Source organism: Zarconia sp., from assembly GCF_057467645.1.
Genome location: NZ_JBRJXU010000018.1, coordinates 1 through 57,671, shown reverse-complemented (window position 1 = coordinate 57,671; position 57,671 = coordinate 1). Strand labels below are relative to the sequence as shown.

At 50.3% G+C, this 57,671-nt stretch carries 49 protein-coding genes; 27 read left to right on the top strand and 22 right to left on the bottom strand.

The annotated features are described in order from the left end of the window. Positions 1-833 precede the first annotated feature (833 nt). The 7 genes from AC2215_RS02945 to AC2215_RS02915 all read left to right on the top strand — a co-directional run bounded on the left by AC2215_RS02945 (position 834) and on the right by AC2215_RS02915 (position 8,392). The gene (locus AC2215_RS02945; RefSeq protein ID WP_486808459.1) at positions 834-1,961 is read left to right on the top strand and encodes an ABC transporter ATP-binding protein; all 1,128 of its coding nucleotides are present in this window, start codon (positions 834-836) and stop codon (positions 1,959-1,961) included. A gap of 272 nt (positions 1,962-2,233) precedes the next feature. Then, entirely contained in the window at positions 2,234-3,349 is a 1,116-nt protein-coding gene (locus AC2215_RS02940; protein WP_486808458.1) for an ABC transporter substrate-binding protein, read from the top strand. A 239-nt stretch (positions 3,350-3,588) separates the two neighbouring features. Next, positions 3,589-4,506 (top strand): ABC transporter permease, encoded by a 918-nt coding sequence (locus AC2215_RS02935; RefSeq protein WP_486808457.1) that lies wholly within the window; start codon positions 3,589-3,591, stop codon positions 4,504-4,506. Between the two features lie 131 nt (positions 4,507-4,637). Continuing rightward, positions 4,638-5,438, top strand: coding sequence for an ABC transporter permease (locus tag AC2215_RS02930; protein WP_486808456.1), 801 nt, complete (start codon positions 4,638-4,640; stop codon positions 5,436-5,438). A 697-nt stretch (positions 5,439-6,135) separates the two neighbouring features. Further along, a complete protein-coding gene (locus AC2215_RS02925) occupies positions 6,136-6,603 on the top strand; it encodes a hypothetical protein (protein WP_486808455.1) in 468 nt (155 codons plus the stop codon). A 199-nt stretch (positions 6,604-6,802) separates the two neighbouring features. Further along, positions 6,803-7,270, top strand: coding sequence for an SsrA-binding protein SmpB (smpB, locus tag AC2215_RS02920; protein ID WP_486808454.1), 468 nt, complete (start codon positions 6,803-6,805; stop codon positions 7,268-7,270). A 288-nt stretch (positions 7,271-7,558) separates the two neighbouring features. Then, on the top strand, positions 7,559-8,392 hold the full coding sequence (locus tag AC2215_RS02915; protein WP_486808453.1) for a M48 family metalloprotease: 834 nt from the start codon (positions 7,559-7,561) through the stop codon (positions 8,390-8,392). 336 nt (positions 8,393-8,728) lie between these two features. On the opposite strand, the gene AC2215_RS02910 is transcribed toward AC2215_RS02915, so the two are convergent. Beyond that, positions 8,729-9,841, bottom strand: coding sequence for an S-(hydroxymethyl)glutathione dehydrogenase/class III alcohol dehydrogenase (locus tag AC2215_RS02910; RefSeq protein ID WP_486808452.1), 1,113 nt, complete (start codon positions 9,839-9,841; stop codon positions 8,729-8,731). Positions 9,842-10,220: 379 nt separating this feature from the next. Between AC2215_RS02910 and AC2215_RS02905 the strand changes: the two genes are divergently transcribed. Continuing rightward, positions 10,221-10,469, top strand: a complete 249-nt coding sequence (locus AC2215_RS02905; RefSeq protein ID WP_486808451.1) for a hypothetical protein — start codon at positions 10,221-10,223, stop codon at positions 10,467-10,469. 207 nt (positions 10,470-10,676) lie between these two features. On the opposite strand, the gene hemC is transcribed toward AC2215_RS02905, so the two are convergent. Both hemC and AC2215_RS02895 read right to left on the bottom strand, forming a co-directional pair. Continuing rightward, positions 10,677-11,648 (bottom strand): hydroxymethylbilane synthase, encoded by a 972-nt coding sequence (hemC, locus tag AC2215_RS02900; RefSeq protein WP_486808450.1) that lies wholly within the window; start codon positions 11,646-11,648, stop codon positions 10,677-10,679. A 267-nt stretch (positions 11,649-11,915) separates the two neighbouring features. Then, complete coding sequence (locus tag AC2215_RS02895; RefSeq protein WP_486808449.1) at positions 11,916-12,446, bottom strand: phycobiliprotein lyase; 531 nt, start codon at positions 12,444-12,446, stop codon at positions 11,916-11,918. A gap of 103 nt (positions 12,447-12,549) precedes the next feature. Here AC2215_RS02895 and AC2215_RS02890 point away from each other — a divergent pair, with 103 nt between their 5' ends. Then, positions 12,550-12,900, top strand: coding sequence for a hypothetical protein (locus AC2215_RS02890; protein ID WP_486808448.1), 351 nt, complete (start codon positions 12,550-12,552; stop codon positions 12,898-12,900). A gap of 44 nt (positions 12,901-12,944) precedes the next feature. On the opposite strand, the gene AC2215_RS02885 is transcribed toward AC2215_RS02890, so the two are convergent. After that, entirely contained in the window at positions 12,945-13,595 is a 651-nt protein-coding gene (locus tag AC2215_RS02885) for a hypothetical protein (RefSeq protein WP_486808447.1), read from the bottom strand. A 294-nt stretch (positions 13,596-13,889) separates the two neighbouring features. Here AC2215_RS02885 and AC2215_RS02880 point away from each other — a divergent pair, with 294 nt between their 5' ends. The 5 genes from AC2215_RS02880 (at position 13,890) to AC2215_RS02860 (ending at position 24,638) form a co-directional block, all read left to right on the top strand. Then, positions 13,890-15,173, top strand: coding sequence for a bifunctional sterol desaturase/short chain dehydrogenase (locus tag AC2215_RS02880; RefSeq protein WP_486808446.1), 1,284 nt, complete (start codon positions 13,890-13,892; stop codon positions 15,171-15,173). 612 nt (positions 15,174-15,785) lie between these two features. Further along, on the top strand, positions 15,786-21,287 hold the full coding sequence (locus AC2215_RS02875) for a trifunctional serine/threonine-protein kinase/ATP-binding protein/sensor histidine kinase (protein ID WP_486808445.1): 5,502 nt from the start codon (positions 15,786-15,788) through the stop codon (positions 21,285-21,287). 566 nt (positions 21,288-21,853) lie between these two features. Then, on the top strand, positions 21,854-21,982 hold the full coding sequence (locus AC2215_RS02870) for a hypothetical protein (RefSeq protein WP_486808444.1): 129 nt from the start codon (positions 21,854-21,856) through the stop codon (positions 21,980-21,982). A 210-nt stretch (positions 21,983-22,192) separates the two neighbouring features. Continuing rightward, complete coding sequence (locus tag AC2215_RS02865) at positions 22,193-22,711, top strand: response regulator (RefSeq protein ID WP_486808443.1); 519 nt, start codon at positions 22,193-22,195, stop codon at positions 22,709-22,711. A gap of 172 nt (positions 22,712-22,883) precedes the next feature. Beyond that, positions 22,884-24,638, top strand: coding sequence for a glycoside hydrolase family 10-like protein (locus tag AC2215_RS02860; protein ID WP_486808442.1), 1,755 nt, complete (start codon positions 22,884-22,886; stop codon positions 24,636-24,638). Between the two features lie 58 nt (positions 24,639-24,696). Here AC2215_RS02860 and AC2215_RS02855 read toward each other — a convergent pair whose 3' ends face one another. Beyond that, positions 24,697-25,416 carry a glutathione S-transferase family protein gene (locus tag AC2215_RS02855; RefSeq protein WP_486808441.1) on the bottom strand — a complete coding sequence of 240 codons (720 nt, stop codon included), beginning with the start codon at positions 25,414-25,416 and terminating at the stop codon, positions 24,697-24,699. Positions 25,417-25,608: 192 nt separating this feature from the next. On the opposite strand from AC2215_RS02855, the gene AC2215_RS02850 reads away from it, so the two are divergent. Beyond that, positions 25,609-25,938: an ArsR/SmtB family transcription factor gene (locus AC2215_RS02850; protein WP_486808440.1), complete on the top strand. Its 330-nt coding sequence runs from the start codon at positions 25,609-25,611 to the stop codon at positions 25,936-25,938. 24 nt (positions 25,939-25,962) lie between these two features. On the opposite strand, the gene AC2215_RS02845 is transcribed toward AC2215_RS02850, so the two are convergent. Then, positions 25,963-27,051 (bottom strand): hypothetical protein, encoded by a 1,089-nt coding sequence (locus AC2215_RS02845; RefSeq protein ID WP_486808439.1) that lies wholly within the window; start codon positions 27,049-27,051, stop codon positions 25,963-25,965. Between the two features lie 367 nt (positions 27,052-27,418). Here AC2215_RS02845 and AC2215_RS02840 point away from each other — a divergent pair, with 367 nt between their 5' ends. After that, a complete protein-coding gene (locus AC2215_RS02840; protein WP_486808438.1) occupies positions 27,419-28,384 on the top strand; it encodes a glutathione S-transferase family protein in 966 nt (321 codons plus the stop codon). Positions 28,385-28,786: 402 nt separating this feature from the next. Continuing rightward, complete coding sequence (locus AC2215_RS02835; protein ID WP_486808437.1) at positions 28,787-29,104, top strand: DUF1825 family protein; 318 nt, start codon at positions 28,787-28,789, stop codon at positions 29,102-29,104. 81 nt (positions 29,105-29,185) lie between these two features. On the opposite strand, the gene AC2215_RS02830 is transcribed toward AC2215_RS02835, so the two are convergent. After that, entirely contained in the window at positions 29,186-31,108 is a 1,923-nt protein-coding gene (locus AC2215_RS02830; RefSeq protein ID WP_486808436.1) for a transglycosylase domain-containing protein, read from the bottom strand. Between the two features lie 287 nt (positions 31,109-31,395). On the opposite strand from AC2215_RS02830, the gene tyrS reads away from it, so the two are divergent. Then, on the top strand, positions 31,396-32,607 hold the full coding sequence (gene tyrS, locus AC2215_RS02825; protein ID WP_486808435.1) for a tyrosine--tRNA ligase: 1,212 nt from the start codon (positions 31,396-31,398) through the stop codon (positions 32,605-32,607). A 326-nt stretch (positions 32,608-32,933) separates the two neighbouring features. Next, a complete protein-coding gene (locus AC2215_RS02820; RefSeq protein WP_486808434.1) occupies positions 32,934-33,269 on the top strand; it encodes a hypothetical protein in 336 nt (111 codons plus the stop codon). A 7-nt stretch (positions 33,270-33,276) separates the two neighbouring features. Here the strand turns inward: AC2215_RS02820 and AC2215_RS02815 are convergent, their stop codons facing one another. The 5 genes from AC2215_RS02815 to AC2215_RS02795 all read right to left on the bottom strand — a co-directional run bounded on the left by AC2215_RS02815 (position 33,277) and on the right by AC2215_RS02795 (position 37,578). Beyond that, positions 33,277-34,260 carry an SMI1/KNR4 family protein gene (locus AC2215_RS02815; RefSeq protein ID WP_486808433.1) on the bottom strand — a complete coding sequence of 328 codons (984 nt, stop codon included), beginning with the start codon at positions 34,258-34,260 and terminating at the stop codon, positions 33,277-33,279. Positions 34,261-34,418: 158 nt separating this feature from the next. Next, on the bottom strand, positions 34,419-34,727 hold the full coding sequence (locus tag AC2215_RS02810) for a hypothetical protein (protein ID WP_486808432.1): 309 nt from the start codon (positions 34,725-34,727) through the stop codon (positions 34,419-34,421). 53 nt (positions 34,728-34,780) lie between these two features. After that, positions 34,781-35,095: a glutaredoxin 3 gene (gene grxC / locus AC2215_RS02805; protein WP_486808431.1), complete on the bottom strand. Its 315-nt coding sequence runs from the start codon at positions 35,093-35,095 to the stop codon at positions 34,781-34,783. Between the two features lie 23 nt (positions 35,096-35,118). Next, positions 35,119-36,033 carry a glutamate racemase gene (gene murI, locus AC2215_RS02800; protein ID WP_486808430.1) on the bottom strand — a complete coding sequence of 305 codons (915 nt, stop codon included), beginning with the start codon at positions 36,031-36,033 and terminating at the stop codon, positions 35,119-35,121. A 351-nt stretch (positions 36,034-36,384) separates the two neighbouring features. Beyond that, positions 36,385-37,578 carry an N-acetylmuramoyl-L-alanine amidase family protein gene (locus AC2215_RS02795; protein WP_486808429.1) on the bottom strand — a complete coding sequence of 398 codons (1,194 nt, stop codon included), beginning with the start codon at positions 37,576-37,578 and terminating at the stop codon, positions 36,385-36,387. 393 nt (positions 37,579-37,971) lie between these two features. Between AC2215_RS02795 and infC the strand changes: the two genes are divergently transcribed. From infC to AC2215_RS02780, 3 genes are all read left to right on the top strand, one after another. Then, positions 37,972-38,505 carry a translation initiation factor IF-3 gene (gene infC / locus AC2215_RS02790; protein WP_486808428.1) on the top strand — a complete coding sequence of 178 codons (534 nt, stop codon included), beginning with the start codon at positions 37,972-37,974 and terminating at the stop codon, positions 38,503-38,505. Between the two features lie 260 nt (positions 38,506-38,765). Next, complete coding sequence (locus AC2215_RS02785) at positions 38,766-41,804, top strand: HEAT repeat domain-containing protein (RefSeq protein WP_486808427.1); 3,039 nt, start codon at positions 38,766-38,768, stop codon at positions 41,802-41,804. An 88-nt stretch (positions 41,805-41,892) separates the two neighbouring features. Then, a complete protein-coding gene (locus tag AC2215_RS02780) occupies positions 41,893-42,396 on the top strand; it encodes a Crp/Fnr family transcriptional regulator (protein WP_486808426.1) in 504 nt (167 codons plus the stop codon). 145 nt (positions 42,397-42,541) lie between these two features. Here the strand turns inward: AC2215_RS02780 and AC2215_RS02775 are convergent, their stop codons facing one another. Then, complete coding sequence (locus AC2215_RS02775; RefSeq protein ID WP_486808425.1) at positions 42,542-43,738, bottom strand: HhoA/HhoB/HtrA family serine endopeptidase; 1,197 nt, start codon at positions 43,736-43,738, stop codon at positions 42,542-42,544. Between the two features lie 295 nt (positions 43,739-44,033). After that, positions 44,034-45,737: a glycosyl hydrolase family 28-related protein gene (locus AC2215_RS02770; protein WP_486808424.1), complete on the bottom strand. Its 1,704-nt coding sequence runs from the start codon at positions 45,735-45,737 to the stop codon at positions 44,034-44,036. 908 nt (positions 45,738-46,645) lie between these two features. Here AC2215_RS02770 and AC2215_RS02765 point away from each other — a divergent pair. Both AC2215_RS02765 and AC2215_RS02760 read left to right on the top strand, forming a co-directional pair. After that, positions 46,646-48,622: a pentapeptide repeat-containing protein gene (locus AC2215_RS02765; RefSeq protein WP_486808423.1), complete on the top strand. Its 1,977-nt coding sequence runs from the start codon at positions 46,646-46,648 to the stop codon at positions 48,620-48,622. A 148-nt stretch (positions 48,623-48,770) separates the two neighbouring features. Continuing rightward, a complete protein-coding gene (locus tag AC2215_RS02760; protein WP_486808422.1) occupies positions 48,771-49,727 on the top strand; it encodes a putative 2-dehydropantoate 2-reductase in 957 nt (318 codons plus the stop codon). Between the two features lie 342 nt (positions 49,728-50,069). On the opposite strand, the gene rppA is transcribed toward AC2215_RS02760, so the two are convergent. The 3 genes from rppA to gshA all read right to left on the bottom strand — a co-directional run bounded on the left by rppA (position 50,070) and on the right by gshA (position 53,426). Beyond that, positions 50,070-50,774: a two-component system response regulator RppA gene (gene rppA / locus AC2215_RS02755; RefSeq protein WP_486808421.1), complete on the bottom strand. Its 705-nt coding sequence runs from the start codon at positions 50,772-50,774 to the stop codon at positions 50,070-50,072. A gap of 137 nt (positions 50,775-50,911) precedes the next feature. Then, positions 50,912-51,958 (bottom strand): adenylate/guanylate cyclase domain-containing protein, encoded by a 1,047-nt coding sequence (locus tag AC2215_RS02750; RefSeq protein WP_486808420.1) that lies wholly within the window; start codon positions 51,956-51,958, stop codon positions 50,912-50,914. Positions 51,959-52,274: 316 nt separating this feature from the next. Then, the gene (gene gshA / locus AC2215_RS02745) at positions 52,275-53,426 is read right to left on the bottom strand and encodes a glutamate--cysteine ligase (RefSeq protein WP_486808419.1); all 1,152 of its coding nucleotides are present in this window, start codon (positions 53,424-53,426) and stop codon (positions 52,275-52,277) included. 135 nt (positions 53,427-53,561) lie between these two features. Between gshA and AC2215_RS02740 the strand changes: the two genes are divergently transcribed. The 3 genes from AC2215_RS02740 to AC2215_RS02730 all read left to right on the top strand — a co-directional run bounded on the left by AC2215_RS02740 (position 53,562) and on the right by AC2215_RS02730 (position 55,415). Next, a complete protein-coding gene (locus AC2215_RS02740; RefSeq protein WP_486808418.1) occupies positions 53,562-54,023 on the top strand; it encodes an AAA family ATPase in 462 nt (153 codons plus the stop codon). Positions 54,024-54,045: 22 nt separating this feature from the next. Continuing rightward, the gene (locus tag AC2215_RS02735; RefSeq protein WP_486808417.1) at positions 54,046-54,564 is read left to right on the top strand and encodes a hypothetical protein; all 519 of its coding nucleotides are present in this window, start codon (positions 54,046-54,048) and stop codon (positions 54,562-54,564) included. 179 nt (positions 54,565-54,743) lie between these two features. After that, positions 54,744-55,415: a class II aldolase/adducin family protein gene (locus tag AC2215_RS02730; protein WP_486808461.1), complete on the top strand. Its 672-nt coding sequence runs from the start codon at positions 54,744-54,746 to the stop codon at positions 55,413-55,415. Between the two features lie 32 nt (positions 55,416-55,447). Here AC2215_RS02730 and AC2215_RS02725 read toward each other — a convergent pair whose 3' ends face one another. From AC2215_RS02725 to AC2215_RS02705, 5 genes are all read right to left on the bottom strand, one after another. Beyond that, positions 55,448-55,756 carry a DUF7734 family protein gene (locus AC2215_RS02725; RefSeq protein ID WP_486808416.1) on the bottom strand — a complete coding sequence of 103 codons (309 nt, stop codon included), beginning with the start codon at positions 55,754-55,756 and terminating at the stop codon, positions 55,448-55,450. A 234-nt stretch (positions 55,757-55,990) separates the two neighbouring features. Then, complete coding sequence (locus tag AC2215_RS02720) at positions 55,991-56,581, bottom strand: DUF3177 family protein (protein ID WP_486808415.1); 591 nt, start codon at positions 56,579-56,581, stop codon at positions 55,991-55,993. Continuing rightward, positions 56,565-56,735 (bottom strand): hypothetical protein, encoded by a 171-nt coding sequence (locus tag AC2215_RS02715; RefSeq protein ID WP_486808414.1) that lies wholly within the window; start codon positions 56,733-56,735, stop codon positions 56,565-56,567. Before AC2215_RS02715 ends, AC2215_RS02720 begins: the two co-directional genes overlap by 17 nt. 35 nt (positions 56,736-56,770) lie before the next feature. Further along, complete coding sequence (locus AC2215_RS02710; RefSeq protein WP_486808413.1) at positions 56,771-56,992, bottom strand: CP12 domain-containing protein; 222 nt, start codon at positions 56,990-56,992, stop codon at positions 56,771-56,773. A gap of 137 nt (positions 56,993-57,129) precedes the next feature. Continuing rightward, a partial coding sequence (locus tag AC2215_RS02705) for an HAD-IC family P-type ATPase (RefSeq protein WP_486808412.1) occupies positions 57,130-57,671 on the bottom strand: 542 nt, incomplete at its 5' end.

Here is a 57,671-nt window from a genome sequence, read left to right as displayed (position 1 = left end):
ACAGAATCAAGCTCCGATCGACTAAATGCGAGGGTTAAGAAGTCGATCTGTCCAAAATATAATATTAGCTTATTAATCGAAGAAAATTAATTTTATGTTTAAATAGTATACTCGAGATCGCCTCAATTTTTATTGAGACTATTCTCATTAAAAGAACGAAGCAATCGGAGTTCTAGAATGTGGTAGGGTATTGACAGATTTTCAGAATTGGCTCTTATTGCCTTTTTTCAAAAAAAGTTCGATCGAGCTTCTCAAACCCTTGAAATATCGTCGATCGTTTTTCAAAAATCGTGACGTCGAAGTCAAAAGCGATCGCTCCCAAAACGGAATTTTCTTGTGACACATCGTAAGATTGGCACATTTTAATCCCCACAATCGACAAAGTGTGAATTGTATCGAACGACATTCGTCACAAGTGAATTCGATTTTTACCCCATCATCGTGTCTGTGCGTCTGTCAGACCCAGCCTCTGATACCTCACAGGTGTAGTTTTTTGACAGTCGGGCAATTGTCGGTGATGAGATCCACAAAAATTAAAGGGTTAAGCGATTACCCAACGGTTGGCGTTCCCTTGCGTCCTTCGCTTAACAAGGGGTCTGAACTCTTGCTTCCTCAGGGATTGCCTGCCCAAATCCACCCAAAAGTTACAAAGCGACACTTGTGAGGTCTTTAATGCTCCCCAAGCTTCCCAAAGCGACCTAGATGCTAAAACCCGCGTCGAAATCATAGACTGGACGTATAGAATAAAACAAGTTGTCCGCCTAATTTTTAACAAACAATTAGCCAAACCCTCGCCCATCGCGCAGAGGGATAGCGACTTAGGAATCGCCATTATGCTTCAAACAGCGACCCACAATGCAGACTCGACGAGAGCTGAATCGAATCTGGATGTCGAACTCCGCAAGGTCTTCAAAGTATTTAATGGAGAAACAGCGGTACGCGGCGTAGAATTTGACATCCGTCGGGGAGAATTTTTCAGCATTCTCGGGCCCTCTGGGTGTGGGAAAACCACGACCCTGCGGATGATTGCCGGTTTTGAAACGCCATCTGCGGGAGAAGTGTTGATTCGCGGCGAATCCATGAATCACGTTCCCCCCTACCAGCGTCCGGTGAATACGGTTTTTCAGAGCTACGCCCTCTTCAACCACCTGCGGGTTTGGGATAACGTCGCATTCGGTCTGCGCATCAAGCGTTTGGGTCGAGCGGAAATCCAGCAGCGGGTCGATGAAGCCCTGACGTTGGTGAAAATGGAATCCTTTGCCAATCGCTACCCCTCCCAGATGTCTGGGGGACAGCGTCAAAGAGTTGCCCTCGCCCGCGCCCTGGTCAATCGTCCGGCGGTGGTGCTCCTCGACGAACCCTTAGGAGCGTTGGATTTGAAACTGCGCAAACAGATGCAAGTCGAGCTATCGAATTTGCATCAAGATTTGGGACTGACCTTTGTCATGGTCACCCACGACCAGGAAGAAGCCCTGTCGCTGTCCGATCGCATCGCCGTGATGAAAGATGGCAAAATCGAACAGATCGATTCCCCCGATCGCATCTACGAACAACCCACCACCCCCTTTGTCGCTGATTTTATCGGCGATACGAATTTGTTCGAAGGACAAATCGAAGCTTTCGATGCTTCGAGCGTGTTAGTACGCACCACTTCGGGGCTGAAAATCGCCATCGAATCTGCCCCCAACTTCCACGCCGAAGTCGGCGATAAAGTGGTGGTGAGCGTGCGCCCCGAAAAAATAAACCTCAGCCTGTACCGACCCGAAGATGCCGTCGATTGCTATGAAGGACGACTCGAGCATTCGATGTATCTGGGGACGCACATGCACTACACCATCCAACTGCCCTCCGGCGAACATCTGACGGTTCGCCAACCGAATACTTGGGCAAATTTACCCGATCGCCACACGCCGATCTATGCCTCGTGGATGGCAACCGATGGGGTGGTACTCAAAGCGTAAAAGCTCGAGGTCATTTCCACAAAATACCCAACGGAATCGACGCGCCATCGGCAACAGTCGGTCTTCTTGTCGAGTTCGATTTTCCCTTGACGGGGCACTTCCCCAGAGTCGCCCGCAGATGCTAGTAAAATACTGTTGAGTCAGCGTCGATCTCGATCGAATCTAAGAACTCTAGCGGCAAAATCCGTTGTCTGCTAATAGCTTTAGGTTTGAGTTCGACCGAACGCCCAACACGCCATCGTCAATTTTCATCCCAACTTTTCGTCATCACCGTGCCTCCGACTCTATCCCAGACATTCCGAACCCGTGCGACGCGCCGCCGATTTCTCCAAGGTTCGGCTGCCTTGCTCTGTGGTATGACGCTTTCCAGCTGCGGGTGGACGCTTGCTGATGTCCGCACGACGGTGCAAACCGCTTCAGATGTTTTATACATATACACCTGGGCGGGCTATACCGATCGAGATTTACTCAATCGATTCGAGCAGGAAACCGGCATTCGAGTCATCGCTGACGTTTTTAGCTCCAACGAAGAGATGCTCGCCAAACTGCAAGCCGGTGCGGGGGGAGCGTACAGCATTATCTATCCCTCCGATTATATGGTAATCAAGATGAAAGAGTTGGGGCTACTCGCCGAACTCGATCGCGATCGTCTCGTGGGGTTAGACGGACTCTTCGAGCGGTTTGAAAGTCCCAGCTACGATGCCAATAACCGTTACAGCCTCCCCATTAGTTGGGGCACCACCGGTCTGATTTTCAATCGCAAACGCCTCAAACCCGCCCCACAGGACTGGGACTACCTCTGGGACAACCAAGACAAAATCAATAAGCGCGTCACCCTCCTCAACGACGCGCGGGAAGTCATGGGGGCCACGTTGCGAATGTTGGGTTACTCCTACAATTCCACCGATCCCAAGGAAATCGAACAAGCTTACGAACAGCTCGTCCGTCTCAAACCGGCGATTGCCTCCTTTACCTCCGATGCGTGGCGATCGCAAATTGTCACCGGTGATTTGGAAGTGGCCATGGGATATTCCTTCGATGCCAACGAGGTGATGGAAGAACAACCCGACTTGCAATACGTTCTCCCCAAAAGCGGTTCTTCCGTGTGGACGGATACCCTGGTAATTCCCTCCACGGCCCCCAATTTCGAGGCCGCCTATGCCTGGCTCAACTTCATGCTCGATCCGGAAATCGCGGCTTCCCTGTGCGATCGATTGGGGTTTGCCATTCCCAACCAAGCGGGGTTCGAGCTTTTGCCCCCAGACATTCAAGAGAACCCCACCCTATTCCCAGCAGAATCAGCTCTGGAGAAATCGGAAAATTTAATTCCCATTCCCGAAGCAACAGACCTCTACGATCGCTATTGGACGAGGCTAACCAGCGCCTAGTGCTGCCGTGCAGAATTCAAAATGAAAAATGAAAAATGCTGACTGTATATAGCGTTCACCGGTTGAGAACTCGATCTTATTTCTGCCGCGCAGCACTAGTGCCGCTACGAGTTATTGAAAATGCTTACCGTACAGACCTTTCACCGATAACAGGCCCTAGGTAATTATTTTTGCCGCACGGCACGAGAACATCTATCTTTGTCTCCACCGCGTCCAACCCCACCGTATTTCAACCAACCGTGTCTGTATCTACAAAACCTTCACCCCCCTCCAATCACTTCCCTCCCCAGAGCGATCCGAACAATCCCCGATTTGGCTCTCGATGGCTTGGACCCCTAGCTCTGCTCGGACCGGCTGGTGTTTGGCTGATCTTCCTCTTAGTCCTGCCGACGCTGGTCATTTTTGAAATCAGCTTGGTTCCCAATATTAAACCCGGAGGCATCGTCAATCCCTCAGGTTTGGATAACTACTTCCTCGCCTTCCAAGGAATTTATATTACGGTGGTGCTGCGATCGCTCTTTTTGGCGCTCGGGGCGACTCTGTTGTGTTTGGTTTTGGGATTTCCCGTCGCCTACTGGCTGGCCATCCTCGCTCCTCAACGATGGCGAAACCTGCTGCTGATGAGCTTCATTTTGCCCCTGTGGACGTCATCCCTGCTGCGATCGTACGCTTGGATTACAATTTTGCGACCGACGGGGGTTCTCAACTCAGTACTGGGATTTGTCGGTTTGCCCGGACTCGAACTCCTCAACCGACCGCCAGCGGTTTTGATTGGGATGACCTATAGTTTCTTGCCCTATATGGTTCTGATTCTCTTCTCATCCCTCGAAAAACTCGATCGCCAGCTGCTCGAAGCCTCCGCCGATTTGGGTGCAACTCCCCCCGAAACCTTCTGGAAGGTGACCGTTCCCCAAGCCATGCCCGGTATTGCAGCGGGTTCCTTGCTCGTCTTCATCACCAGTTTGGGAGACTTTGTCGATCCCGAACTTCTCGGCGGCGCATCCAGCGGCACCGCAGCTCGACTGATTTACGATCGATTTCTCGGACAAACCCAGAACTGGGGATTCGGTGCGGCCCTGAGTATGTTACTGATTATGGCAGTGAGTATTGCGATCGCCCTTCTGCTGAAATACGGAGATCGGGATGCGACACCTTAAATGTACCCTGATGATTCCCCATTGCCCATACTCTGTCACTTATTTCCCATCCCTGCATGAGAGACACCCCTAGAGATTCCCAATCCAAAAACTCCATCGTTATCCCCCCAGAGGAGGAAATCCCCGCAGATATGTCAAACTCAAAGGTTCCATTCAATCTTTCTTGGCAGGCTATTTTTACTGGGGCCTTATTTCTATTCATGTATTTGCCGATTTTGGTGTTGATGTTTTACAGCTTCAACCAATCGGCATACAGTGCGGGTTGGGAGGGATTTACCTTAGATTGGTACCGGCAACTGTTGAGTGACGATCGCATTGGCAAAGCTCTGTTCAATAGCTTGAAAGTCGCCATTTTGGCCGTCGGGGTTTCTGCAGTTCTCGGAACGCTGATGGCGGTGGGTTTATCCCGTTATGAATTTCGCGGCAAAAAACTCTATCAGGGGATTTCTTACCTACCGCTGATTATCCCCGATATCGCGATCGCCGTTGCCACGTTGGTGTTTCTGGCTGCCATTGGCATTTCCCTGAGCATCTGGACGATCGTCGCCGCCCACATTGTCTTTTGTTTGGCTTATATTGCCCTAGCGGTTTCCACTCGCCTGGCCGATCTCGACTCCAACCTCGAAGAAGCGGCATTGGATTTGGGGGCAACCCCCGTGGAAGCCTTTCTCAAAGTCCTGCTGCCTCAGTTGATGCCCGGAATTGCGTCGGGTTGTTTGATTGCCTTCGTTTTGAGCATGGATGACTTTTTAATTTCCAGCTTTACCGCCGGTGCTGGAGCAACTACCCTACCCATGGAAATTTTTAGCCGGATTCGCACGGGAGTTAAACCGGATATTAATGCCCTGAGTGTTATTTTGATTGGCGTGTCGGGGATTCTGGCGTTTGTGGCGGAGAACCTGCGCTATCGCAGCGAGCAGCAACAACGGTAGTCGATCGAGAGCAAAAGGTTAAGGGGAAAGGGAAAAGACAGTCATAACTTCGGGATCGAAATCGATCGGATTTTCAGATTGAAACGATCGATTCTTACCCCAGATCCAGAGTTCTCCGTTCCCTCTTTTCCTCCCAGATGTCTGTTAAATATCTCATACAAAGGGAAAATTAGAGCAACTCTTTAACCATTAAATTTCAGACAAATTCCTTTCTTCCTCAAAAGATAGATATCTCCAAAAATAAAATAAACTTCTATGCCGAATTCCTAAAATTATTCCCCATTCCCTAAAACCTGACACTCTGTACCCCATGAGTATGAGAAGCGTTATATTTAATCCCCATTAACGCCATGTGCAACTTGTACGATCCAAAACCTGACAACACGGGGGGTTTGGGGTTGGGGGAAGGGGAAAAGGGGGATAAGTCTGCTCGCTCACTATACGGCGATCGCTTAAAGTTTCACACCGCGTCATTATTATGAACCCCGATCGAAACTAGGTTCATCAGGATTGCAAAGCAAATCTTTTTCAGATTCATAAATTGTGGCAAATTGATTCACAAATTGTAGCGAAAGACTTGCAAAAAAAGAAATTCACTGTATGATAAGCGTATTGTAAAATTAAACCTGCTTCATTACTCAAAAGTACATTCCATCAACAGTTGGTGAGTTTTAGGGTAATGAGTAGAGATAATATCATGGTTAACCTATATTCCCCCCCTCAATTGGTTGACCCCTACCAAAATGCTCTAGTCGAGCTGGTTAGGGGAATTGAGTGGTCGGAAGGAGAATCTTCTCTGATTTTGGCGCGATGCAACTCTCAAAGGTTGCGCCAGGAGATGATGCAGCGGCTGAAAGCTCTGTGTCCGGGAACCGTTCGGGACGTTGTGTTAGAAGGGTCGATCGAGATTTTGTATGCAATCCTCAAAACTCAACTCGATCGCGAATTGCCCCAAGCCGTGACCATTTCCGGGTTTGAATCTGTCACCACCCTAGACTCCCTCCTCGCGAATACCGACGTTTATCGCAACGATATTCTCAAAACCTTTCGCTGTCCGATCGTCTGGTGGGTGAACGACAATACCTTGCGCAAAATTATTCGACTTGCACCCCACACCTACTCGATGTTTACCACCGTTGATTTTACCGTAGCAGCGCTCGCCTGAAGCTCGGTTCGTTCTTGGGGTTCGATCGCCACCACAACCCTGGGAATCTACGTCAATATTGCGTAAATATCTCTAAAGAAACTCGACGTTTGCGCGAGAGACTGAGGTGGAGGATGTCACAATTGAAAAGAACCCGAATCGACGCAGGACGATCGACCTTGTACCCTGCGTCGATTTATTGTCGAAAAGGGAAATAACGATGGCTTTAAATAGTGATGGCTTCAAAATCGTCAGCGATAACCGGCAGGCGCGGTATCGCTACGAAATCCTGGAAACTTATGAAGCTGGCATCGAACTCAAAGGAACGGAAGTCAAATCCATTCGCGAAGGAAAATCCAACCTGCGGGATGGATACGCTTTAATTCGCAACGGCGAAGCGTGGCTGCTCAACGTCCACATTTCCCCGTACCAAATTGCCAGTGAATACTTCAATCACGATCCGCGCCGCACTCGCAAACTTTTGCTGCACCGTCGGGAAATTAGCAAGCTGATCGGGAAAGTCGAAGAAAAAGGGTTAACCCTGGTGCCCCTGAAAATGTACTTAAAGCGCGGATTGGTGAAAGTCACCATCGGGCTGGGGAGAGGGAAGAAACTCTTCGATAAGCGGGAATCGTTGAAGAAGAAACAGGAAAAACGAGATATCGCTCGGGCGATGAAACGCTATTAATCGCGCTTCGTGCAGGAGAAGGGAAAAAGGGAAAAGGAAGGTTCGGGAAAACCGCAACGATCGGTCGGTTTATCGCGCTGATGAAGTCGAGATGGACTCGATACAATAAAGTCAACGGCTAGTGCTGCTACGCAGAATTAAAAATGCAGAATTAAAAATGCAAAACTAAAAATTAAAAATGCTTGCTGTATATAGCTTTCACCGGTTAAGAGCTGGGTAGTTATTTCTGCGGCACTGCACTAGTTTCAAGCAATATTTTCGATTGCTGCTGTTGAAGGAATTGAAAGGATGAATCAAATCAAAACAGTCGCCCTCCTCGGTTTATTGAGTGGCTTGTTAATTGCGATTTGCTACAGTGTGTTTGGTGGTGTTGGCGGTGCCCTACTAGGATTGCTGCTGGCATCGGTGATGAACCTTGGTTCTTGGTTCTATTCCGATCGGATTGCCCTCGCAGCATATCAGGCACAACCCATCGGTCCCGATCGGGCGCCGCAACTCTACAACATGGTAGAAACACTGTGCGATCGGGCGAACCTACCCATGCCCGGCGTCTACATCATTCCCTCCCAATCCCCCAACGCTTTCGCCACCGGACGCGATCCCGAACATGCTGCGGTTGCCGTCACCGAAGGCATTCTCCAAATGCTGCCAGAGGATGAACTCGAGGGAGTCATCGCCCACGAACTCAGCCACATTCGTAATCGCGATACCCTCACCCAAGCCGTAGCTGCAACCATTGCCAGCGCTATTTCCTTCGTTGCCCAGATGCTCAGCTACAGTATGTGGTTTGGGGGTTCGCGCAATAATGAAGGGGGGAATATTGTTGGGATGATGGCAACCATTTTCCTTGCCCCGATCGCAGCCTCGATTATTCAATTGGGGATTTCGCGGACTCGGGAGTTTGAAGCCGATGCCGGTGCTGCCGAACTGACGGGAAATCCCAATGCCTTAGCGCGGGCCCTCAAACGAATCGAGAGTATGGCGCGGCAAGTTCCCATGGGAGGTAACCCAGCATTTGCCCCTCTGATGATTGTGAATTCTCGCTCTCGGGATTGGTTGCGGAATTTGTTCTCCACTCACCCGTCTACGGAAGCTCGGATCGAGCGCTTGTTAGGGCGATAGTGGGTAATTGTCCTTGAGAAGTTGAGTCGATCGCGATCGTGCGATCGGCATTCAGCCAAAAGGGAACTTTCGCTCCCTTGTCGCTTTACAAAATTTCTGCGCCTACTTCGTCGTGCGATAGCTCGGAATCCAAATATTCCGGGCTATCTGCATTTTGATTCCATTAATGAAGATATAGCGGTTTTCTCTCCTAGAACTTTATCCAGGCTCAACGCCACACATTTCATTTCTTGGGTTTCGTGTTTAAAACAAACCAGGAAACCGACCCTAGAAAGATAATGTAGCCACAAACGGCAAACCAATCGAGAAAATTTGAATCCATTATTCTAACCGATATCAATCAAACGTAATCACCGATCGAATCGATTTCCCCTCGTGCATCAAATCGAACGCCTCGTTAATCTTCTCCAAAGGCATCACGTGGGTAATCAGATCGTCGATGTTGAGCTTACCATCCATATACCAATCCACGATTTTCGGCACATCCGTACGTCCCCTCGCCCCACCGAACGCCGTTCCCTGCCAAACTCGCCCGGTTACTAGTTGAAACGGACGGGTGCGAATCTCTTCCCCCGCCCCCGCCACGCCGATAATCGTACAAACGCCCCAACCCTTGTGGCAACATTCGAGGGCTTGGCGCATGACGTTGACATTGCCGATACACTCGAAGCTGTAGTCTGCCCCGCCATCGGTGAGTTCCACCAAATAAGACACCAAATCCCCTTCAACTTCTCGAGGATTGACGAAGTGGGTAATCCCAAATGTTTCGGCGATCGCTTTCTTGGCGGGATTGGTATCCACGCCAATAATTTTGCTGGCCCCCACCATCTTTGCCGCTTGCACCACGTTCAAGCCGATACCACCTAAACCAAAAACGACGACATTCGCCCCGGCTTCCACCTTCGCCTCGAATACCACCGCTCCGACGCCAGTCGTCACGCCGCAGCCGATGTAACAAACTTTCTCAAACGGGGCATCATTGCGAATCTTCGCCAGGGAAATCTCGGGAACGACGGTGTATTGGGCGAAGGTAGACGTACCCATGTAGTGGTAAAGTTTTTGACCTTTATAGGAAAAGCGGCTAGTTCCGTCGGGCATTAAACCCTTGCCTTGGGTACTGCGAATGGCTTGGCAGAGATTGGTTTTGCGACTGAGACAATACTCGCAAGTGCGGCACTCGGGAACGTAGAGGGGGATAACGCGATCTCCCGGTTTAAGGGTTTTCACCCCGGAACCCACTTCCACCACAACTCCCGCCCCCTCGTGGCCCAAAATCGCCGGAAATAAGCCTTCGGGATCTGCACCGGAGAGGGTGTAGGCATCGGTATGACAAACCCCCGTAGCTTTAATTTCGACCATCACTTCCCCTTCCTCGGGGCCGTCGAGTTGGATGGTTTCGAGACTCAGGGGTTTGCCCACTTCAAAGGCTACTGCTGCTTTTACGTCCACGATCGCACTTTTGGGTAATAAATTTCCGATGACATCGATCTTATATTGCCGCGCGCGCTGGGGGGAAGGGAGATGGGAGATGGGAGATGGGGTGTGGGGTGTGGGGTGTGGGGAAGGAACGATGAATCCATGTTTTGTTGACCTTTGACTCTAATCGAATTCGATCGGACGGATATCCTCACCCCTTTTGGGAGCCTCAAACTATCGCCTCAAACCTTTATCTTGACTAGATTATAGGGTTTCGATCGAGATGCTATCCACCGGATCGATTTCTCAATTTAGGTTCGGCTGCATTTATACTTGTACTTGTCAAATTAAGTTTACATTAGTTAATATAAAGACACAAAAGGATACAAACTTAATTCAAGGAGACACATCCATGACTAACGACTTCGACTTCCAACAGAAAGACTTATTCGGTCCGGTTATCTTCCGTCCCGAGTTCAACAACTTCGAGCAAATCGACACCAATAAAGCTTGGTCGTTGTTCTTCACCGGTGGAAATGAAGATAAAGCCCTCGGTTTCAACAATAATCTCGGCAACTTCTTCAACAACAGCCTGATTGCGATCGTTGTTGCCGGAACCATCTGGGGTCTGTTCTTCAGCAACTTGCCGGCTTCTCTATAATGGGCGATTGCCAATTGACCCATGAATTGTAGAAACGGAATATTAGGCGGGTCCCACCCTCCCGCCTCCCCTCATGGGGAGAAAAGAAAGGGCGATCGCGCGATCGCCCTTTTTATATGTATTTATTGGATTTGAGATCGATTCAAGCGGTAGATGCTCGATCGCAACCTTGAAGCGTTTTAATTGAGATCCCGTTTCAGAACCGGTTTAAGAACCCCGTTCCACTTCCCGGAAAATTTCTTCGAGAATCTCCGTTGCCCCCTGTTCGCGCAACTTTTTCGCTAACTCGATTCCTAACTGTTCGGCTTCAGTTGCTGCACCCGAAACGCTATCTTTAATTAAGCGCTGACCGTCTAAACTGGCCACCATGCCTTTGAGGGTGAGTGTTTCGCCATCAATATTGGTATTCACGCCGATGGGAACTTGGCAACCGCCTTCCAAGCTGCGAAGGAAGGAACGTTCGGCGAGGCATCGTTGGGCAGTGGGAGTGTGTTCGATCGCTTTGAGGATGTCGAGAATTTCGGGATCTTCCGAGCGACATTCAATCCCTAAAGCTCCTTGTCCGACGGCATGTAGGGAAACCTCGGCGGGAATTTCTTGGTGAATGCGATCGCCAAATCCCAATCTTTCTAATCCGGCCACGGCGAGAATAATCGCATCGTAATCTCCCGTATCGAGTTTGGCGAGGCGAGTATTCAAGTTACCGCGAATATCTTTAAATTGTAAGTGGGGATAGTAATGGCGCAATTGAGCCAGTCGCCGTAAAGAAGATGTACCGATAATGGCACCTTCGGGTAATGTTTCGAGTTGTTTATCTTTGTGTCGTTCGTGAACGACTAGGGCATCGGCGGGATTTTCGCGTTCGGTAATGCAGCCGAGCATTAAACCTTCAGGTAAGTTCGTGGGTAAATCCTTGAGAGAATGCACTGCAAAATCTGTCTCGCGATTGAGCATCCCCACTTCTAATTCTTTCGTAAAAAGTCCTTTATCGCCTATTTTGGCAAGGGCGACATCGAGGATTTTGTCACCTTTTGTGGACATTGTCTCTATTTCAAAAGTACGATCGGGATGATGCTTTTGAAGTTCGGCTTGCACCCAGTGGGTTTGCACTAGAGCCAGTTGGCTTTTACGAGAACCAATACGGATAGTGCGTTGGGGGATTGACACAGTTGCAGTCATGGAATCGATCTAAGGCAGTAAAGAGGGTTTTCTATAGACTCGATCTAGATTACTACTGCGTGGTAACAGTCGATACATTACTTTAACGAATGTAACAGTATTTCTCGAGAAAGTGCCCGATTTGTTGATATAAAAATTAACACGAAAATAAGCAAAACTATGCAGTAAACTCGCGATAAAATTTAGAACTGTAGCCATAACTGTTAGGACAGCCGGAGTTCGCCAAGCGTATTTCTCTCCCCCATCACCCCATCACCCCATCTAGACCTAAGCTTGCTTCTGAACCCCCATCCGAATTTCCGAGCAAAACGATGCATAACTCGAGCCATCGGCGTGTTGGATGGTGCTCGTTCGCTCCCGTAAATTCGGACTGGCAAACCAGAGGCGTTCTTCGATTTTCAAGGCATCGGACTCGAGAATTAAAGTCAGCGATTCATCAGAATTCATCGCGTAACGACCCGATAGCGGCGGTTCTCCCGATGTATTGGCCTGTCGCAAGAGTTTTCCGATCTGGGCATCCTCAGTATCGGCGATCGCCACCAGTAGTGCCGACCCGGTTTCTTTAGCAGAACTCGCACCCACCGTCCCTTCCCATTTCGTCTGGAGACCGCATAGTACTGAATCTGGGGAAAGCTGGCTCTGTTGGCATAAGGCGATAACCGCTGAGTCGCTCGCGGTAAGTAACTCGACGGATAGTTGCGACTGACCGGCTTCCAACTCTTGGGGGGGAAGGGAGTGACTCGTGCGTTGCGAAAACCACTTACCCGCACATTGCTTGAAAAATTCTATTGTCTGCATCAAATATTGAACTGCTGAATGTCTCAAGTTATTCTATACATCGATCGCGATCGCCTTGGTATAATTAGGGCTGAAGCCGCCACACCATCACAGCCCAAAGGCGATGAACGAACTACGATTGCTAATCATTACCATCCCCAGTGCCTTCGGGATTTTTGCAACTCTCGAATTTTTCCAATTTCTCTACCGCCAAGCGCAATCCGAATCGCGACCGTCACCCGAAACTGAAGACCGATTGGTGCGCGAAGCCGAGCAACTGCGCGATCGCCTCATCAAAATCGAACGACTGACGTTTCAGCAATACTTAAAAGCACCAGACACGCAAACCTTACAACTGAGTCGCGCTCGCCTAGAACAAGTTCGCCAACTCTATCACAAAGCCGAACACCGCTATCAACGTCGGGCGGCGCAACAGGAACTTCACGAAACCCTAGAGTCGTTTGCCGTGAGTTGAGCTCGATCGCGGCATTACCTGACCCATTTCCAAACAATCGGTTATTACTTATTACTTCTTCTGTCTTCTGTCTTATCTTCTACCTTAATCGGCAGCGCCTGGTCTAAACACGAAAAACTCATCACATCTTGTGGCGTTTGCTCGGAAGCATTGAGATTGGAGTCAACAACCCCCGCAATTTTGAGAGCTTTCGTGACCAACTCCGAACAAAATAACGCCGAGACCGATTCCCGATTTTCCCATTTCCAGCGATCGAAAATATCTAATCCCGCCCCCATCACTTGAACGCTATCGTAGCGCACTTGCTGGTTGTGAGTTTGCCGCAACCACGCCTGCATCTCCTCTTGACCTTCTTGAGGTAACGGTTGTTTGAGGGGAGCCCACCAAACCGAACCATCGTACATCATGATTCGCTTGGACAGCCAATGTAATTGAACTCCTTTGATCAACTGCGAGTTGGTCGCATCGACACCGTCTGTTTCGGTGGTGGATTCGATGAGGAGAACGCTATCGCCAAATCCCCCCGGCAATCGAGCGTTTAACACCAGTCCGACGTGAGAATAAATCGAACCGGTTGCCCATTTAATCACAGAAGAAAAGCCTGCATTACCGGAAAACCCAATCACATCCCCTGTTTTCATCTGAGGGCGATACTTTTCGTATAAATCTAACGGGCTTTGGGTTCTATATCTCATAGGAAAAGGGTGAGCTGGAGCGATCGAGACCGTCTCGATTGAGTTTACTACATCTGGCGATCGATGGGGAGGAGGACTGGGCGCTAGGGAGGCAGCGGTCGGACCCCGCGTCGGGAGGCTTCTGGAGAAGTGAATGGACGAAGGGACAATAGGTGTATTCCTTCTTCTCCCCATTCCCCGTTCCCGATTCCCCGTTCCCCGTTCCCCGTTCCCCATTCTCATCAGAGACTGTAAAAAATACCCATTGGTCCTCAAATCGTGTAAAGATTTATTATCGATAGAACCGGGAAAAATATGGAGAATTTCAGTTCGATCGAAGGATTCGCGATCGCCGCTTGGGCAGTCAGTTCGTTGCTGTGGGCAGAGGTCGTGCGAGATATTTATCACGTGATTTGTCATCGAATTCCGGCACTATATCGCTGGCATGGATGGCACCATCGCGTATTTCGCAAAGATCTCACCCCCTTCAACGATCGGATCTATCGGCAAGCTCAGTGGCGGCATGATTTGCCCGAGTCCTTAGTGATGCTGGTGATGGGGTTGGGATTCTGGGCCGTAGCGCTGCAATTCTCCCCAACTTGGCATTGGGCGGCCCTTACCGGAATTCTGTATACTGGGACCTTTATCTTCGGCGCACTGGTTCGGGGATGGGGTTTTGAGTGGGCCCACGAACTGACGGATATCACCCATCTACCGGGACCGTTTCCTTCTCCGCCCGCCCAGTGGTTCGTTAACCGCCAATATCACTGGCGACACCATTTCGATAACCAAGACGCCTACTTTTGCGGGGCGCTCACATTTGTAGATCGACTTATGGGTACTGCACTATCGCTTAAAGGGAAAACCATCGCCGTTACCGGGGCTTCAGGAACCTTGGGCAAGGCATTGTTGGTACACTTGCGTCAAGCTGGGGCCAAACCAGTTGCCCTCACATCCAGTGCCGAAACCGTAACGGTTACCCTCAATGGAGAGAGTATGAGGATTCCCACCGTTCGCTGGAAAATCGGCAACGAAACCGAATTGGCGCAATTCCTGGAAAAAGTCGATATTTTGGTTCTCAACCACGGGATTAACGTCCATGGGGAACGCACCGCAGATGCGATCGAGCGATCGTATCAAGTCAATGCCCTTTCGGGTTTTCGGTTGATGGAACTGTTCCTCGCCACTGTCCGCACCAATAAAGACATCGCCTGTAAAGAAATTTGGGTCAATACCTCCGAAGCAGAAGTCTCCCCAGCATTCAGTCCCCTCTACGAACTGAGCAAGCGTACCATGGGAGATTGGGTAACCCTGCGGCGATTGGATGCCCCCTGTATTATTCGCAAGCTGATTTTAGGACCGTTTAAAAGCAATCTCAATCCCATTGGTGTGATGTCAGCGGATTCCGTCGCTCAGCAAGTGGTGAAGGGGGTGCAACGGGATACTCGTAATATTATCGTTACGATTAATCCCATCACCTGGATTGCATTCCCCATCAAAGAATTTTGCGTGTCGTTGTACTTCCGGCTGTTCAGCCAGTCGGCGAGCACCGCGCCTGGACCCGAGGTTCAGCCAGTGGCAGCGAATCGCGATCGTTAATCGATCGGGGTTTGAGGGTCGCGACAAGAAACAGAACGAATGTAAAACCATCGCATGAGTGGTGGGGGACGTTATGATATCCCGTGTAATCTTAAGTTCGGTCACCACATCAGTTGGGTATCGCGATCGCAACAGCCAGACGAATTAGGAGACTCGTGAAGGAGGGCTTCGAAGGGGGCAAGGCTAGCTCTCGCCAGAAGAATACTGGTGATGCTGGTGATGCTCAGACTGTCCTCAGCTCATGGAATGCAGCCATACCATGGGTGACAAGCGGCACACCAGCTCAACCGATCGCTCATGCCCCACATTCAGTCCTCTCAACCGTTTACCCATCTTGAATTTGAGCTGGGGCAGTCTATCGACCCAGAATGTTATACTGCTACATAACTCCCGTGCAAACAGGGTCGCGGGCGATCGAGATCGGGCGTGCATCTGACAGACACCCACCGTGTCCAACCCTTCAAAACGTTCCATCCGCCATCCGATTCGCTGAATTTCCAGAATTCCCGATACTTCTTGCGTATAACATCACAAGGCACATATGGTGTCTGGTGCGAACTTGAATTGCTGCTAACAAGGTTTCATACCGTTTGGGCGGGTTCAAATTAGACGATGCTTACCCTTCTTCCAGGTTATCAAATTAGTTTTTTAGTCTACGAAAGTACGACTTCTTTTATCTATCAGGGATATCGAGAACAAGACGATCGCCCCGTCGTCTTGAAAGTTCTCAAACCCGACTATTGTAATGCTCTCGAACTCGAACGATACCAACGAGAGTACAGCATTACACGTCGCCTCAACTTTGAGGGGATTATTAAAGCGTATACCCTCGAAAAATACCAAAATACGTTAGTGATGGTTTTTGAGGATTTTGGTGGAAAGTCCTTAAAAGCTTTAAGAAAACAACGAGAGTTTACCCTCTCCGAATTTTTGACGATCGCCATTCACATTGCCGAAATTTTGGGACAGGTTCACTCGGCGGGTGTCATTCATAAAGATATTAACCCCTCGAATATCTTATTTGCGCCCGAGTCCGGTCAGGTGAAATTAATTGACTTCGGGATTTCGAGCGGGATGAGCCGCGATCGCCTTCCCATCCCCAATCCCCAAGGTCTTGAAGGAACCCTAGCTTACATGTCTCCCGAACAAACCGGTCGTATGAATTGGGAGATCGACTATCGTACGGACTTCTATTCTTTGGGAGTCACCTTCTATGAATTGCTGACGGGAACGCTACCTTTTAAAACCAAAGATGCGATGGAATTGGTACACGCCCACTTAGCCATCGCCCCCACTCCCCCCCACAAAATCCGTCCGGACTTGCCGCAACCGGTTTCGGAAATCGTCATGAAAATGTTGCAAAAAACCCCAGACGATCGCTATCAAAGTGCTTGGGGAATTCAAGCCGATTTAGTACTGTGTTTAATGCAACTCGAAGCCACGGGACTGATTGAAGATCTCGTGCCAGGGGAAAATGACGTGACCCACAATTTTCATATTCCCACCCGGTTGTACGGTCGAGAGCGAGAAGTTCAAACGTTACTCGCAGCTTTCGATCGCGTAGTGTCTCCCCCGGAGAATCCCACTGCATCCCCCGGACGGCCCGCCGCACTTCCCCAACACTCCGTCTCCCCGGCTGTCGCCTCGAACGTCTGTGCTCGTACCCCGCCATCGACCACCGAATTCATGCTGGTGTCGGGATATTCGGGGATGGGAAAATCGGCTTTAGTGGCATCGATGTACCGACCCGTCTCTCAACGAGAAGGATACTTCATTGCTGGAACCTACGATCGACAAAGCCAAGATCGTCCCTTCTCGGCAATCATTGCCGCCTTTGGAGATTTAGTCCGCCAACTGTTAACGGAAACGGAAGCTCAACTTGCCCGATGGCGAGAGAAGCTCGCGGCTGCATTGGAGGAAGAAGGGCAGATCGTTATCGATGTCATTCCCGAATTGGAACTGATAATTGGCGAGCAACCTCCCCGACCTCCCCTCGAACCAGAAGCCGAACGAGAGAGGTTTGCCAACGTCTTTCAATCCTTCGTTCGCGTATTTTGTTGCAGTTGCGCTCCCATCGTCCTGTTTCTCGACGATTTGCAATGGGCCGACGATACCAGTCTCGAACCCATTGAAAGGCTTTTGAGCGATCGAGAAATTCAACACTTACTGATCGTGGGAGTTTATCACACCAATGAAGTGGGGGCGACCCATCCGCTGATGGCATTACTCGATCGGGTGGGCGATCTCCCCTGTGCGGTGACGGAACTCGAACTCGAACCCCTCGAACTCGAACCCCTCGTCCAATTGATTGCCGATACCCTCCACAGCGACGAACGAGCGGTCAAACCCTTAGCGGGTCTGGTTCGATACAAAACCAACGGGAATCCCTTTTTCATTCGAGAATTTTTGAAGACTCTCTATGCAGAAAAGTTACTCGTTTTTGATGAAGAATCCATCGGTTGGCAGTGGGATATGACCCAAATAGAGGGGATGGGGATTACGGAGAACGTCGTGGGATTAACCATTGCCAAGTTAAACACCCTACCGGACACCACCCAAATCTTATTGGGGTTAGCTGCATGTATGGGCAAGTATTTCGATCTCCATATTATTGCGGCAATTTCCCAAAAATCCGTGTCGAGCGCCTTTCAAAATTTGATGCCGGCCCTAGTGGAAGGATTGGTTCAACCCATCTCGGAAGTGAGTTCGAGTTTGGCAAATTCTCGCGATTCTTCGGTGTTGATCGCCCAATATAAGTTTTTGCACGATCGCGTTCAACGCGCTGCCAGCGCTCGCCTCGATGAAATGACGAAAAAGCGGATTCGGTTTCAAATCGGCAAAACGCTTCTCGAACGAGTTCGAGAAGATCGGCGCTCCCAAATGCTCTACGAAATTGTCGATCACTGGAATGCGAGCTTCGAGGCGATCGGCGATGGCAAAGATAAAATTGAGCTCGTGGCGTTAAACTTAGAAGCTGCCCGCAAAGCCAAAGATGAAATGAGATACGACTTAGCGCTCGAGTATCTTATTTCTGGTATTCAAAGCGCTCCCGAAGAAATTTGGATCTCGGAGCGCTCGCTCGCATTTGCCATTCATAAAGAGCGAGCCAAAATTGAGTATCTCAATGGGAATTTAAAACAGTCGCAAATTTTAGTGCGGTATTTATTCGATCGAGCCAAATCTCCCATTGAAAAAGCCGAGTTTGAAAATATTTTAATCGCCCAACATACCTTGGAGTCCAAGTACGATCGCTCCATCGAACTCAGTCTGAAAACCCTAAGTTCTCTAGGCGTTGACCTGCTCGTATCTAATCTAGATTCGTTTCTCGAAGAAGAATTCTCTAAGATAGAAAGCCAACTGGCTATCGGGGAGATCGATAAATTACAAGAGCTGCCGGTGCTCTTGAGAATTGATATCGCCACGGTGATGAAGTTATTGCGCAGTTTAGCGACCCCGGCATTCTTTCAAAATCGATCGCTGTTTGCGGTTGCCACCCTTAAAGCCATCGAGCTTTCCCTAGAATACGGTCGCTCTCCCGAATCGATCGCCGCATACGCTTCCTACGGCATTTTGCAAAATACGATCTTCAACAATCCCGTTCGCGGCTTTCAAATTGCCACTTCTGCCGTAGAGTTGAGCGATCGCACGAACGCTCCGGCTCAAAAGTGCGAAGCCTCGATGAAACTCGCAACGTATCTGATGCCCTGGGTGAAACCGCTCCGGCAGAGTTTGAGGGTATTTGAGGTGGGTTACCGAGTGGGAATTGAGGCAGGAGCGCTGCAATTTGCCGGATATGCCATTGCCTATAAACTTTTAACGTTATTCTATGCCGGGACGAATCTCGGCGGGATTTTATCAGAAATCCCACAAGTTTTAGGGGTGTGTCAGAAAGCTCAAAATCTATGGGCGATGGATACCATTGCCGGGCTGAAGTTTCCCCTTCTCAACTTATGCGGGCAAACTCAAGATCGTTGGGCATTTCAGAACTCAGAAATGGGAGAACTAGACTATTTAGAAACCTGTCAACAACATCAAGGTATTACTTCTATTTGTATCTATCAGATTTACAAGCTGCAAATTCTCTACCTGTACGGTTGCTATGACGAAGCTCTAAATGCAGCGATCGCCGCTCGGGAGCATCTAAGGGTCATCGAGAGTACGATGTCGGTGGCGGAGTATCACTTTTTCTACGGCTTGACGCTCGCAGCCCTGTATCCTTCCGCAGACAAGTCCCAGCAACGCAAATATTGGCAAACCCTAGAAGAAATTCAAAACAAGCTTGAGCGTTGGAGCGATGGCTGCCGGGAAAATTTCGAGCATAAGTGGCTGCTGCTGTCGGCAGAAATGGCTTGGACGTCCGGTGATATCCTAGAAGCGATCGAACTGTACGATCGCGCGATCGCCTCAGCTAAAGAAAACGAATTTATTCAACACGAAGCCCTCGCCAACGAACGAGCGACGAAGTTTTGGCTCGCACGCGGGAAAGAAAAAATCGCTAGTCTCTATCTCAACGAAGCCTATCGCGGCTACCAACGTTGGGGATCCTCTCGAAAAGTTGAAGAATTAGAAGAAACCTACGCTTATTTGCTCGCACCCCCTCCCATCGATCCTCCCTTTCGAGATCCCCTGACCCCGAACTCGAAATTGAAGTCTTCAATGACGGTGACCTTTAATTCAACTCGAACTCGGGCGGGATCCCTAGATTTAGCAGCCGTCACCAAAGCCGCTCAACTGCTTTCGGGAGAGATCGTTTTAAGCCAACTGCTCGATAAGTTGATGCATACGATCGTCGCTAACGCCGGTGCCACCACGGGATTTTTGATGTTGGAACGGGATAAACAGTTAATTGTTGAAGCCATTAAAAGTGTCGGTTCCGACACCGTTGCCTTGCAGCAATCGATTCGGGCCAACCAAATCGATCGTTTACCCATGTCGGTGATTAATTACGTGGCCCGAACCCACGAAAATGTTGTCTCGAGCGATCCGGCCGCAGAGTCTGCTTTTGCAACAGACCCCTACATCCAGTTGCACCAACCGAAATCGATCCTGTGCGCGCCGATTCAAGGTCAGGGCAAGTTGATCGGACTCGTTTATCTGGAGAATAACATTACCTCCGGCGCGTTTACTGACGATCGCCTGGACGTCTTGCTACTCCTGTGCGCTCAAGCGGCGATCGCCCTAGAAAATGCCCGCTTGTACCACGATCTCCAGCAGTCGGAAATGCGCGAACGAGAACGGGGGCGCGAGCTAAAACAGTCCCTCAAAGACCTCCAAGAAGCCCAACTCAAACTGGTTCAGGGAGAAAAAATGGCAACCTTAGGTCAGTTGGTGGCCGGAGTTGCCCACGAAATTAATAACCCCGTTGGGTTTATTGCCGCGAATATCAGCCACGCCCAAGGATATGTTGAAGATTTAAACAGTTTGCTCGAACTGTATCAAGATATTTATCCCGAACCCGCACCCGAGATTGTCGATGAAATTGATAGTATCGATCTCGATTTTATTCTCGAGGATTTACCCAAAATTATCGGTTCGATGAAAGTCGGCACCGATCGCATTCGCCAGATTAGCAAATCCCTAACCACCTTTTGCCGCAGCGATACCTCAGCCAAAGTCTCTGTCAATCTGAATGAAGGCATCGACAGTACGTTGATGATTTTAAAACATCGCTTGAAAGCCAACGATCGACGCCCTGAAATCGAGATCGTTCGAGAATACGGTCACCTGCCGACGGTCAGTTGCTATGCGGGTCAACTCAACCAGGTGTTCATGAATATCCTCGCCAACGCCATCGATGCCTTTGACGAATTGAACGAACATCGCACCTACGCCGAAATCAAAGAGAATCCCAATCGAATTACCATTACAACAGAACTCAACGACCTCGGAAATCGGGCGATCGTCCGCATCGAAGATAATGGCAAGGGGATGACGCCCGAAGTTCAGCAACAAGTCTTCGAGCATCTATTTACGACCAAACCCGTCGGTAAGGGAACGGGTTTGGGGTTATCGATCTCGCGTCAAATCGTGATCGAAAAACATGGCGGTCAGTTAAACTGTTACTCAGCGCCCGGAGAAGGCACTCAGTTTGCCATCGAGATTCCCCTCTCTTAACGTCAGTTTTGGATGGTTGTATCCGGCAAGGGTTGGAAACGGAAAAAAGTTAAGCTTGTGTGCCACTTGTCAAGGGGAATAGGGTGTGGAATGTGGAGAATAGTACGCGAGTTGGTTGCGAGTTGGATCGTGGATCGGTCATCGGAAACAGTTTAGATCTGAAGAGTCAATCGAGAGACAAAACTAAATATGGGGCTTGACAAACGAGCAGTTTTCTCTGTCTTGCACCAATACCCGACACCCCACACCCATTGGTGAAAGGTTAAGCAATTTTGCCAGATGTCAAGTCGATCGTATCGAACCGTTCAACCCCTTCTAAACTAAGCTTTCCGACGATTTCTCTCTTGTACGCAGGGGGTATGGGGGAGGCGTTTGGTCCCCCAGCGGGAGGGCGGAGCAAAGCGGAGGGGGACCAAAGCGGAGGGTTGGGGGGTCTCCCCCCAATTCCGGGTTTTCGGTCGATTATTGACGGGTTGACAACGTGAATACAGCCTTAACCTTTCACCAATGCCCCACACCCTACCCCCACCCGACACTTTTTATCCCGAACTGACATTCATATCGCTTTGCTGCCAAAGCCCACCTTCACAGGTATCCTCATTGATGTGGCTGTGGCGATTTCCCTCAAAGTGAGTCGTATCACCCCACTTCACTCTAAAGTGACCCCCAAAGTGACCCAATTCGATGGAAAATAGGGTAAGCTCAATGAGCGCTTAGAGTTTTCCTCTTTTGTTGTGGGGTGTCACCGTCTCCCTCTCCCATGGAGCGAGTGCTCAAAGAAAGTATCGAGTTATATTTGGGACAGCGTACCATCGCTTTCTCGATCTGTTTTAGAAAAAAGATGCGGCATGTCTTCGTCACAGCGTTGTTAATCGATCCACAACCCGTGGGGAGGAGTATTTACTTTGGAGGCTAGTCAATCCGATCGCTTCAATCGAGATGACGATCGACTTCTGTTTGCAGAGGAAACCGAAGATCGAAGTGTTCCCCAAGACTACGAAGAACGGCCTTGGAAAGTTTTGATTGTCGATGATGACGAAGAAGTTCATAAGATTACTAAATTAGCCTTAAAAGACTTGACATTTGAAGATAAACCCCTTCGATTTTTGAGTGCGTATTCAGGTAAAGAAGCTCAAGAGTTAATTGCCGCTCACCCAGATATGGCCATTGTTTTACTCGATGTGGTGATGGAAACCGAAAATTCTGGGCTAGAAGTCGTCGAATACATTCGCAATGTCTTAGGAAATCAACTGGTTCGCATCATTCTCCGAACGGGACAGCCGGGACGGTTGCAGGAGAATTTGATTGTCTTGAAATACGATATTAACGATTACCGAACGAAAACGGAACTGACGGTTCAAAAGCTATTTACAACGGTGGTGACCTCTTTGAGAACCTTTAGCGTTTTAATCGGCATGACGTAGAAATTTGGAGGGGTTAGACGAACGAAAGTTTGGAGAAAATGTCAATTCGTTCCTCGCCACGACCCTCTCACAACAATCGAACGAAACCGCCCATGGAATTCGGAGATCGACGAGATCGCCCTCAAAGCTGCTATAATCACGCCTGGGTTGCCTACCAATTACACCGAAATTGATGTTCGATCGCCCTTTGTTTTCGTCTGTTGCTGCCTGTGGCATAGCAATCGCGGCACTCGCATCCCCGGCTTCCGCCCAGACTCGATTCAACGATATCCAAGGACATTGGGGGCAAGCCTGTCTGCAAGAGTTGGGAGATCGTCGCATCCTCAACGGTTATCCCGATGGCAGCTTTCGCCCCAATGCCCCGGTGACGCGAGCGGAATTTGCCACCATCCTCGATAGCATATTCTCCAGGCGAGACCCCGTTCGAGAGGCGATCGAATTTGCCGATACTGACGGACATTGGGCTGCCATTGCCATTACTGGCGTTTACGAACGGGGATTTCTCTCCGGTTACCCCAATCGTCGCTTCGAGCCGAACCAAAACATTCCCCGCGTTCAGGCCTTAGTGGCTTTAGTCAACGGTCTTAAATACGTCCCCTCCCAAAAAGACATCCAACTCACCCTCACTCGCGCTTTTACCGACGCGGCGGATATTCCCAGTTACGCCACCGAAGCCGTCGCCGCTGCCGCAGAACGCCGGATGGCGATTAACTATCCCGATGCCACTCGCCTCGAACCCAATCGCAGCGCCACCCGAGGGGAAATTGCCGCGATGTTGTGTCAGTCTCTGGTGGAAATGGTGCCCGATGGGGCGATCGCCAGCGAGTACGTGACGACGGTTTCCCTGCCGGAGATTCGGGGGGTATGGATGACGAATATCGATAGCGACGTCCTGTTTTCCACCGAAAAGCTCAAAGCGGGTTTAGAGCGGTTGGCAGCCCTTAATTTTAATACCATTTACCCCACGGTTTGGAACTGGGGGTATACCCTGTATCCGAGCGAAGTTGCCGAAGCCACCTTCGGACGTTCCCTCGATCCCGAACCGGGATTGCAGGGTCGGGATATGCTCGCCGAGGCGATTAAAGAGGGCGATCGCTTGGGATTGCGGACCATCGCCTGGTTTGAATTCGGGTTTATGGCCCCCTCCTATTCCGAAATTGCCCAACGCTATCCCGAGTGGATTACCAGCCGCAGCGACGGCACCCAAACGAAAATGGAGGGCGAGCACGAACGGGTTTGGTTCAACCCCTGGCACCCGGAAGTCCAGGAGTTCATCCTCGATTTAGTGGTGGAAATTGTCACCAACTACGATGTGGATGGCATTCAGTTCGACGATCATATGGGTTTGCCTTCGGAGTACGGCTACGATGACTTTACCGTTGCCCTCTACCGCAGCGAACACGACGGCAAAGACCCACCCACGGATACCAAAGACCCGGATTGGCTGAAGTGGCGGGCGGATAAAATTACGGAATTTATGACCCGCGTCTTTCGCGCCGTTAAGGAGATAGATGAAGATTGCATCGTCGCCTTATCCCCCAATCCCCAAAACTTTGCCTACACCGAATTCCTCCAAGATTGGCGCACCTGGGAACGTCGGGGATTGGTGGAAGAAATTATGCTGCAAGTGTATCGCGACGATCTCGATCGCTTCGCGCGGGAATTGGAAGCCCCGGAGGTAGAAGCTGCCCGTCAAAATATTCCCCTGGGCGTGGGGATTTTAACCGGCTTGAAAAATCGTCCCGCATCTCTCGATATCATTCAATCTCAAGTGGCGATCGCCCGCAGCCGCGGTTTGGCGGGGGTATCGTTCTTCTTCTACGAAAGTTTGTGGCGTTGGACCACCGAACCGGTTGCGGAACGGGAGGAAGCACTCAGAACCCTGTTTCCCACCTTTGTCAGCGCGCCGGATGTTCTTGAGGATTGAGACGCAATTCACTTGGGTTCATTAGCGCAGCACCCGAGTATGTTAAAAGTTCTAAGTTTTACGCACAGCAAGCCATGTCATCAACGCGACACTCTGCTGACCCGCAGCAGGCCTTACCGTTTTTTGATTGAGCAAGTTGACCGAGATAGGTTGATTCGGCAAGGTAGAAAGCAGTAAACCGTTCTTCAAAATCTTCCGGTACAGACTTTGTCGCGATTCCTGTATCCAGGAGATTTCGCTGCCACTGTTTCACCTTGGGAAAAACTTTCAGAAAATCATAACCAGAGTACTGTTCTATAATAGCGGCCCGATGAAGTAACGGTAGCCATGCAATGTCGACCATGCTCAAGTCATCACCCTTGGCATATCGACCTTCCCCAAGCTTTGTCTCAATTTTTCCAAACGCTTTAGATAGCTTGGTCGCGCGTTCTTCAAGGGTTTTTGCATCTGGGCTTCGTTGTGTAGTGCATTGTACTAAGTAGTTCTTTGATGCTAAATAAGACCACGCACGGTCTTGGGCTTTTTGAACCGCATTATTAGATGAAAGCGGCGTTCCCACCACTTCGTCGAGATACTCCACGATGGCATCAGATTCAAACAGAATATCACCGTCATCGGTGATGAGAATCGGAACTTGTGCATTCGGGGAAATATCTAAAAACCACTGTGGCTTGTGACTGAGATCGATATATTCAATGTCGTAATCACTGCTCTTTACCTCCAACAGAGCTGTAACCCGCTGCACAAATGGACAGATTTTGAAGCTGATGATTTTCATAGCTCAGGCTCCCGATCGCGATCTCCACTGGCATTTATAGCCACTGCCAAACCCATTCGGACATCGCAAGGGCGATCGGGGGAAAGACCCCGGTAAGATGATTGAAGAGTCCTAATGGTCGTGACGATGGCTAGATGTGGATGTACTGGTACTATAACTAGTATATTTCAATATTTCAAGAATTATTGAAGTATGGAACGAATTGAAGCGTTACAAGCGATAAGAGCCTTATCTCAAGAAACTCGGCTCGATATTATTCGATATCTCGTTCAGTGTGGTGAAGAGGGTGCAGCCGCTGGTCAGATTGGGAAGGCGGTTGGAGCCAGTGCATCTCGAATGTCATTTCATTTGTCAGCACTCGAGCATGCAGGTCTTGTCTCATCTGAACGCCAGTCACGACATATTATCTATCAAGCGAACTTTACATCCCTTGGAGGACTGATCTCTTTTCTGCTAAATGATTGTTGTGGCAATCATCCTGATATTGCAGCTTGTTGCCTTCCTGGTGAGAACTGTTGCTAAGTTGACACAATCGAGGAGACCGATCTATAACCGATTGGTTAAGAATCGCCGTATAATTTCGCTCACTTCCACAGCCATCCGGGCGTCGAGTTCCACAGCTTCTCGATCGATATTCCCCAGGGCTTTAGCCGCCCGCAGAGTCATTGCCAGGGATTTAACCCCATCGCCATCATCTAACTGAAGGAAGCAAGTATAGGCAATTTCCGTGCGCCGGCGAGAATCGCTGTAGCCGTAGCCGACTTTGGAGAGGATGACGGGGGTGCGGATGCGCTGCTGCCATCCCAATTCTTCGATCGCCACATCCACGTATCGGGCAATATCTTTACCTCCCGATCGCGCGAACAGTTCTAAGTTATCCGATCGCATCCCCGGCAATCGGGCATCCTTCGGGAGGCGATCGTGCCATCCCGCCATTGCCATCAAGCGGGTGAGGGCATAGGCCGTTAACAGGTTTTCCCCTGGTTGGGAGGCGCGGGTTTTCTTTTCCCGAGAGGGTTTGACGAGGATGCGATCGCCTTTACCAATCGTCGGGGCGCCGATTATCGGATCTTCTCCGTACAACCCCCGAAAATTCAGATCGCGATTTCCGCTAATATTTTTAACCCACAGTTCGAGATCGGTGTAGTGTTGAAAGCATTTAAAGGTGGCAGCAAGGGCATTAGAACTGGCAATTTGTTCGTCGTAAGTCATCACCCCATCCATCGCCTGACTTAACTCGAAACTGCGATCGCCATCTCCCAGGCAAGCCTCTCTGGCATCTTCTTCTAAAGTGCAAAGTAAATTGAGGATAGGAATAATTTTGGTCGTACTCCAAAACTGCACTTTATTGAGGGCATTTCGTCCCAACCAACGTGCTTTAAATGGACCCCCTGCGGTGCCGCCGATGCATATACAGGCTTCTTGAATTTCTGGATGGAGAAACTGCAATTGGGTCTCATCAATCTCCGGGAGTTCGCCTAATGTGGGAAATTGGGGCGCGCCGGCAATCGCTAAGGCAATCTTTCGCTTTAAGCGTTGGGGATATTCTTCAACGTGCCCTCCATAGGGAGAGCCTTCAATTCCTCGATCGAGGAACGCCATTCGATAGGCATTAAATCCAGCTTCTGCTTGCAAGCAACTCGTATAAATTTGCGATCGCGTTTTTGAATTGCTTTCAAGGCGAATGAGACTCGATTTTGAGTTTCTTAAATTCCCGATAGGATTTTTATTTCGAGAACTTGAGTTTTTAGATGTGGGGCAAAAACTAAACAATTCTCGAATCAAACCTGCAATCCAGTCAATGATAAATTGAATCATGTTCGATCGCAATTTTGGCATTCAAATCTTGGTAGAATTATACCATTAACGCTTCCGTGCTGCTAAACGACGCTAAACTCTCCATAGAAGGGAAAAGCGGAAGGAAAATTTACCCACCAATTCAATGGGTGAGAACCGAAAAAGCTGCACGTCGCGTCACGATCTTGGTAATGAGGTTTCAGTTATGGCTTTGGGTCATTTGGTAGAGGGTCAGTGGGTGAGCGATCGCGAGCAAGAGGACGAAAAAGGCAGATTTATCCGTCCGAGTACCACCTTTCGCCATCGCATTACCGCTGACGGCAGCAGCGGCTTCCCAGCCGAGGCGCAGCGCTATCATCTCTATGTCAGCTATGCCTGTCCCTGGGCGCACCGAACCCTGATTATGCGGGCGTTGAAGGGCTTAGAATCGGCCATTGGAGTGTCCGTCGTCGATCCGTACATGGGGGAAGATGGTTGGTTTTTCTCCGAGGAACCCGGATGTACTCCCGACTCCGTTAACGAAGCCAAATACCTCTGGCAAATCTATACCAAAGCCGACCCCAACTATACGGGGCGAGTGACAGTTCCGGTGCTGTGGGACAAGCAAACCCAGACCATCGTCAATAACGAATCTCGGGAAATTATTCGGATGTTCGATACGGAATTTGATGCGATCGCCGAACGTAATCTACACCTAGTTTCCGAAGATTTATCCGACAAAATTGAAGAAACGATCGATGCCATTTACCAACCCATTAATAACGGCGTTTATCGAGCGGGATTTGCCACGACTCAGGCAGCCTATGAAGAAGGGTTAACTGATTTATTTAAAGCCCTAGAATCTTGGGATGAGATTCTCAAAACGCAACGATATTTATGCGGCGATCGCCTCACGGAAGCCGACATTTGTATGTTCACCACCCTGTTGCGCTTCGATGCCGTTTATTACGGTCATTTTAAATGTAACTTGCGCCATCTTTGGGACTTTGAAAATCTCTGGAATTATCTCAAAGACATTTACCAGCAACCGGGGGTGAAAGCCACCTGTCATTTCGACCATATCAAACAGCACTATTACAAGAGTCATAATAAAATTAATCCCACCGGCATCGTCCCCAAAGGTCCCATTTTAGATTTAGATTCCCCCCACGATCGAGATCGCCTTGCATGAAGTCTTTTAGGGAATGGAAAAAGACGGTTTCATCGATTGTGTAAATCAACCAGCGTGCTACTATATCCGTCGTTAGTACGCAAGTCTGTTAAAAGCTGACGGCTGACAACCGATCGCTGAATACTGACACCACCGTTACACTACAGTGGCGAGTGCGGGCTAGGCAATTCTGTGGGGAACGAAGCGAAGAAAAATCCCCCTCTCCTCTCTTTCAAAAGTGTTGCTACCCGAACCCACAGAGAATTGAACCAACTTTGACGCTGTTCTAAGATAAGAGGAGTCCGTACTACCGTCGCATTGGGTGCGTCAAACGCTCTGCGGCTGCGCGCGGATAAGCCGATCGATCTGCCCAGTTTTTCGTTTTTTTAACAGCACTCAAAAAAATTTACGGTGAACACAACTATGGGATTTTTTGATTCAGACATCGTTCAACAAGAAGCCAAACAGCTCTTTGAGGATTATCAAGCTCTCGTTCAACTCGGCAGCAAGTACGGTAAATTCGATCGCGAGGGCAAAAAGCAGTACATCGAACAGATGGAAGCGATGATGGAGCGCTATCGCATTTTTATGAAGCGTTTCGAGCTATCAGAAGATTTTATGGCTCAGATGACCGTCCAGCAGCTCAACACCCAACTGGGGCAATTCGGGATTACCGCGCAGCAGATGTTCGACCAAATGCACCAAACCCTCGAACGCATGAAGTCGCAAATCGAGACCTAAGAGGTCAGGGGAGTGAGGGAAGAGGAGGAAGGTATTCGTATTCCCCCTCTATCTACGTTCTCCCGTTTCCGTATCCCCAGCTTAGGGAGGATCGAACTGACTGGCTGGGGTAAAACTCTGAGCCGGTTCCGATCCGATCGCTTTGAGCATGAAATCTCGCCACACCGGCGCTACCACTTGACCCCCCGTCGCCCCGTAGCCGAGGGGATAGTAATCATCGTGACCGGCCCAGACTGCCACGGAAAGTTGCGGCGTATACCCGACAAACCAGACATCCCGTTCCGAAGAGGTGGTTCCCGTTTTCCCAGCGGCCGGGCGACCGATATTCGCCGTTTTCGCCGTCCCTCGGGTAATTACCCCTTGCAACACGTCGTTGAGGGATGCTGCCGCCCAGGGATCGAGGACGAGGCGGGGTTTGGGAGTATTATCGAGCAGGACGTTCCCGCCGCTATCGGTCACCTGAACGATAAACGTAGTTTCCGATCGCCAGCCATCGTTGGCAAAAGTGGCAAAGGCCCCTGCCATTTCTAGTGGCGTGAGATCCACCGCCCCCAACGGCAGAGAAATCACCGGATCGATGGGACTCTTCACCCCCAAAATCCGACAAATTTCGATCACTTTATTCAAGCCCACCGTTTGACCCAGGGTAACGGCCGGGATATTGAGGGAAACTTCGAGGGCATTGCGAATTGAGACCGCCCCGGAAAAACCGCCCCCGTAGTTTTGCGGCGAGTAGTATCCATCCCCATCGGGATAGCTGACGGGGGAATCGCTAACGATCGATTCAGGGCCGTAGTCTCCCGAGGCAAAGGCTGCGTAATACACGAAAGGTTTAAACGAAGACCCCGGCTGACGGCGCGCTTGGACGGCGCGGTTGAACTGAGAGGCTTCGTAACTGTATCCCCCGGCCATAGCCTTGACGAAGTGGGTGCGGGGATCGACAGCGGCAATCGCCAGTTGCCCTTGCTGGTAATCGTAATAAATTCCTTGACCGTAGAGAACGTCGTGCCAATAGGCGGCCGTATCCTCGACGGTTTTTTGCAGGGCGGAATCGAAAGTGGTTTGCACCCGCATTCCCCCTTTCACCACCGCATCGCGACCGAAGCGGTCGGTGAGTTCCTGAATCACCGGTTCGGTAACGTAGGGCAGCTTGCTCGTGGGGAAAGAGGTGACGCGACCCAACCCAATCGGCTGTTTGCGGGCGGTTTCCGCTTCTTCAGGGGTCACCCACTGGAGTTCCACCATCCGACTCAACACCAGCGCCTGCCGCTTGCGGGCCGTTTGGTAGTTCACGAAGGGGCTGTACTCTTCTGGGGCTTGAATTAACCCCGCCATCATCGCCGCTTCGCCGAGGGTGAGTTCTTTGGCCGACTTAAAGAAAAAGCTGCGGGCAGCGGTTTCCGCACCGTAGAGGTTGTGACCCCAGTACACTTGATTGAGATACAGCTCGAACAGTTCGTTCTTTTCTAAAATTTGTTCGATCCGGATCGCCAGCACCGCTTCAGCGATTTTGCGGCTAAAGGCTCGTTCTGGGGACAAAAAGAGGTTTTTGACCAACTGCATGGTCAGGGTGGACGCCCCTTCGACGGTTTCTCCTTCCTCCCAGTTCGCTAAAAAAGCCCGTACCACCGCGCTGGGGTTGATGCCGTGGTGGAGATAAAAATGACTGTCTTCGATCGCCAGAACGGCCAACTTCAAATTATCCGAAATTTGATTGAGGGGGACGACTTCGCGGTTGGCTTCGTCATGAATGCTAAACAGCAGCTTGCCATCGATATCGTAGATGTGGCTGGTTTCGGTCGGCACGTAGCTGCGGAGAATTCTCACATCCGGCAAATTCCGGAAACTAATTGCCAGACCGACCAACCCTCCAGCAATCACCGAACTGGCGAGCATCGTAATGCCGAGCACCGTACCAGCGGTTACTTTACTAACAGATTGTACGAACCGGAAAACCCGCATGGGAGTTCCTGGCTTACCTGGTTGAATCGTGTTGACTGACACAGCGACTTGACTTCCTCAACAGATGAACTATACCCGAGGGTAGGATGCGGGGGGACTCTGAATTAGACACACCGAGACGATTGACCTCGAGTGTCGAATCAACAAGACCCGATACCTGTGCGCGGTCGACCGCTGGATCGGGAATCGAAATGCCTTGCAAGGGAGTGAAGCTGGGGGAGCGATCGCTTGCGAAGGATTTTCGATCCAAATCTTAATAATATCTACTTTACTTCATACGCATTCGATTCTAAGCGATAATAGCAGGGATTGCCGATCGCTAATATTGTATGAATACCAGCCTGCCGTGGTTATTTCGGGGAACTGAGGAAATTTTTCCCGACAAACCCGAATCTGACGATCCCACTGAAAATCTCGCCCAACTACTCGCACAAAGCGATCGCCCTCTACGGGTTAAACTCGGAATCGATCCGACGGGTTCGGACTTACATTTGGGTCACAGTATCCCGGTGCGGAAGCTGCGAGCGTTTCAGGATGCCGGACATACGGCGGTGCTCATTATTGGCGATTTTACCGCGCGCATTGGCGATCCCACGGGGAAATCGGAAGTCCGCAAGCAACTCACCCCAGAAGACGTGAAGCGCAATGCGCAAACCTACCTCGAACAGGTACGTCCGATTCTGGATTTCGACACCCCCGGACGGCTGGAAATTCGCTACAACTCTGAATGGTTGTCGAAGCTGGATTTGGCAAAGACCCTAGAATTGCTCTCGACCATGACGGTGGGACAAATGCTGGCAAAGGAAGGGTTTTCCCTGCGCTACGAACAAGGCAATCCCATTTACCTGCACGAGTTTTTCTATCCTTTGATGCAGGGGTACGACTCGGTGGCGGTGGAAGCCGATGTCGAGTTAGGGGGAACCGATCAGAAGTTCAATTTGGCTGTGGGACGGGATTTACAGCGCCATTTCGGTCAAACCCCCCAGTTTGGCTTGCTCTTACCCATTCTCATCGGTACCGATGGAGAACAGAAGATGTCGAAATCCCTCAACAACTACGTGGGGATGAAGGAAGATGCCCTGTCGATGTATTCCAAGTTGGAAAAAACGCCCGATGCATTGGTGGAGCAGTATTTCGAGCTGTTAACCGATCGAGATCTGACCTCCTTGCCGGAGAATCCCCGCGAACGGCAGAAGTTGCTGGGGTTGGATATCGTTACCCAATACCACTCTCCCGAAGCCGCAGTGCAGGCGCAACAGGCGGCAATGACCCTCGTGGGTGGCAGTACGGCAGGAACGGCCGAAGCAGTTCCAGAATTCTCTTTGGGGGGAATCGAGTTTCCGGCGAAGTTATTTTACATCCTCGGCGCGAGTGGGTTGTGCAAAAGTAGCGGCGAGGGACGGCGACAAATTCAGGGGGGTGCGGTGCGTTTGGATGGAGATCGGATCTCGGATGTGAATCTCACTTTTGATTCGCCAGATGCGCTGGCGGGGAAAGTGTTACAGGTGGGGAAAAAACGATTTGCGCGCCTCGTTGCCTAAAAAGAAGATTTTAACGGCTTCAAATTTGAGTTAAATTCGATTAAAGCACGTCCAAAATTAAGTATTTTAACTTAGGTAAATATAGCGATGTTCTATGGCGGTTCGACTGCACGAGCTCGCTCTATTTTTTGGTAAAATTACCTGAAGATCGAGCTTTCCCCAAAGCCGCTCTTTCTGGCTGCATCTTAACCCGAATGCAGGTGGGTTTAGATTCAATGAGACGCTCCCCTGTTCGCGAGTGAGCGATCGCCTATTTTCACAGAACTGGCGACAAACCCGATCGACAAAACACACCCGCTGGCGATCGAAAATTCTCTGCCCACTTTTTGAATGTCGGCAAAGTTGTGGGTTGCCTCCTCACCTTCTACTGGGTTTGCATCACCTGGATATTTTTCCGGGCCACCGATTTGGTCTCGGCTTTGGCTGTGGTTCGATCGTTTGTTTTCTTCGATTCTCCGGGCACTCGGGATTTAGGTGTTGGGGCACTCTGGATTTTTATTCCCTTGGCGCTCGTACATTGGGTCACCTATCGAGGTTCCTTGAGTCATTGGTGGCAACGGATTCCTGCATGGAGTTTTGCTGGGCTCTACGGGGTGTTGGTGGCTCTCGTCGTGCCCTTCGTTCCCCTGGGTTACACTCCCTTTATCTACTTCCAGTTTTAGGGGAGAGCTATCTCTCCAGTCGAGAATGCCGCCACTGCCGCAGTTGTTCCTGGGCCCATTCCGTTTGTCCGGCCCGAACGAGAATTTGTCCGGGATAACCGAAGAGTTCGGGGGGTTTTGTCACATTAATTAAACTGGCAATTAAATCCATCGCCCCGGAACCGGGAAAATGCCGCTCTCCCGATTCACGGGCCGACATTCGTTCGAGATACATCGTCCGTTCGATGTCTTGAACCGATCGAGTTCTATTCATCAGTTCCAGGCACCGATCGAAATCGTGCAAATGTTCGTCGAGCCAGGTTAGATAATACTGGGAAAAGGTTTGGTTTGAGTCGCTCAACCAGCGATCGGCATCGGAAAAGGTCATTACCCTTCCATACTCTTTGCCGTTAACGATTAAAATATTTCGATGACCGCACCCGCATTCAAATAGAGGAATAAATCCAGTCACCGAAACATCCCACAGTTCGAGACCGGCTAAAGATTGAATATCGTCATTATCGAGTAAATCGGGGTAACAATCGTACAATTCTCCTTTCGATCTCGTCTCTAAAATACCGAGTCGAGCAGCGATTTTAAACAAATATTGAGTTGAAATTCGATCGAGTTCTGTGATTTCTAAAGATGATGAGAGTTCGTCACCATGATATTGAATTAAAATCTCTCGATCGGCTTGCCAGTTGAGTGCGATTTGTTGGCGCATGAGAGTTTCTCGCCCGAGAAAGGGATGGGAAACATCGCGATCGCCTTGAAGGCTTAAAAAGCAGTAGTCAGGTCCCGCACCACCGTTGCCAATGTATTTGAGAAAGTGCCGATAGTCTTCTGGTAACTTAACGCCGTACTCTGCCTCAAATTGCTGTAGTTCCGATTCCGACAAACAGGGGTTGAGGTGATATTTGTGAGTTGCCGAACCAAACACGGCAAACTGTCGATCGAGATTGCGGAGGCGATCGAGTTTGGTTTGAATTTCAGCGATAAGAGAATCGGACATGAACACTCAATTTTATTTCTGTCGTCGGAATTTATTTTTCGAGCGTTCGGTAAAATACTCGCCCTAGAAGAAATCCATCGAAAGCGGTTCCAAACCCGCAAAAATTGACGATGCAGCATCAAGCGAGCGATGGTAGCAATTGCGATCGCCACTGCCGATCATCCCGCCATCGGTACTGCGCGTTCGCCCCACCACTGTCCCATATCGTAGATCCCCAAACCCCCTAAAATCTTTCGATCTCGGCGTAAAAGCCGAAAGCTTTCGGCTCCAAGGCGATCGCGGTAGATTTGCTCTTCCTTGGGGGAGGTATTGAAGGCTTGCACGAAAATCTCCCCCAAACTTCGATCGTCTTGCGAGCTGCAGATTCGATCGAAATAAATTTCGACGAGGTAAGGGATATGCGGGGAAATAATAGACCAACTGTAGGGGTCAACGGTTGCATTCCCCGGACAGCAAATTCTTGGCAAGCTCGTATCTGATTCTTTGCAAGTTCCTAAAATTGCAAGTTCCTAAAATGCGTTTAAGCTGCCGGTTCCACCAATAGGGGATCGAGTTGACCCCGACTGTCGAGGGCGTACAAATCGTCGCAGCCGCCGACGTGGCGATCGTTAATGAAAATTTGGGGAACGCTGCGCCGTCCGTCTGAGCGTTCGGCCATCTCGCTTCTAGCCTGTTCGTTGCCATCGATTTTGTATTCGGTATATCGCACTCCTTTCCACCACAGCAGGAGTTTGGCGCGAATGCAATAGGGGCAGGTCTGCCACGTATAAATTTCCACGTTCGCTTTGATGCGCTTTGGGTCGCGTTTCAGAATCGGATTGAGAAAGTCTAACATTTTCGTAAATTGAGTAAAGGATTTTAAATGGAAGTGTTTTTTCCATCCGAGACCGCCACGCTCGTACTCACTGCGTCCCCGAGTCCCCACGTTCCTGAGTTTGTCCGATGCTGCCCGGAAAGGGGAGCCGACTCCGGACAAATTTGGGGCAAGCGAACTTTTTCCACAGAGGGCGTGAACCCCAGCCACTGTAACGAAAGCCGAGCAAACTGTTCCGGGCAGCCGCTAACGCCAAATCGGGTGGGTAACGGATTTCCTTCGCCGCGCAGCCCCAACAAATCCAATTCTCGCGCCGCAGCCTGGGCCAGGGCAATCGCTGGATCGACGAGTTGCACCGTGGGTGGCAGAATCTTCTTCAAAACGGGGGCGAGATGGGGATAGTGGGTGCAGCCGTACACTAACGTATCGATTTGTTGCCGCAGCAGGGGTTGTAAGTACCCTCGGACAATGCGGTAGGTTTCAGGTTCGTAGATTCGATTGCCCTCGACGATGGGGACGAACTCCGGACATCCCACTTCCCAAACCTTTACCGTTTTATCGGCTTCTAGCATAGCCCGTCGGTAGGTTCCACTTTTGGCAGTGGCTGGGGTGGCGATCGTACCGATGCGCCGACCTTGGCCGACAGCAGCTTTTGCACCGGGCAAAATGGGACCGAGGATGGGGAACGCAAACTCCGATCTCGTTGTATCGAGGGCAAGAGCCGCACTGGTATTGCACGCCACGATCGCCATTTTTACCCCCTCTTGCTCCATCATCACCAGAATCTCGCGCATGAACTGCAAAATTTCCGCAGCGGAGCGGGTTCCGTAGGGGAGGCGAGCGGTATCGCCGAAATAGAGGTAGGATTCGTCGGGCAGTTGTCGGTACAGTGCCCGGAGAACGGTGAGTCCTCCCACACCACTGTCAAAAATCCCAATTCGTTTTCGATTGTCGCTCATATATTCGTTTAATGTTCGAGGGCGATCGGGAATCGAGGTCAGATCGAGATTCAGTGGCAAAAATGAACCCATTTGACCGATCTGACCTCAAAACCGAATCGAATAAGTAATTTTGCTGACCTTACCACGGGCTGAACGATTGAGATTGTTTGAGCCAATACTTTCAGCTCCAGACTGGGTCATCGATCGTCTAGATGTCGTTCGCCATTCACGGGATTCCTTTGTTGACCTCAAAGGAGATTTTTGGGGTTGGCTCTCCCCCGCTTCTCCATTCTCGCTCTATGGCGATCGCTTCACCGGTGTTAGCGGATGTATTCACTCGCCAAGAGCGCGATATTCTCTACCATCCACTCAACTTTCGCAAGCTGGACCCGGACAGTATTGGGCAATGTAGGCGAGAATCCCGCGCGCGATCGCCTCCGCCAAAATTTCTTGATACTCCGGTTCGGCAAGTCTCGGCGCATCGTAGCGACCGGTGACAAAGCCTAACTCTACAAGGACGGCGGGCATATCCGTATTGCGCAGGACGTAAAATCGAGCGGTTTTCACGCCGCGATCGGGGCCCCCAGTGGCTTCGAGGAGATAGCTTTGAATTATCTGGGCAAGCACGCCCCCAGTACTGTAGTAATAGGTTTCGACACCGTTAACATCGGGACGGCTGAGGCTGATGGCATTGGCGTGAATGCTGACAAATAAATTCGCATCGATCCGGTTGGCGAGTTGGACGCGGGGTTCGAGGTCGAGATCGATATTTTCCGAGCGGGTTAACACCACCACAATGCCCTGCTCTTCAAGCAATTGAGCGGTTCGGTAGGCTACCGGATCGACCACCTCGATTTCCTGCAAGCCGCCGATGCCGACAGCTCCCACATCGGGACCGCCGTGACCGGGATCGATGACGACGACAATTTGACCATCGGTATTGAGAGACCAATCGAAGGAGTCGTTGTTGCTGTTGTTGCTGTTGTTGCTATTAAATGTTGGGGGTTTGCTCGGCGGCGCGTTGACGGAGTACGACTCGATGTAGACGCTCAAGAGTTGGGAACTGGGCTGATTGACCTCAACGGTCACTTGCGGCATCGGTCGAATCCGAATCCAAATCGTATCGGCATCGAGCTGTTCGACGCGCACCCGCGAAATTGTCCCACCCGAGGGGGGTTCGACGATGGAAACCTCGGAACTCAAACGGGCGGATTCGATAGTAATTTCGTAGTAGAGGGGAGATGCCCAACCGCTGGTATAGTTGAGGGGACCGTCGGCCTCCATCAAAATTTGATTGCCCGAAATATCCACCGACTCAACGATCGTCACTCGGTCTGCGTCGTGGGCGCTCGTGGGTGGGATGGGATCGTTATCTTGGAGATTTTTAGCGGCAACCTCCCCAGGCGGGCGATCGACTTGCATCAAAGCCCGGTGTTTGGCGCTCTGTGGAGTCGTTCTGGCGCGCTCTTGGAGCAAGAATCCCTCAGAGGCAAACGCAACTCCTGAAGACGACAGCACGAGCGCACCGACCAAACTGGGTAGGAACCCGGGGAATTTCACCATAATTTTTACAAGTTCTCCTTACAAGGGCAATGACTGCAGACTTGGCAAAATGGATGGACAAACCAGCACCACACGAACTCACCCTCTAAAACCAATTGAGAAGACATCCGGATGCAAGATAACACAAAAGAGCGATCGGACCGATGGTGGCACTCAAGAAGACCATTGAAGACGCACTGGATGTGCTAGGGTAATCGATCGATGACTCTGACTGGGTTATAGCTCTCTCAATGACTTGCACGTTCCCTCGGCTTAACCTCAACTTTCAAAATTTAGGTAAACACTTAGACAGAAATTCGGGCAGAGTGAGTAAAATAGCAGTACGCGAATGACAACTGTGCAAGCACGCTCTTAACGTAACAATCCTTAACAAAGCTGACATTAAATTAACACATGGCAGTACCTGCAAAGAAACGCCAACGCGACCTACCCCAAATCAATGAAAGAATTCGCTTTCCCAAAATTCGGACCATCGATACCGATGGTGCCCAGCTGGGAATCCTAACGCCGAGCGAAGCTCTACGCATGGCTCAAGACAAAGGACTCGATTTGGTTTTAGTGAGCGATAAAGCCGACCCTCCCGTTTGCAAAATTATCGATTACGGCAAACATAAATACGAAATCGAGAAAAAACAGAAGGAAGCGAAGAAAAAACAGCATTCCGCCGAAGTCAAAGAGGTCAAGATGCGCTACAAAATTGAGGAGCACGATTATCAGGTGCGCCTCAAGAATGCCTCGCGCTTTCTCAAATCCGGTGATAAAGTCAAGGCAACGGTCATGTTTCGCGGCCGAGAAATTCAGCACTCCGATCTAGCTGATGTCTTGCTCAAACGGATGGCCAAAGATCTCGAAGAGGTGGCAGAAGTACAGCAGTGGCCCAAGCGAGAGGGTCGCAGCATGATGATGTTGCTCTCTCCGAAAAAGTAGCGCCCACCTAGCGCGATCGACTCCTTGAGTGTTCTTGACAAAAAGCAGGCTATAATATAGAGCTTGCTTTTTGTTGGTTGCGAGCGTCCGAACGACCCACTGGGAGCAAAAATTCCGATTCGCGACGCTTCTCGAGCAAGCGTCTTGAAGAAAGTTTTGCCCCATTGACCAACATCGAATTGAAAAGTACATCTCAAAATTGGACCCTTCTGGCAGGTCCTCGATCCCAAGGGGTCACAACGTAAGACGATCGACACCTCATGAAATCGAAAACTTGGCAACAGAATCAGAGCAAAATCGGGCAAAAATTACTTCAGTGGGTGAATCTGCGTCCAGAAGAGAGCGAGCGGACGTTGTTCATGTTCGCATTTTATACCGTCACCTCCGGTGGCTTGCTCTGGCTCGAAGCCATTACTGTCGGTCTATTTATCGACCAATACGGCGCGAATTCCCTACCGTGGATTTATATTTCTGGGGCAGCCATCGGTTCGGGGTTGGGATTTTTCTACTCCTGGCTGCAAAACGTGTTGCCCATGCGACGGGCGATCGTGTTCGTGGGGATTCTCATGGCTATCCCCATGCTCTTCTTTCGCGTGGGATTGGGGATTGTCTCCCTGTTTGCCGTCGTCGTCTTTCTGATGCGGTTGTGGGTGGAAGGGGTCTACGTTCTCAACGATCTCAACACCTCGATTACCGCCAACCAACTCTTTAACATTCGAGAAATCAAGCGCACCTACCCCCTCATCAGTAGCGGCATCCTCGTTGCCGACATCGTGAGCGGTTTCTCGTTGCCGGTCTTAATCGATGCGATTACCCTGCCCAACGTGCTGATCGTTTCGGCGGTGATGGTCTTGCTCGGGGCGTTGATTTTATTCTATCTAAGCCAAACCTACAAACAGGCATTTCCCGAAGTCAGCCGCCGGGTGGCCGAAGATACGGGACCCGACTACAGCGCCCGTCGCCTGCAAGGTCCGATGCGCAACTACGTCTGGCCGTTGGTGGCGTTTTTCGTGTTGGTGCAGGCCCTGCTGGTGATTATCGATTTCCAGTTTGCCAGCGAACTCGAACGCCAACTGGCCGGTCCCGATGCAGCCAGCGCCATTGCCAGCTTTATCGGCATCTTTAACGGCGTGTTGGGTATTTTTGAAGTTTTAACCCAATGGTTCGGTTCCAGCCGCTTGGTGGAGCGCGTGGGGGTGTTTGTGGCTGGAGCGATCTTACCCACCCTGGTGACAATTCTCGGGGTGGCCACCCTCATCGGTGCCATTGGCGGTTGGTTCACGATCTTCTTTGGCATCGTCTCGGTTAAATTTGTAGACGAACTGTTTCACTACACGTTGATTGAAGGAACCGGACCGGTTTTGTTTCAACCGCTCCCGGAAACCCAGCGCAATAAAGTTCAAGAACGGGTAAACGGGGTGGCCGAACCTTTAGCCACCGGGGCAATTGGCGCAATTATCTTTGCCATTAGCGGCCTGGGATTGCGATTGGTGGGGGAACAGCGATGGGCTCAGATCGAAAGTAAATTTTTCATCTGCCTGATTGTGGCGATCGCGCTGGCGTTAATCCTGACCATCATCTTGATGCGATCGCGCTACGTCGGCTTGTTGGTCTCGAGTGCCGAACGCGATCGCTTGGGGGTCTCCGACGTCGATTTGCGGGCCTTGAAACGCTCGGTGGTCGAAACCCTCGAAGAACCGGGAACTGAAGCCGATAAGCGCTCGTGCATCGAACTCCTGTGCCAGATCGATCCTCAAAACGTCGGTGAAGTCCTCGCCCCCTTACTCGCCAACCTCTCTCCTAACTTGCAGCAACAAAGCTTAGAAGCAATGCTGCACTACCCGAAAACCGAATATCTCCCATCGGTCAGAACCCTCATCGATCGTCCCCGTCCCCTGCCTCCAGAGATTTTGGCGTTGGCCTTGCGTTACGTTTGGCTGACGGAGGAAGCCCCAGATATCAAAGCGTTACGCCCCTATCTGCGTTCGGAAGTCGATCCGGTGGTTCGGGGAACGGCGGCATCCCTGATCGTGCGCAAGGGCAACCGAGAACAGAAAGCCGAAGCCACGAATACCCTGCGGCGAATGCTCACCCACAAGCAGGAACGGGAACGGGTGATGGGAACTCGTGCCTTGGGAGAGGCAGAGTACTTACAAGCCCTGCGGTTGTTTATCCCCAACTTGCTCCAGGATGAATCCCTGCGGGTGCGCTGCTCCCTGCTGGCGGTGATTGCCTCCGCCCGGTTGGAGCAGTACTATCCATCCCTGCTGCGGGGACTGTATTACAAATCGACGCGAGAGGCGGCAGTCCTGGCCCTGGTGCGTTTGGGCAACGAAGTGCTCGATCGCGTCGTGGCTTTAGCCGAAGATATCCACAAACCCGAACTGGTGCGGATGTATGCGTGGAATGTCGTCGGTCAAATCGGTACCCCCGAAGCAATTAACGCCCTGGTGGCTCACCTGACGACCGCTTGGGGAACCAATCGCCGCAACGTCCTGCAAGTGCTGCTGAAAATCCCGTACGAAAAGGGAATTGAGGGGGTACTCGATCGCCTCGGACGTAGTGGAGTCGAATTAACCATCGACCAAGAACTGATGTTTCTCGGTCAAGTGTACGCCGCCTTGGTAGATTTATCGGAGGTGGGGTCTCCCGAGATGGACGACATCGATCGGTTACCGCCCATGGGAGAGGACGGACGGTTAAATTTAGGGGTTGACTACACGGTGGTGCTGCTGCGACGGGCGCTCTACGATCTGCAGACCGATGCCCAAGAGCGTTTGTTCCTGTTGATGAAGTTTCTGTATCCGCTCAGCTCGATTCAGGCGGCTGCTTTTAACTTGAAATCCGGATCTCGCTCTAATATGGCAAGGGGGTTAGAGATTTTGGATAATGTCATCGATATTCCCAGCAAACGAGCGCTGCTGAATGTCTTCGATCGCCAGTCCGAACGGGAAAAACTCAAAAGTCTCGCGGATTTGGTGGAGTATCAGCGCATGAGTCCGAGCGATCGCCTGCGCCACCTCCTGGAACTGCGGTATTTTCTCTCGGATTGGTCTTTGGCCTGTTGCTTCCACTTGGCGCGGGTATCGCGATGGAGTTTGAGCGGGGAGCAAACCCTAGCCGGATTGCGCTACCCTAAAGGATTTGTGAGGGAAGCCGTCCTGGCTTATTTGGAGGTGGCATCGCCTCGTGCTTTGGTAGAATTGCTACCGAGACTGCAAAACGATCCCGATCGACTTGTTGCCGCTCAAGTGCAGCAAATGATGGCTCAGTTAGGTCAGAGTCAGACGATGGCATAGTCTCGAGAATCAGCCGTCGCCAAACCTCCTCGCGGCGCGATCGTTTCTTTTCAGATTTCCCCTTCCTTATCCTTCATTCACCAGCCCCATGCTAACCAGTGTCGATCGTCTCCTATTTGTCAGAGGAGTCCCCATTTTTAAGGAACTGCGGGATGATTTTCTCGTGCGACTGGCTTCGGTGATGGATGAATTATCTTTTCCGAGCAACCATACCATTTTTACCGAAGGACAAGAAGGACGCTCGCTTTATATCGTGGTTTCGGGCTTGGTGCGCGTTCATATCGGCGAGCGAGATCTTGCCGAATTATCTCAAGGTGCGTGTTTTGGCGAGATGTCTCTGTTCGATGCCGAACCTCGTTCTGCATCGGTGACGACTCTCGATCGCTGTGAATGTTTGATGCTCACTCAACAGCAACTCTACGATGCGATCGATGAAACCCCTGGTATTGCTGTGAATATCATTCGCTTGCTCTCTCGCCGAACCCGGGAACTCAATCAAAAACTGAACGTGCAAGAAGCGAAACTCCGAGATACGGAAATACGCCATGCCGGACGGAATTCGGTCGGTCGAGCGACCGGTAGCGAGAAGTGAACGAACAATTGACAATGGACAGTTAATCTTTCCGCCCCGCGTCTGGAGGCTCCCCCCATCCTCCTTCCTCATGACTGCAAATGCGTAACGATAAAGCGCGTGAAGTTGGATACATGTTTCCAGTCAACTCTGTGTGGGGTCGATCTTACTCCTGTTCTGGAAAGGGTTGGGGTCGCGCGTCCAAAATCTGAGTGCTTCCATTGCGCTCGACTTCGATTTTTAAGACGTCACCGATTTTGCTGGCCACAACCCGTTCCCGAACGTCAGCAGCCCGATCGATGGGGATACCGTCGATGGCACGAATCGTATCTCCCGGTTCGATTCCCGCCAGTGCGGCCGGGGAGTCTTCGAGAACCTCAACAACCACCACACCACTGTGATCGTTCGGGGAAAACCCCTCAATCGGGGGTAGATCTCCTAATGCCGAATTGAAATTGAGCATTTGCACCCCGAGAAACGGATGCTCGGCCCGACCGGTCGTAAAAATCTGCCCGGCCACTCGCGTGGCAGTTTCGATCGGGATGGCAAAGCCCAAACCGCGCGCGTCTGCTCGGATGGCAGTATTGATACCGATCGTTTCTCCGCGATCGTTAAGCAGGGGCCCGCCAGAATTGCCGGGGTTGATGGCCGCGTCGGTTTGAATGAAGCGAACCCGATGTTGGCTTCCCATACCCACTTGGACGCTGGAACGATCGACCGCACTAATAATCCCCACGGTGACAGTATTATCCAAACCCAAAGGATTGCCGATGGCGATCGCCCATTGTCCCGGCACCAGACGCTCGGAAGAGGCCAGAGGTGCGGTGGGTAAATCCGTCGCATCCACCTTCAGCGCCGCCACATCTGTCAGCGGGTCGATGCCTACCACCTTACCTTGCAAAACTCGTCCGTCTTTAAGTTTTACATCAACGACATTCGCACCTTCAACCACATGGGCGTTGGTCAGAATGCGACCGTCCTCGCTGAGAATGAACCCAGACCCCGTACCCCGTTCCGTGCGTTCTGAGGGCAGTTGTTCCCCAAAAAAGTGGCGAAATAGAGGATTGCTGAATCCATCAGGGGCTTGGACTTCCACGGTGCGGGTGGCATCGATCCGCACCACCGCCGGACCCACGCGCTCGACAGCTTCGGCAATAAAGTTGGGATCGGTTAAGCCGGGAAAACTCGATCGAACAGTTGGGGGTGGGGCAACGGATTGAGGGGGAACGGCGACAGGTGCGACTGGGGGATTGGGGTTAGGTTGCTCGCCTGTAGGAAGGTAACGTTCCCCGATTAATCCCACACCTCCCCCGAGGGCGAATAGAGTCATATATGCGGCAACTTGCTTCAAAGAGATCTTCATCGCTCGATACTTCTTCCTCAATATTAAGGTTACGCACCCACGGGATCTGCAGACACTCGCGCACGATCTTGAAATTCAAAATTTCTCGATTTTTTATCGCTGTTTTCTCTTAAGAAAGCGGCTCGATCTCCACTGCGATTATCGGTGGTAAAAGCAAGATGTTCTCACGAACTCTCGAACGCGCTCCAAAATTTGGCGATGGCAACGATCTTGCGCTCCGAATCTTTTTCTAATTTACCCCAAAGGCATTCTATCTTTGTTGAAAGTCACCCTCATTCAACAATACCCTCGCTCTTCATGGTAAGCAAGGTGCGATTTGAAAACCGATATTATCCTCAGTGGTGACATGACAGGAAAATTCCATCGTACCGCGACTATCTCCTCGATTATTCACAATTCGATTATTGCCACCTCCCGCACTGGCTTTGACTAAGATACTACCGACTACTTCATTATTTTCTATCGTGACATTTTCCATGGCATAGCCACGAGCGTTCGTATCGGCAACAATATAAATTGATGCGGTATTCGTGGGGTTATTCCGAACTTTATTGTCGCGCACGATCGCATCTTCAATATCTTGCACCTTGTACAAACCAATATATGAATTGCCCGAGTTATTGGCAATCGTAACCCCGCGAACGGTGGTTCCCCCACAACATTCTTGAATTAAAATTCCTTCACCATCGACGCTCAAATATTGAGTATCTCCAATTTTATGGCGGTAGACTTGATAGCGATTGCCTTCAATCATCGCGTTCCATCCCGACCAGTCGATCGCTCGATTTTCTAGAGTCACCGAACCGCGCGCTTCTTTACGTCCGGTGGGGTCCGTCCACCACTGTTTATCGGGCTTATCTACAATTTGATTATCCCGAAGGATTAATCCATCCCCCGAGGCTGAAATACCCACGCGCATGGTGTGGTAAACCCAATTATCTCGCGCCACAATTCCCGATCGAAATAATCCCGGTTCCGTTTGCGGCGTGGCCGCTTTCTCAAAGCCATCGGGTTTAGAGCGGTTCAGGACGATACCGTAGTGGTTGCCGTAGTCAAATGGAACTTTACCCCCATCAGCATAGGTAATAACCTCTTGACCGTCGAGGGATTTGATGCGATATCCCGGCTGCTCGTAAGAATCGGTAATCTCATCGTTGAGGCGATTATTCGCTACCAAAAGATTTTGGAGGGCATTAATTTTAATATTGGCGGCAAAGCGGTAACTATATCGCATCCAAGGGGCTTGAAATGATAAATCTGGAACTTGCGAATCCGGTTCGGCGACATTATTACTGCGCACGCCAAAAATAATCAGATTTTGTGAATCTTCAATATCTAAATCTCCCAGCAGGGAAATTGCTGCTCGGTTGAGATCGATATTCACAATACCAATATTGCGATCGCCATCGGGATTGAGGGTCGTAATTTTTTTAAACGCCGTTTCATTGGGCGTGCCATTTCCCGAAAGTTGAGGCTGATATTGGGGAAATACGAATTGTGTGGGGGGTGCGTATCCCGATTCTTTCGCATTGGTTACAGCGGTCGGGGTTTCTCCTCGCACGACGACCCCGTTTTTCAGGTATAAATCCTCGTTAAATTCATAGGTGCCACCGGGAAAGAACACCACTCCCCCGCCATTGGCAGCGGCCGCATCTCGGGCGGCAATAAATCGAGCCATGGGGGTATTACCGGCGAAGTCGTTGATATTGTAGACGCATTGCCAACGAATGCGATCGCTCCAGGGATATGCCGACTTACCATATCGAGTGGCGATGGGATTATCATTCGCACCGCCACTGACGCTGCCACACCCCTGAGCCTTGCTGGTACTCGACGCTACTGCCTCAGAACGCTCCAGCGAGGAGGTGGAGTGGGGAGAACCCGGATAGGTTACATACAGACCGTATCCTCCCACCACGATCGACATGGCGAAACCCAGCAACAATAAAAATTGTACAAATCTTTGAATTTGGCGTTTTGTTCTCTTGGATTGACTCACGATGTTAACGATCGCTCTTGCGATCGGGCTTGATGCGATCGGATGCCAGATGAGGGGTCGCAAGGGCTATCGAATACCGAGAAACAAGATCTCGAGTTCTTGTACTCCGATCGTCCATACGCCCAGAGATATGGCTAAATCCCATTGCGCTGGCGACCTGTTTATCTCCCACCGATCGCAATTTTCGATGTTGCTTGCAGATAATGCTCGCGCAAATGACGAGCAATTGCCAACCGACACCTCTTTTTCCAGATGGTAGACTAATACGGAAACCAACGAGGGTAAGATACTTCAAACAATCTTACTCACTCAAAGATAGGGTGCGCGTACTTAACCAAGACTGCTAATTTATTGGCAAAAGCTACATTTGCGACATCGCGGCAACAAGTGTCTTTCACCCGATCGCTCAAAACTCCCAGTTGGTAGAATTCCTCGACCGTAAAACTTACCCATCGCCTTGACGACTGTTCGATTCAGTCTGCAACGCGCGTGGTTTGGCTAAACCGATCGATTTTGAAGGATGATGGCTTCATCATCGTAATATTCAAGATTTTATTTTCCAAAGGATTCCGATGGAACGCGCCCTCTCCTTGACAACCGAAAGCCATACTCGCCTAACTTGGAAACCCGAACGCTCTGGAAAAACTTGAACGCAAATGACAGGCACGACTCGATCGATTTTCTGGTTTCGTTCATTTTTTTAGCAGCTTGGAAGTGTTGGACTGTACCGCGGAAATCACACCCTGCTTGTTCTCTAGGTTATCTGTGGAAGCCGAGATCGAGGAGCAGTTTATCCGAGCTCAAGTTCAACCCAATCTGAGATGATTTAACCTGCATGCAATGCTTCTGCAGGTTTTGTCAGTGCTTTAGGTTGTATATACAGATCCTTTCAGACCCGAGTTTTGATTATGACCAGGGAATTTTATCAAAGCGATGAGAATCCGATCGATTCTGGAGATCGAACTGAAATTCAAAATGCGTCTAGAATTGCTCAGGAAGTCATTTCAGATTGGTTATTAAAAATTGTGAAGATCGAATCTTCAGAACGAGTTTTAACTGAATTTAATCGAATTTTTCTTGAAGGTGCCACTGAATGCAATCCTAATATTTATGAAGCACTTAAAGCAATCCTGAATCATGAATGCGAAGACGATTTTGTCAATACGATTAAACGATGCTGTTATATTCTCCTGAATAACTGGCATCGAGATGAAGGGGCAACGAAAAACTTAATTCGATGCTTAAACTCTGTCAAACAAGATCCCACACGTTTAAGGCTACAAGACGGAGACATCCTCAAAGACTGGATATTCAATTTTTTAACCAGTTCGGCGTATCGGGAAATCGAAATTTTTGCCTCCCCGAAAGCTCATCCCCAACCCTTACAAAAAACTCCAGTCAAAGAAGATAAAGAACCGTGGGTTAAGCGCTATCAGTCTTATTTACTCGTTTCGCAATCTCTCGATGGAAATAAATCCGAAATCGAGCGCAGCCGAGCCAATAAACTCTCAAAACAACTTCGCCACCAATTTAAATTCGAGCTAGCTATGTATACGGCTCGTTACGATTCTCCAGCGTATCGCTCTCAAAAACTCGTTAATCCCACTCATTTGGGAGAAAAAACGGTTTCTTTAATCAAACAGGTTGTTTCCCGGCATAACTTATTTGCATCTTCCGATCGGGCTCGAATTTGGCTCGATCGAATGATGTTTTTGTCTTATCAAGAATTTAAGGAAAATCTCAAAAATTATCTCGTAATTTCTTTAACAGAAGAACCTTCGATTAAGGTTTTACACGAGAAACTCGATCGTAAACTCGAAAATTTATATGAAATTCACGATAGCGACGACCTCACTAAAGAATTAGTGTTGATGACTTGCAAGCGAGCGATCGAGTTGTTTACCACCGAAGATGCTTACCGTCCGTCGTTTTTATTTCTCCTCCTCGCTAATGGCGGTCACCCTCTAACGTTATCGATTCTCTTAATCAAAATTTTGATGCTGTGTCGCTCGACGAGAAAGCATTTAGAACTGTGTATTGCTAAACTCATTCAATATTACGAACCCGCCGAAGAAGAAGAATGCCGCTGGTTGATTAACTTCTTAGAAGTCTTCGATTTAGTTTTCACAATTTATATCGAAAATGTCCAATACGATTTAGTTAGGGTTGATGATGAAAGCGACGATACCCGAATCGATGGAGATCTCGCCCATTATCGGCTGTTTTGTCGCTCTCAAGGGGCTAAACTGGCTAATCGAAATCTCAGCGGTGCCAACTTAAGCGGTCTCGATTTGCGCCATGCCGAATTAAAACAGGGAAACCTCCCCAAAGCGAATTTAACTGGAACGAATCTTCATGCGGCCCATCTCCATGGCGCGAACTTAGAAAAAGCAAATTTGCACAATGCTCATTTAAGCAGTGCTAATTTATCCGGGGCGAACCTTTCAGGAGCCAATCTTTCCCATACGGACTTAAGAGGTGCAAACCTCGGTGGTGCAAATCTTACGGGAGCAGATTTGAGTCATGCCGACCTCGATCGGGCGAATTTGCGAGGTGCCAGGCTCGATCGCGCCCTTCTACGCCATGTTAGTTTGTGCTATGCGAATTTGAGTCGAGCAAATTTGTGTCAAGCGGATCTCACTCGCGCTCAGCTCGGCCACGTGAACTTAAGTTACACCAATTTGAGCCATGCATTCTTGCGCCATACCAACCTCAGCAATGCGTATCTCAAAGGCGCCAAGCTCAAGGGAGCAAACCTCTACCAAACCAACTTATCCGGTGCGAAAGTTCAAGGCGCGCAGTTTGGCAACAACTCGGGTCTCTCGGTGGAAAACAAGCAAGTCATCGTCTCGAAAGGTGCAATCTTCGGCACGTCACCCATCTAGGGAATATTTGAAATCGGGGTAGCCTGCACTGTGCGAATCTTGCGAATTGGGCATTCATTGTGCACTCCAAATTCAAGCTGACGGTTCTCAAGAGGAGTAGCGACCGCTATAATGTTGCTTCCTTAGGTCTTGAGATAGGTCTCAAACAATGTCCGATCGAAGTTATGCGATTCTCGGAACCGGTGCGATTGGGGGTTTCTACGGCGCCCGACTCCAACAGGCGGGTCTGAAGGTCCACTTTTTGCTCCGCAGCGATTACGAGGTCGTCCGCCAGCAGGGATTAATCGTCGAATCTCCCGAAGGAAACTTCACCCTACCTCGCGTCAGCGCCTACAATCGCGCCGCCGCGATGCCGCCGTGCGATGTGGCGATCGTTGCCCTCAAATCCACCCAAAATCACCAGCTACCGGAATTGCTTCCCCCCGTTCTCAAACCCAACGGTGTCGTTCTGGTGCTGCAAAACGGATTGGGCATCGAAGCTCAAGTTGCCTCCATTGTCGGCAGCGATCGCGTCATTGGCGGAATGTGCTTTATCTGCTCGAATAAAGTGGGTGCGGGTCGGATTCGCCACTTGGACTACGGAGCGGTATCTATCGGCAGCTACGCCCCCGACGAGCGCCCCTGCGGCATTACGATGGCGATGGGGCAAATTGCTGCAGATTTCAAACGAGCTGAAATTCCCGTGCGTCCCGAGTCGGATTTGTTGCTAGCGCGATGGCGAAAATTGGTGTGGAATATTCCCTTCAACGGACTGTCGGTAGTACTCAATGCCACCACAGACGATCTGCTTGCCGATGAGGGGACTCGCCGGTGCGCCGAACAACTCATGCTCGAAACCATTGCCGTTGCTGCCCGGTACGAGCGTTTTATTCCTCAGGAGTTCGTCGGGGAAATGTTTGCCCTCACGGCAAAGATGCCGGCCTATCAAACGAGCATGAAACTCGATTGGGACGCGGGACGCCCTCTGGAGGTGGAAGCGATTTTGGGGAATCCCTATCAGGCAGCCCAGAAAGTCGGGGTCTCAGTTCCGAAGCTGGAAATGCTCTACGCTCAGGTTAAATTTCTCGATCGACGTCGGCGATCTAGTACAGCGCGGCAGAAATAATATCAAATCCGGTTGATTAACCATAATTAAGGGTTGAGGGCAGGGGAGGCTCCAGGAAGCAGGGGGGAGAAGACTACCCATAAAGTTGGCGTATTATGGTCATTTAACCGGATCTGATATAACGACCTAGTGCAGCGCGGCAGAAGTAACTGACCAGCTCTCAACCGGTGAAAGCTATGTGTACTCGTCATTTTGAATTTTTCATTTACGCGGTGTGCGCTCTTTTTGCACTCGCGATATGGTGAGCGAGTCGAAAAATTCCCCTTCCCCCCGTGGGAGAGGATTTTGGAGAATTAAGTTGCACGTGGCGTCATTTTGTACTTTTAATTCCGCCTCGCGGCACTAGTTGCCAAAACGATACCCTTTGCCGTACACGGTGTGAATGAGATCCGTTTCTTCTCGAAGAGAGAGCTTGCGACGTAACAAACGAACGAGGGCCGGCAAAACGTTACTGCTCGGCGGTGTTGTCGATGCCCACAAATGCTGGTAAATTGACCGATGGGTCAAAAGCTGGCTGGGATGGCGCATGAAGTATTCCAGGAGCTGACTTTCTTTTTCGGAAAGTTCGATCGTGCGTCCCCGACGATAGGCGACTTGATTTTCCCAGTCGAGTTCGAGATCGGCAACCTGTAAGCGAGCGACGTTTGATTGCGATCTCGCTGGGGTCGATCGGGCTTCTTCCTCAAAACGCGATCGCCGCAGCAGCGCTCGAACTCGCGCTAACAACTCCCGCAGTTCAAAGGGTTTGACCAGGTAATCGTCTGCCCCCGCATCGAGTCCGATCACCCGATCGTCTAGGGTATCTTTAGCCGTTAAAAAGAGAACGGGGGTTAAATCCCCTCGCGATCGCACCTGCTGGCAAATTTCCAATCCGCTGGTGTGGGGCAGCATCCAATCGAGTACGAATAGATTGTAGCCGCCGTTTGCGGCCAGCTGACTGCCTTGACGACCATCGTGAGCGACATCTACGGTATACCCTTCGCGACTCAAAACCCGAGTCAGAGGCTCGGTGAGTTCGACTTCATCATCCACCAACAGAATTCGCATTCTCGATTGTTGTCAGACTGACGCATTCACCCTCGATCGAGTTGGGATAGTGAGTGAAGATACGCGTTCGATCTCTGAGGAAAATAGGCTTTGGTAATCTTTATAATTGTCAATTGTCAATTGTCAATTGTCAATTGTTACGACCGGAGTCCAAAGAGGTTTCTGAGTTGGTGAAAAGCCCCTTTCAACCATTGCCAAATGGCGCGAACGAGATTCGATCGGATCGGATTTGACTCAGAGGCGATCGTCGAATTCACCATTCCCTGGCTCGGATCGATGCCGTCGATTTCATACAAAGGATATTCGCCGCTTTTTCCCTTCAAATTGACTCGAAAGCATCGCTGGACCGAAACTAAGTCTTTGACGTGAGTATAGGTGGCTTCGGAAATCAGGAGGGTCGTCCCCACTTGCTTGTTGGCCGACTCGATGCGAGAGGCAAGATTGACCGCATCCCCAATCGCCGTGAGTTTGGAGTTATCGATCGCCCCCACTTCCCCAATCACCACGCTGCCGTAATGAATGCCAATACCAATTTCGAGGCGTCTGCGGTAGAGGGTATCAAAATGAGGGTTGAGCCGTTCCATGGCTTGGATCATATCCAATCCCGCTCGCACGGCGCGTTCGGGAGCGCGTTCGGCATCATCCACCCCAAACAGCGCCATCAGACCATCCCCCATGTAATTATTGATAATGCCCCCGTTGTGTTCGATCGCCTCTCCCATCCGCCGAAAATAGCGATTGAGCAAGTAAATTACATCGTAGGGCAGCAGTTGTTCCGAAAGAGATGTAAAACCTCGCAAATCAGCAAACAGGATGGCGACTTGCTTTTCCTGGCCGATGGTTTCCGGCTGGACTTTCCCTTTGATTTGGGCGTGAATCAGTTCTAAATCTTCGCTATCGAGGGCGAGTCGGCGCACCGTGACATCACCGAGTACCTGAGTCTGGCAGGCGAGGCGAATCGAGGGGTCTAGATGTAATCGATCGGCGATTTCCCGTTCTGTGGCGTTCCGCACCGCGCAGTTTTGGACACCTTCGACCACTAACACTCGGCAGGTCGAACAACGTCCGCCCCCCCCGCAGACGTGAGTGTGGGGGATATCTGCGGTTTTGGAAGCATCGAGAATAAAGTCTCCCTCTTCGACTTCCACGCCAATGTCATCGGGTAAGTAGAAAATTTGTGGCATGGCGATCGCATCCTCTTTTCTCTTTATTCTTCTTCAACCTTGCTAACTCACCCGGATAATTTTGTGCCCGCGAGGATCGCGTATCTCCTCAGCCGCATCCTCAAAAACGTCGATGTTGGCGAGTTTAGTCAGACGCAACCCTCTCGTTTTTGTTCCCTTTTGAATTGGGGCGATCGAGTGACGCTCCGGATGCGGTGATAGGGTGATGGGGAAGAGAATTAAAAATTAAAAATTAAAAATGGGGAAGGGAGAGGAAGAAGAGCATCGCGACTGACCCATTGCCAATGGTCCATTACACTCTCCTCCTCCCCAAAACTCAAGCCACCAAAGACCCACACAGTCGATCTTCAAGTTCTGTTTCGAGTTCGGCCATGGATTGAATCCCTTGAATGAGAATTTGTCGGGGACTCAATCCCAACTCTGACAATGCCAGCCATTGTTGGGCAGTGTTGCCTTCCCGGAGAATCTTGCGGACGGGGGAGAGGAAGCAGCTAAATCCTCGCTGTTTGGAAACGATCGCCGCTTCTGCATACAGTTGCTCGATCCACTCCCGCGCGAGAATCTGCCGTCCATCTTGCCAGTGGCGCACGAGTACATCTAAGCTATTGCGGGCGACGGCTGCTTCGTTTTCTTCCACAATCGCCAACAAGTCTTCAGCGCGGGTACTGCTGGGAAGGTGGCTGCTGGTGAGGGGATCGAGGGTGGGATCGGCGATGACTTGATGGAGTCGCGCTTCTAGGAGTGCCGTCACCGCCAGTAGGGCGATGGGATCGACGACCAAATCGCAAATTCGCAGTTCCAAGCGATTGAGATCGTAGGGACGGCAAGGGCCATTGGGTCGTACGGAAATCCAGAGGTGGCGGACGTTTTGCATGGTTCCGGCGGCTAGCTGCTCTTCCGTCCAGCGAATAAAGTGGGCGTGACTCTCAAACAGCGGGACGCGATCGGGCACTTGAGGGAAGAGATGCCAGCGGGTGGAGTGGTAACCGGTGACTTCCCCATCGAGGAAGGGAGAGGATGCGCTCAATGCCAGATATAAGGGGGCTTCGAGGCGAATTAGGCGAGTTGCTCGCATCAGGACTTCGGGGTCGCTAATACCGACGTTAATATGGATGCTAGCGGTAACGACGCGGGTTCCGTAGGTTTGCTCGATATAGCTGTGGTAGGGATGGTTCGGATCGGAACGGTGGAAGCGACGGCTGTCGCCCAACGAGAGGGTGCTGCCGGGATGGAGGGTGTAGTCTCCCAAACCCCGCAAGTATTCGCGCAGGCGCTGCCGGGGACGCACCAACTCGCACAGGAGGCGATCGTAACAGCACAGGGGGGCTGTCGTATACTCGACGTTTCTGGCATCGGGTTCGCGCACGAATCGATCTAAATCGGCCGAGATGCGATCGGAGAGTCCGACAATCTCTCCTTGGGGAGTCCCAGTGTACAGTTCGACTTCAAAACCTTTGGGTAGAAGCACGGTCTTTCCTTGGCAACGCTACCGATCTAGTGTGACACAGGGGTTGCTGAAAGGTTAAGGGGGGAAATTTGGGATGGGGAGAGTCGGGAAGCCAATCCTTTGAAATTTTATCGTTCGTCGTGAATTGTTGTATCAATGCAAGTTGCAATTTTAATTGGGTTACAAGCTGCGGGGAAATCAACGTTTTGCCGGGAACGGTTTTTCGAGACCCATATTCGTCTCAATTTGGATATGTTAAAAACTCGTCATCGGGAAAAACTTTTATTTCAAGCGTGTTTGGAAGCAAAACAACCGGCCGTTATCGATAATACCAATCCAATCCTTGAAGATCGCTCGAGGTACATTTTTTTAGCCAAAGCCGCACACTTTAAAGTGATTGGATATTATTTTAAGCCGAATTTACAAGAATGCTTGCAGCGAAACCAACAACGCAGCCCAGAGCGGATCGTTCCGAAGGTCGGAGTATTAGCAACCTATAAAAAACTGATTGCGCCTAGTTTTGCAGAAGGATTTGATGAGTTATACTCCGTTCAAGTCATTTCCTCGCCAAATAGTACCGATCGAATCTTTAAGGTCGAGCAATTGAAGCCACGATAATATATTTTGTATTTTACATTCAATGGTAGACAAAAACTTTGAACTCAAAATCGCACACATTCATGGATGGTTAATAGGGCTAGGACAGCTTTGTTATGGAATCAACTACGTTCCACATTACAACGCTATGATGTTTACACCATCCTCAAATGAGATTACCACAGATATTTTAAAAGCTATATCATCAAGAGCAAGCGATCGATTATCCGAACGTTATGAATGCAACGATATTGAATTAATTAAGAGCTGGGAAGAATACTTATCCGATTCTATCGATCGATGGGTTTTCCAGCGAATCTTAGGCGCTCGACAGAACATTACCATTAATTCTCCCATCCCTAATCATTTATCTTATTTGCATAAAAATACAGCGAATCGTCTGGTCTGGTTGATTCGGGAAGCCATGAAATCGATGGAACTGGACGTGTGGAAATTTAAAATTTGTCATGGATATTGCTTTCAATATGGTGTTGATAATGAAGCTTATGCTTTTAAATCCGTCGATCGGGGCTTAATCGTGACATTTGGATGGGTTGATTAAGAGGTTGCGATTCAACTGGCAACCGTTAGCAGACTCGAATGCTTTTTTTATTCGATCGCCACCCAGTGTAGTATTTGGGTGAGCACGAGCGCGATCGAATAAGTTCGGAGATCGAAATTCCCGCCGTTACCCGCGTTCGATCGCTCCTGACTCTCGCTATCTACGATCGGGTGCAATCTATGCTTATCGATGAAGGAACTATCAAATATCGCTGTCATTGGATTCCCGGAGAACCCCCCCCGCGGAAGTTTTTGGCAGATTTGATGGCGGTTCGCGATCGCCTCTACGATTTAGGATTAATTGGGGTTTACGACTGCGGCATCGGGTTTGGCAATATCAGCGTTCGCCTGGAGAATTCCGATCGATTTATCGTTTCCGGGACGCAAACGGGACATTTACCCCACCTCAAACCCCAGCATTACACCGTGGTGACAGACTTTAGCCTAGAGCAAAACCAGCTAACCTGCTGCGGACCGGTGAAAGCCTCTTCTGAATCTCTCACCCATGCTTCGATTTACGTCCGCGAACCCGATGTTACAGGCATTATTCACGTTCATAACAAACCGCTGTGGCAAAAGCTTTTGAATCGCGTTCCCACCACCCGGAAGAAGGTTCCTTACGGCACACCGGAGATGGCGCGGGAAATGTTTCGCTTGTTTGAGGAAGAAGAATTGGCAGACCGGAAAATACTGGTGATGGCCGGTCACGAAGATGGTGCGATCGCCTTTGGCAAGGATTTAGGAGAAGCTGAAGCGGTGCTGATGAAATATTACGGTGAAGGGGAATTTAATAAAATTGCTCGTTTGTCAAGCCCCAGATTTAGTGTGACTACTCGATTGACTAATGTGTAATGAAAAGGGCGCGAACTGCTACAAATGCCAATTCAAATGCGAATACCGGCGCGCGCCAGTCGCGGTTGTAGGGTTTCCCAGGTTAAATCTCGTTCGATGTATTGGGGGTTATCGGGATTGTAGGGACTCGCAACCCGATCGATGGAGAGAATTTCCGCACGATCCGGTAGAACGGGAATATCGGGATCGAAGGCCGTCGATCGCATCAAGGAACTCGAAAAGCCCTTAAAAATGGCAATGCGATCGATTTCTCCCTCAATTTGCGCCGTCACCAGCAACACTTCCTGGGGGCAGGCGATGGTATATTGCTCCAAATATTTACCGATGTTGGCTGTTGTCATGGCTCATCGCGAGGTTAAGGAGTGGGGGATGGGGCTCGCTCCCGATGCGATCTACTCATCAACATTCCGCAATCTAACGTTGACAGTTGCCATAGCCGATCGCATTTGCGAGTTCAAACGCAGCAATTTGTAGTGGGATGGGCAGTTTTTCGTGAGAGGTTTGAGACCCCTCCGGTGAGATCGCACCACCTCCAACTATTTTCTGGAGTCGATCTTGAGTCAAAACCCACCCAATTATCCCATCGCCGATCGCCCTTGCTTGTTCGCGCGCAGAACGAACGAGCAGAAGAAAACTAAGTAGAAAATGAGACCGAGGATGCCGAGAAACCCGAGAAATCCGGCACTGGTATTGGCGTGAAAATATTCTTTGTATTTCCAGGGGACTTCAAGCCAAACGCGACAGGCGGGAGTGTCGAGAATGCCTTCCAAACCGAGAAACCCACAGCGCAAGGAGGGGAACGCGAAGCAAACGCCCAGACCACAATAAACCGTCATCGCCCAACGCCAAGACGTCATTGCCCATTTGAGAGTGGAGGGGGGGCGATCGTCGATTTCCTCGTTGAGATCCACCCAAAACCACAAAGAAATGGGGATGAGAATCCGGGCGATGATACCGCAGACAAAGCTACCCGGTATCGAGGCAATACTCATGTAGAGGGTAATGAGGAGCAAACTCGACACGCGCCAATAAATAACCAGCAGCCGTTGCATGGCATCCACATTCTGGACGAAGGCCCAAATTAGCAGCGCGAGAGGAATAATAACGGCAAACAACACCGCCAGTCGGTAATCGAGCCAAACTAGGGGTCTAAACCAAGGTTCCATAGGTTTTTTTACAGTTGAATCGCGTTTGGGGGACGGTTCGCGGTTGCAAGGTTACCCCTAGGGGCGATCGTATCACCATCTGGGGACGACCGATCGAGCTTGAAAATGCAACGCTGATAATGCAACGGGCAGCCGCAGCTGCCCGTTTCGACATTCAATTGTTTTAAGTGCTAACGAAGAGATTTGAGATTAGTCATCGTAGATGCGGCACTCAGCGGCATCGGGATTATCGTCGCAGTACTTGTCCAAAGAGGATTTGGGTTCCTCATCTTTTTTGTGGGAGGCTGCGGCTTGCAGTTCCTCAACTGCATCCCAGGCAGCGGCACATTCGGGAGAGGTGGCACCGTTGATATCGCAGGCAGTACGGGCTTCCTGACGTTCTTGTTCGATTTTTTCTTTAATATCGCTCATAGCTATCGCTCCTTTGCAGTCCATTACTAGAGTATAAAAATCTCTGAGATCGTGCTAGGTTCGTATATCCTCCCCTACCACTCACCGGTGCTTTTCTATTAGATAACCGATTTTGGGTTCCGTTGCCAGGACGAACGCTATTTTTTTAAGGTTTGGGACTCGGAGATCGGGAATTGGGCTTGTAGCAGCAGGGAATTACTCACCACCGTCACCGAACTCAACGCCATCATTGCCGCAGCCGCAGCCGGATTGAGGAGGATGCCAAATTTTGGCAGGAGAACACCCGCTGCAATGGGAATGCCCAGGCAGTTATATGCAAAGGCCCAAAAGAGATTCTGACGGATTTTGCTGAAGGTGGCACGACCCAGGCGAATCGATTGGATAATATCTTCGAGACGATCGCGCATTAAGACGATGCCAGCGGTTTCAACGGCAACATCGGTTCCCCCATGGAGGGATATCCCTACCTCGGCACTCGCTAGGGCCGGGGCATCGTTAATTCCGTCTCCGATCGCCGCAACATTTCGCCCTCGATCTTGCAAGGCAGCGATCGCCTTGGCTTTGCCCTCGGGACGGACATCGGCGAGGACGTTTTCTGGGAGAATTCCCAGAGACTCGGCGATGGTGCGGGCGGCTTCGGGGCGATCGCCCGTGAGTAACATCACCTGCAATCCCATTT

Excerpts from the sequence above, each read along its gene's own strand:
- AC2215_RS02945 (WP_486808459.1), top strand. The coding sequence starts at position 834 with ATGCTTCAAACAGCGACCCACAATGCAGACTCGACGAGAGCTGAATCG.
- AC2215_RS02930 (WP_486808456.1), top strand. The coding sequence starts at position 4,638 with ATGTCAAACTCAAAGGTTCCATTCAATCTTTCTTGGCAGGCTATTTTT.
- AC2215_RS02925 (WP_486808455.1), top strand. The coding sequence starts at position 6,136 with ATGGTTAACCTATATTCCCCCCCTCAATTGGTTGACCCCTACCAAAAT.
- smpB (WP_486808454.1), top strand. The coding sequence starts at position 6,803 with ATGGCTTTAAATAGTGATGGCTTCAAAATCGTCAGCGATAACCGGCAG.
- AC2215_RS02915 (WP_486808453.1), top strand. The coding sequence starts at position 7,559 with ATGAATCAAATCAAAACAGTCGCCCTCCTCGGTTTATTGAGTGGCTTG.
- AC2215_RS02905 (WP_486808451.1), top strand. The coding sequence starts at position 10,221 with ATGACTAACGACTTCGACTTCCAACAGAAAGACTTATTCGGTCCGGTT.
- hemC (WP_486808450.1), bottom strand. The coding sequence starts at position 11,648 with ATGACTGCAACTGTGTCAATCCCCCAACGCACTATCCGTATTGGTTCT.
- AC2215_RS02895 (WP_486808449.1), bottom strand. The coding sequence starts at position 12,446 with ATGCAGACAATAGAATTTTTCAAGCAATGTGCGGGTAAGTGGTTTTCG.
- AC2215_RS02890 (WP_486808448.1), top strand. The coding sequence starts at position 12,550 with ATGAACGAACTACGATTGCTAATCATTACCATCCCCAGTGCCTTCGGG.
- AC2215_RS02885 (WP_486808447.1), bottom strand. The coding sequence starts at position 13,595 with ATGAGATATAGAACCCAAAGCCCGTTAGATTTATACGAAAAGTATCGC.
- AC2215_RS02880 (WP_486808446.1), top strand. The coding sequence starts at position 13,890 with ATGGAGAATTTCAGTTCGATCGAAGGATTCGCGATCGCCGCTTGGGCA.
- AC2215_RS02875 (WP_486808445.1), top strand. The coding sequence starts at position 15,786 with ATGCTTACCCTTCTTCCAGGTTATCAAATTAGTTTTTTAGTCTACGAA.
- AC2215_RS02860 (WP_486808442.1), top strand. The coding sequence starts at position 22,884 with ATGTTCGATCGCCCTTTGTTTTCGTCTGTTGCTGCCTGTGGCATAGCA.
- AC2215_RS02855 (WP_486808441.1), bottom strand. The coding sequence starts at position 25,416 with ATGAAAATCATCAGCTTCAAAATCTGTCCATTTGTGCAGCGGGTTACA.
- AC2215_RS02850 (WP_486808440.1), top strand. The coding sequence starts at position 25,609 with ATGGAACGAATTGAAGCGTTACAAGCGATAAGAGCCTTATCTCAAGAA.
- AC2215_RS02840 (WP_486808438.1), top strand. The coding sequence starts at position 27,419 with ATGGCTTTGGGTCATTTGGTAGAGGGTCAGTGGGTGAGCGATCGCGAG.
- AC2215_RS02835 (WP_486808437.1), top strand. The coding sequence starts at position 28,787 with ATGGGATTTTTTGATTCAGACATCGTTCAACAAGAAGCCAAACAGCTC.
- tyrS (WP_486808435.1), top strand. The coding sequence starts at position 31,396 with ATGAATACCAGCCTGCCGTGGTTATTTCGGGGAACTGAGGAAATTTTT.
- AC2215_RS02815 (WP_486808433.1), bottom strand. The coding sequence starts at position 34,260 with ATGTCCGATTCTCTTATCGCTGAAATTCAAACCAAACTCGATCGCCTC.
- grxC (WP_486808431.1), bottom strand. The coding sequence starts at position 35,095 with ATGTTAGACTTTCTCAATCCGATTCTGAAACGCGACCCAAAGCGCATC.
- murI (WP_486808430.1), bottom strand. The coding sequence starts at position 36,033 with ATGAGCGACAATCGAAAACGAATTGGGATTTTTGACAGTGGTGTGGGA.
- AC2215_RS02795 (WP_486808429.1), bottom strand. The coding sequence starts at position 37,578 with ATGGTGAAATTCCCCGGGTTCCTACCCAGTTTGGTCGGTGCGCTCGTG.
- infC (WP_486808428.1), top strand. The coding sequence starts at position 37,972 with ATGGCAGTACCTGCAAAGAAACGCCAACGCGACCTACCCCAAATCAAT.
- AC2215_RS02785 (WP_486808427.1), top strand. The coding sequence starts at position 38,766 with ATGAAATCGAAAACTTGGCAACAGAATCAGAGCAAAATCGGGCAAAAA.
- AC2215_RS02780 (WP_486808426.1), top strand. The coding sequence starts at position 41,893 with ATGCTAACCAGTGTCGATCGTCTCCTATTTGTCAGAGGAGTCCCCATT.
- AC2215_RS02775 (WP_486808425.1), bottom strand. The coding sequence starts at position 43,738 with ATGAAGATCTCTTTGAAGCAAGTTGCCGCATATATGACTCTATTCGCC.
- AC2215_RS02765 (WP_486808423.1), top strand. The coding sequence starts at position 46,646 with ATGACCAGGGAATTTTATCAAAGCGATGAGAATCCGATCGATTCTGGA.
- AC2215_RS02760 (WP_486808422.1), top strand. The coding sequence starts at position 48,771 with ATGTCCGATCGAAGTTATGCGATTCTCGGAACCGGTGCGATTGGGGGT.
- rppA (WP_486808421.1), bottom strand. The coding sequence starts at position 50,774 with ATGCGAATTCTGTTGGTGGATGATGAAGTCGAACTCACCGAGCCTCTG.
- AC2215_RS02750 (WP_486808420.1), bottom strand. The coding sequence starts at position 51,958 with ATGCCACAAATTTTCTACTTACCCGATGACATTGGCGTGGAAGTCGAA.
- AC2215_RS02740 (WP_486808418.1), top strand. The coding sequence starts at position 53,562 with ATGCAAGTTGCAATTTTAATTGGGTTACAAGCTGCGGGGAAATCAACG.
- AC2215_RS02735 (WP_486808417.1), top strand. The coding sequence starts at position 54,046 with ATGGTAGACAAAAACTTTGAACTCAAAATCGCACACATTCATGGATGG.
- AC2215_RS02730 (WP_486808461.1), top strand. The coding sequence starts at position 54,744 with ATGCTTATCGATGAAGGAACTATCAAATATCGCTGTCATTGGATTCCC.
- AC2215_RS02725 (WP_486808416.1), bottom strand. The coding sequence starts at position 55,756 with ATGACAACAGCCAACATCGGTAAATATTTGGAGCAATATACCATCGCC.
- AC2215_RS02720 (WP_486808415.1), bottom strand. The coding sequence starts at position 56,581 with ATGGAACCTTGGTTTAGACCCCTAGTTTGGCTCGATTACCGACTGGCG.
- AC2215_RS02715 (WP_486808414.1), bottom strand. The coding sequence starts at position 56,735 with ATGTCGAAACGGGCAGCTGCGGCTGCCCGTTGCATTATCAGCGTTGCA.
- AC2215_RS02710 (WP_486808413.1), bottom strand. The coding sequence starts at position 56,992 with ATGAGCGATATTAAAGAAAAAATCGAACAAGAACGTCAGGAAGCCCGT.